General features: G+C 57.7%; 57 protein-coding genes and 1 pseudogene (1 of these 58 running past the window's edge). 20 read left to right on the top strand and 38 right to left on the bottom strand.

Annotated elements, in window-relative coordinates; genetic code table 11:
* Positions 1-246 carry the beginning of a helix-turn-helix domain-containing protein gene (locus tag ACSJLU_RS09845; protein WP_227255572.1) on the bottom strand. Its footprint begins 435 nt before the window's first position, so only the first 246 of its 681 coding nucleotides appear in the window; the start codon lies at positions 244-246; its stop codon lies off the left edge, out of view.
* Between the two features lie 375 nt (positions 247-621).
* On the opposite strand from ACSJLU_RS09845, the gene ACSJLU_RS09840 reads away from it, so the two are divergent.
* From ACSJLU_RS09840 to ACSJLU_RS09815, 6 genes are read left to right on the top strand one after another with little or no spacing between them, the layout of a single operon-like run.
* Positions 622-1155, top strand: a complete 534-nt coding sequence (locus ACSJLU_RS09840; protein ID WP_033640638.1) for a fimbrial protein — start codon at positions 622-624, stop codon at positions 1153-1155.
* A 59-nt stretch (positions 1156-1214) separates the two neighbouring features.
* Positions 1215-1967 carry a fimbrial biogenesis chaperone gene (locus ACSJLU_RS09835; RefSeq protein ID WP_439041077.1) on the top strand — a complete coding sequence of 251 codons (753 nt, stop codon included), beginning with the start codon at positions 1215-1217 and terminating at the stop codon, positions 1965-1967.
* A gap of 20 nt (positions 1968-1987) precedes the next feature.
* Positions 1988-4519, top strand: coding sequence for a fimbria/pilus outer membrane usher protein (locus ACSJLU_RS09830; protein WP_193402501.1), 2532 nt, complete (start codon positions 1988-1990; stop codon positions 4517-4519).
* A gap of 28 nt (positions 4520-4547) precedes the next feature.
* Positions 4548-5888 carry a fimbrial protein gene (locus ACSJLU_RS09825; RefSeq protein ID WP_193402502.1) on the top strand — a complete coding sequence of 447 codons (1341 nt, stop codon included), beginning with the start codon at positions 4548-4550 and terminating at the stop codon, positions 5886-5888.
* Positions 5888-6637, top strand: coding sequence for a fimbrial biogenesis chaperone (locus ACSJLU_RS09820; RefSeq protein ID WP_049204155.1), 750 nt, complete (start codon positions 5888-5890; stop codon positions 6635-6637). The genes ACSJLU_RS09825 and ACSJLU_RS09820 overlap by 1 nt, the downstream gene beginning before the upstream one ends.
* A 45-nt stretch (positions 6638-6682) precedes the next feature.
* Entirely contained in the window at positions 6683-7549 is an 867-nt protein-coding gene (locus ACSJLU_RS09815) for a hypothetical protein (RefSeq protein WP_089180793.1), read from the top strand.
* A 24-nt stretch (positions 7550-7573) separates the two neighbouring features.
* Here the strand turns inward: ACSJLU_RS09815 and ACSJLU_RS09810 are convergent, their stop codons facing one another.
* From ACSJLU_RS09810 to ACSJLU_RS09795, 4 genes are all read right to left on the bottom strand, one after another.
* On the bottom strand, positions 7574-8839 hold the full coding sequence (locus ACSJLU_RS09810) for an MFS transporter (protein WP_342096578.1): 1266 nt from the start codon (positions 8837-8839) through the stop codon (positions 7574-7576).
* 608 nt (positions 8840-9447) lie between these two features.
* Positions 9448-10041, bottom strand: coding sequence for an ATP-dependent Clp protease proteolytic subunit (locus tag ACSJLU_RS09805; RefSeq protein WP_197828342.1), 594 nt, complete (start codon positions 10039-10041; stop codon positions 9448-9450).
* A 45-nt stretch (positions 10042-10086) separates the two neighbouring features.
* On the bottom strand, positions 10087-10416 hold the full coding sequence (locus ACSJLU_RS09800) for an SRPBCC domain-containing protein (RefSeq protein WP_197828341.1): 330 nt from the start codon (positions 10414-10416) through the stop codon (positions 10087-10089).
* Positions 10413-10727 (bottom strand): metalloregulator ArsR/SmtB family transcription factor, encoded by a 315-nt coding sequence (locus tag ACSJLU_RS09795; RefSeq protein WP_197828340.1) that lies wholly within the window; start codon positions 10725-10727, stop codon positions 10413-10415. The genes ACSJLU_RS09800 and ACSJLU_RS09795 overlap by 4 nt, the downstream gene beginning before the upstream one ends.
* Before the next feature lie 527 nt (positions 10728-11254).
* Here ACSJLU_RS09795 and ACSJLU_RS09790 point away from each other — a divergent pair.
* Positions 11255-11866: a hypothetical protein gene (locus ACSJLU_RS09790; protein ID WP_273830764.1), complete on the top strand. Its 612-nt coding sequence runs from the start codon at positions 11255-11257 to the stop codon at positions 11864-11866.
* Positions 11867-11945: 79 nt separating this feature from the next.
* Positions 11946-12440, top strand: a complete 495-nt coding sequence (locus ACSJLU_RS09785; RefSeq protein WP_197828336.1) for a hypothetical protein — start codon at positions 11946-11948, stop codon at positions 12438-12440.
* A 259-nt stretch (positions 12441-12699) separates the two neighbouring features.
* Here ACSJLU_RS09785 and ACSJLU_RS09780 read toward each other — a convergent pair whose 3' ends face one another.
* From ACSJLU_RS09780 to ebgR, 4 genes are all read right to left on the bottom strand, one after another.
* Positions 12700-14202 carry an amino acid permease gene (locus ACSJLU_RS09780; RefSeq protein ID WP_049204167.1) on the bottom strand — a complete coding sequence of 501 codons (1503 nt, stop codon included), beginning with the start codon at positions 14200-14202 and terminating at the stop codon, positions 12700-12702.
* 58 nt (positions 14203-14260) lie between these two features.
* Positions 14261-14713, bottom strand: coding sequence for a beta-galactosidase subunit beta (locus ACSJLU_RS09775; protein ID WP_049204168.1), 453 nt, complete (start codon positions 14711-14713; stop codon positions 14261-14263).
* Complete coding sequence (ebgA, locus tag ACSJLU_RS09770; protein ID WP_273830765.1) at positions 14710-17799, bottom strand: beta-galactosidase subunit alpha; 3090 nt, start codon at positions 17797-17799, stop codon at positions 14710-14712. Before ebgA ends, ACSJLU_RS09775 begins: the two co-directional genes overlap by 4 nt.
* A gap of 167 nt (positions 17800-17966) precedes the next feature.
* Positions 17967-18947 (bottom strand): transcriptional regulator EbgR, encoded by a 981-nt coding sequence (ebgR, locus tag ACSJLU_RS09765; RefSeq protein WP_273830766.1) that lies wholly within the window; start codon positions 18945-18947, stop codon positions 17967-17969.
* A gap of 337 nt (positions 18948-19284) precedes the next feature.
* On the opposite strand from ebgR, the gene ygjJ reads away from it, so the two are divergent.
* Positions 19285-20355 (top strand): protein YgjJ, encoded by a 1071-nt coding sequence (ygjJ, locus tag ACSJLU_RS09760; protein ID WP_164062615.1) that lies wholly within the window; start codon positions 19285-19287, stop codon positions 20353-20355.
* A gap of 17 nt (positions 20356-20372) precedes the next feature.
* A complete protein-coding gene (gene ygjK / locus ACSJLU_RS09755) occupies positions 20373-22736 on the top strand; it encodes an alpha-glucosidase (RefSeq protein WP_273830767.1) in 2364 nt (787 codons plus the stop codon).
* Positions 22737-22779: 43 nt separating this feature from the next.
* Here the strand turns inward: ygjK and ACSJLU_RS09750 are convergent, their stop codons facing one another.
* The gene (locus ACSJLU_RS09750; protein ID WP_025302472.1) at positions 22780-23205 is read right to left on the bottom strand and encodes a universal stress protein; all 426 of its coding nucleotides are present in this window, start codon (positions 23203-23205) and stop codon (positions 22780-22782) included.
* A 146-nt stretch (positions 23206-23351) separates the two neighbouring features.
* Entirely contained in the window at positions 23352-23870 is a 519-nt protein-coding gene (locus ACSJLU_RS09745; RefSeq protein WP_025302471.1) for a hypothetical protein, read from the bottom strand.
* A gap of 236 nt (positions 23871-24106) precedes the next feature.
* Between ACSJLU_RS09745 and metQ the strand changes: the two genes are divergently transcribed.
* The gene (gene metQ, locus ACSJLU_RS09740) at positions 24107-24922 is read left to right on the top strand and encodes a methionine ABC transporter substrate-binding lipoprotein MetQ (RefSeq protein ID WP_043141591.1); all 816 of its coding nucleotides are present in this window, start codon (positions 24107-24109) and stop codon (positions 24920-24922) included.
* A 46-nt stretch (positions 24923-24968) separates the two neighbouring features.
* Here metQ and ACSJLU_RS09735 read toward each other — a convergent pair whose 3' ends face one another.
* The 5 genes from ACSJLU_RS09735 to ACSJLU_RS09715 form a co-directional block, all read right to left on the bottom strand.
* Positions 24969-25733: an SDR family oxidoreductase gene (locus tag ACSJLU_RS09735; RefSeq protein WP_342096581.1), complete on the bottom strand. Its 765-nt coding sequence runs from the start codon at positions 25731-25733 to the stop codon at positions 24969-24971.
* A 139-nt stretch (positions 25734-25872) separates the two neighbouring features.
* Positions 25873-26793 carry a sugar ABC transporter substrate-binding protein gene (locus tag ACSJLU_RS09730; RefSeq protein WP_043141597.1) on the bottom strand — a complete coding sequence of 307 codons (921 nt, stop codon included), beginning with the start codon at positions 26791-26793 and terminating at the stop codon, positions 25873-25875.
* Positions 26794-26858: 65 nt separating this feature from the next.
* Positions 26859-27899 carry an ABC transporter permease gene (locus ACSJLU_RS09725; protein WP_043141845.1) on the bottom strand — a complete coding sequence of 347 codons (1041 nt, stop codon included), beginning with the start codon at positions 27897-27899 and terminating at the stop codon, positions 26859-26861.
* A gap of 15 nt (positions 27900-27914) precedes the next feature.
* Positions 27915-29399 (bottom strand): sugar ABC transporter ATP-binding protein, encoded by a 1485-nt coding sequence (locus ACSJLU_RS09720; protein ID WP_025302466.1) that lies wholly within the window; start codon positions 29397-29399, stop codon positions 27915-27917.
* A 75-nt stretch (positions 29400-29474) separates the two neighbouring features.
* Positions 29475-30404, bottom strand: a complete 930-nt coding sequence (locus tag ACSJLU_RS09715; RefSeq protein WP_025302465.1) for a sugar ABC transporter substrate-binding protein — start codon at positions 30402-30404, stop codon at positions 29475-29477.
* 484 nt (positions 30405-30888) lie between these two features.
* Here ACSJLU_RS09715 and ACSJLU_RS09710 point away from each other — a divergent pair, with 484 nt between their 5' ends.
* The 3 genes from ACSJLU_RS09710 to dcuR all read left to right on the top strand — a co-directional run bounded on the left by ACSJLU_RS09710 (position 30889) and on the right by dcuR (position 34182).
* The gene (locus ACSJLU_RS09710; RefSeq protein WP_049209431.1) at positions 30889-31731 is read left to right on the top strand and encodes a class I fructose-bisphosphate aldolase; all 843 of its coding nucleotides are present in this window, start codon (positions 30889-30891) and stop codon (positions 31729-31731) included.
* A gap of 125 nt (positions 31732-31856) precedes the next feature.
* Positions 31857-33470, top strand: a complete 1614-nt coding sequence (locus ACSJLU_RS09705; protein WP_115115904.1) for a sensor histidine kinase — start codon at positions 31857-31859, stop codon at positions 33468-33470.
* On the top strand, positions 33463-34182 hold the full coding sequence (gene dcuR / locus ACSJLU_RS09700) for a two-component system response regulator DcuR (protein WP_004940959.1): 720 nt from the start codon (positions 33463-33465) through the stop codon (positions 34180-34182). The genes ACSJLU_RS09705 and dcuR overlap by 8 nt, the downstream gene beginning before the upstream one ends.
* Before the next feature lie 37 nt (positions 34183-34219).
* Here the strand turns inward: dcuR and ACSJLU_RS09695 are convergent, their stop codons facing one another.
* From ACSJLU_RS09695 to fabV, 7 genes are all read right to left on the bottom strand, one after another.
* Positions 34220-34555: a hypothetical protein gene (locus ACSJLU_RS09695; RefSeq protein ID WP_025302462.1), complete on the bottom strand. Its 336-nt coding sequence runs from the start codon at positions 34553-34555 to the stop codon at positions 34220-34222.
* A gap of 33 nt (positions 34556-34588) precedes the next feature.
* Entirely contained in the window at positions 34589-35014 is a 426-nt protein-coding gene (locus ACSJLU_RS09690; RefSeq protein ID WP_025302461.1) for a hypothetical protein, read from the bottom strand.
* A 61-nt stretch (positions 35015-35075) separates the two neighbouring features.
* Positions 35076-35375 (bottom strand): hypothetical protein, encoded by a 300-nt coding sequence (locus ACSJLU_RS09685; protein ID WP_025302460.1) that lies wholly within the window; start codon positions 35373-35375, stop codon positions 35076-35078.
* A gap of 170 nt (positions 35376-35545) precedes the next feature.
* Complete coding sequence (locus tag ACSJLU_RS09680; RefSeq protein ID WP_071826112.1) at positions 35546-35785, bottom strand: hypothetical protein; 240 nt, start codon at positions 35783-35785, stop codon at positions 35546-35548.
* A 227-nt stretch (positions 35786-36012) separates the two neighbouring features.
* Entirely contained in the window at positions 36013-36228 is a 216-nt protein-coding gene (locus ACSJLU_RS09675; RefSeq protein ID WP_025302459.1) for a helix-turn-helix domain-containing protein, read from the bottom strand.
* 7 nt (positions 36229-36235) lie between these two features.
* Positions 36236-36799, bottom strand: a complete 564-nt coding sequence (locus tag ACSJLU_RS09670) for a DUF2975 domain-containing protein (RefSeq protein ID WP_025302458.1) — start codon at positions 36797-36799, stop codon at positions 36236-36238.
* Positions 36800-36956: 157 nt separating this feature from the next.
* Positions 36957-38156, bottom strand: coding sequence for an enoyl-ACP reductase FabV (gene fabV / locus ACSJLU_RS09665; RefSeq protein WP_025302456.1), 1200 nt, complete (start codon positions 38154-38156; stop codon positions 36957-36959).
* Positions 38157-38356: 200 nt separating this feature from the next.
* On the opposite strand from fabV, the gene ACSJLU_RS09660 reads away from it, so the two are divergent.
* Positions 38357-39193 (top strand): aminoglycoside phosphotransferase family protein, encoded by an 837-nt coding sequence (locus tag ACSJLU_RS09660; protein WP_127146190.1) that lies wholly within the window; start codon positions 38357-38359, stop codon positions 39191-39193.
* A gap of 38 nt (positions 39194-39231) precedes the next feature.
* Here the strand turns inward: ACSJLU_RS09660 and ACSJLU_RS09655 are convergent, their stop codons facing one another.
* The 4 genes from ACSJLU_RS09655 to ACSJLU_RS09640 all read right to left on the bottom strand — a co-directional run bounded on the left by ACSJLU_RS09655 (position 39232) and on the right by ACSJLU_RS09640 (position 43459).
* Positions 39232-39582: a DUF4377 domain-containing protein gene (locus ACSJLU_RS09655; RefSeq protein WP_380825367.1), complete on the bottom strand. Its 351-nt coding sequence runs from the start codon at positions 39580-39582 to the stop codon at positions 39232-39234.
* Between the two features lie 135 nt (positions 39583-39717).
* The gene (locus tag ACSJLU_RS09650; protein ID WP_230201378.1) at positions 39718-40137 is read right to left on the bottom strand and encodes a hypothetical protein; all 420 of its coding nucleotides are present in this window, start codon (positions 40135-40137) and stop codon (positions 39718-39720) included.
* Positions 40138-40491: 354 nt separating this feature from the next.
* Complete coding sequence (locus tag ACSJLU_RS09645; protein WP_342096582.1) at positions 40492-41724, bottom strand: hypothetical protein; 1233 nt, start codon at positions 41722-41724, stop codon at positions 40492-40494.
* A gap of 676 nt (positions 41725-42400) precedes the next feature.
* Entirely contained in the window at positions 42401-43459 is a 1059-nt protein-coding gene (locus ACSJLU_RS09640; protein WP_342096583.1) for an acyltransferase family protein, read from the bottom strand.
* 77 nt (positions 43460-43536) lie between these two features.
* Here ACSJLU_RS09640 and ACSJLU_RS09635 point away from each other — a divergent pair.
* A pseudogene (locus ACSJLU_RS09635) lies at positions 43537-43728 on the top strand (tyrosine-type recombinase/integrase); the annotation flags it as partial.
* 351 nt (positions 43729-44079) lie between these two features.
* On the opposite strand, the gene ACSJLU_RS09630 reads toward ACSJLU_RS09635, so the two are convergent.
* The 4 genes from ACSJLU_RS09630 to ftnA all read right to left on the bottom strand — a co-directional run bounded on the left by ACSJLU_RS09630 (position 44080) and on the right by ftnA (position 46601).
* Positions 44080-44421, bottom strand: coding sequence for a YebY family protein (locus tag ACSJLU_RS09630; RefSeq protein WP_025302452.1), 342 nt, complete (start codon positions 44419-44421; stop codon positions 44080-44082).
* Positions 44422-44490: 69 nt separating this feature from the next.
* Positions 44491-45372 carry a copper homeostasis membrane protein CopD gene (copD, locus tag ACSJLU_RS09625; protein WP_342096584.1) on the bottom strand — a complete coding sequence of 294 codons (882 nt, stop codon included), beginning with the start codon at positions 45370-45372 and terminating at the stop codon, positions 44491-44493.
* Between the two features lie 2 nt (positions 45373-45374).
* The gene (gene yobA / locus ACSJLU_RS09620; RefSeq protein WP_025302450.1) at positions 45375-45758 is read right to left on the bottom strand and encodes a CopC domain-containing protein YobA; all 384 of its coding nucleotides are present in this window, start codon (positions 45756-45758) and stop codon (positions 45375-45377) included.
* A 324-nt stretch (positions 45759-46082) separates the two neighbouring features.
* Positions 46083-46601, bottom strand: a complete 519-nt coding sequence (gene ftnA / locus ACSJLU_RS09615; protein WP_025302449.1) for a non-heme ferritin — start codon at positions 46599-46601, stop codon at positions 46083-46085.
* A 344-nt stretch (positions 46602-46945) separates the two neighbouring features.
* Here ftnA and ACSJLU_RS09610 point away from each other — a divergent pair, with 344 nt between their 5' ends.
* Complete coding sequence (locus ACSJLU_RS09610; protein WP_043141621.1) at positions 46946-47176, top strand: DNA polymerase III subunit theta; 231 nt, start codon at positions 46946-46948, stop codon at positions 47174-47176.
* A 30-nt stretch (positions 47177-47206) separates the two neighbouring features.
* On the opposite strand, the gene pip is transcribed toward ACSJLU_RS09610, so the two are convergent.
* Together pip and ACSJLU_RS09600 are read right to left on the bottom strand one after the other, a co-directional pair.
* A complete protein-coding gene (gene pip, locus ACSJLU_RS09605; RefSeq protein ID WP_049209433.1) occupies positions 47207-48160 on the bottom strand; it encodes a prolyl aminopeptidase in 954 nt (317 codons plus the stop codon).
* 156 nt (positions 48161-48316) lie between these two features.
* Positions 48317-48712 (bottom strand): RidA family protein, encoded by a 396-nt coding sequence (locus tag ACSJLU_RS09600; RefSeq protein WP_049203470.1) that lies wholly within the window; start codon positions 48710-48712, stop codon positions 48317-48319.
* A 148-nt stretch (positions 48713-48860) separates the two neighbouring features.
* Here ACSJLU_RS09600 and ACSJLU_RS09595 point away from each other — a divergent pair, with 148 nt between their 5' ends.
* A complete protein-coding gene (locus ACSJLU_RS09595) occupies positions 48861-49757 on the top strand; it encodes a LysR family transcriptional regulator (protein ID WP_060432881.1) in 897 nt (298 codons plus the stop codon).
* 4 nt (positions 49758-49761) lie between these two features.
* Here ACSJLU_RS09595 and dksA read toward each other — a convergent pair whose 3' ends face one another.
* Complete coding sequence (gene dksA / locus ACSJLU_RS09590) at positions 49762-50187, bottom strand: RNA polymerase-binding protein DksA (protein WP_049203468.1); 426 nt, start codon at positions 50185-50187, stop codon at positions 49762-49764.
* 369 nt (positions 50188-50556) lie between these two features.
* Here dksA and ACSJLU_RS09585 point away from each other — a divergent pair, with 369 nt between their 5' ends.
* Together ACSJLU_RS09585 and exoX are read left to right on the top strand one after the other, a co-directional pair.
* Positions 50557-51303: a carbon-nitrogen hydrolase family protein gene (locus ACSJLU_RS09585; protein WP_025302443.1), complete on the top strand. Its 747-nt coding sequence runs from the start codon at positions 50557-50559 to the stop codon at positions 51301-51303.
* Positions 51304-51329: 26 nt separating this feature from the next.
* Positions 51330-51998 carry an exodeoxyribonuclease X gene (exoX, locus tag ACSJLU_RS09580; RefSeq protein WP_025302442.1) on the top strand — a complete coding sequence of 223 codons (669 nt, stop codon included), beginning with the start codon at positions 51330-51332 and terminating at the stop codon, positions 51996-51998.
* Between the two features lie 35 nt (positions 51999-52033).
* Here exoX and ACSJLU_RS09575 read toward each other — a convergent pair whose 3' ends face one another.
* From ACSJLU_RS09575 to ACSJLU_RS09560, 4 genes are all read right to left on the bottom strand, one after another.
* Positions 52034-54067, bottom strand: coding sequence for a prolyl oligopeptidase family serine peptidase (locus ACSJLU_RS09575; protein WP_197826531.1), 2034 nt, complete (start codon positions 54065-54067; stop codon positions 52034-52036).
* A gap of 68 nt (positions 54068-54135) precedes the next feature.
* Positions 54136-54789: a tellurite resistance TerB family protein gene (locus ACSJLU_RS09570; RefSeq protein ID WP_033642711.1), complete on the bottom strand. Its 654-nt coding sequence runs from the start codon at positions 54787-54789 to the stop codon at positions 54136-54138.
* 158 nt (positions 54790-54947) lie between these two features.
* The gene (locus tag ACSJLU_RS09565; RefSeq protein WP_015377474.1) at positions 54948-55526 is read right to left on the bottom strand and encodes a TorD/DmsD family molecular chaperone; all 579 of its coding nucleotides are present in this window, start codon (positions 55524-55526) and stop codon (positions 54948-54950) included.
* Positions 55527-55568: 42 nt separating this feature from the next.
* A complete protein-coding gene (locus tag ACSJLU_RS09560) occupies positions 55569-56306 on the bottom strand; it encodes a phosphatase (RefSeq protein ID WP_025302439.1) in 738 nt (245 codons plus the stop codon).
* Positions 56307-56327: the final 21 nt, after the last annotated feature.

Raw genomic sequence — 56327 nt, 5'->3', positions numbered from 1 at the left:
CATGATAATTAAATCAGGCGCCGGGCTTATATTTTTAATAATATTAATATTGGGAGAGGATAAGGTTATCACCCCACCGCCCAATAATGTTTTCATACCTAACCGGCACAACGACGAACCGTCGATATAAATCACTCTCACTTTAATTCTCCTTATCAGCATGAAAACATGCTTCCACACCTCAGGCGGCTTGTCGCTGCTCTTTTTTGGGGTAATTCGCCTGCAAAGCACACCGATATAGAACATCTTGATAACATGTTTTTCAAATAATCACGCAACAGCCAGTGCATTGATTAATACGCAAAAAAGGCATGAATGTTTCAAATTATTTCATTCACAAAAACTGACAACTCAATAAAAACGCAACGTAATGATATAGATCTATTTTCTATTTCTCATGACATAAGCATAAATGAAAGAAAATGTAACAATCAACACCCTCGCCTTATTGTCTTATTCAAAACATCTATAGGGAAAATTCTTAGTTTGCTAGGATGAAAATCCATGTTTGCCGACGCGTTTAAAAAACAATTGCGCAACATGATTAACCAACAACCGTACGACAGTAATTTATTACTGCCAGGAAAGCTTTTCTCCAAAGTAAATTAAAGGGCATTTCACATGAATGTTAAATTAGTCGCATTATCCATGCTGGCTCTCTCCGGCGCCTGTGCGGCCGCTTCGTCCAATACGGTGCAATTTAAAGGCGAAGTCAGCACGCAAACCTGTTCGGTGAATATTAACGGCAACCAATCCAACCCGGTCGTTCTGCTGCCGACCGTCGCCGCCAGCAAGCTCGCCGCCAAAGGCGCCACCGCCGGCGACACCACCTTCACCGTCAACGTGACCGGCTGTGCGGCGGCAACCAGCGATACGGCGATCAAAACCGTGCTGGCGGGCAACAACCCAACCACCAACGGCAACCTGGGCAACGCGGGCGATGCGGCCAAAGTGTCCATCCAACTGCTGGACAGCGACGCCACCACGCCGCTGTCGTTCGCCAGCGGTTCGACCGTCACTACCTCTGCGATGACGCTGGCGAAAGACGCCACCTCCACCTCGCAGAACCTGGTGGCCCGCTACTACGCGGAAGACACCGGTGTGGCGGCCGGTTCGGTGATCGCCACCGCACAGTTCGCCATTAGCTATAAATAAGCCGGCGTCAGGCGCCATACCTGTTGATGCCAGCGCCGCCCTTAGCCGGGCGGCGCTGAATGACTCGCTCCCTTTATCGGTTCACGTTTATGCCGCAGATAACCCGCTCCGCCCGCCGATGGGCCGCCCTGTCGCTTTGCCTGATAAGTTTTGCCGCTACCCACGCGTCGGCCAGCGTGACGCTGCTCGGCAACCGCGTGATCTACCCCGCCGAGGCACGGGAAAAAACGCTGCAGTTCACCAACGACGACGGCACCCCGGCGCTGATGCAAATCTGGCTCGACATCAATAACCCCAAATCCACGCCGGATAACGCCGATGCGCCCTTTGTCGCCTCGCCGCAAATCTTCCGCATGAATCCGCACAGCGGGCAGATGGTGCGGCTGTCGTTCGTCGGCCAGCCGCTGCCGCGCGATCGCGAATCGCTGTTCTACCTCAACTTCCTGCAGGTGCCCGCGGTGCGCCAGACGGACAGCGACAAGAACAAACTGCTGCTGGTGGTCACCAATCGGCTGAAGGTGTTCTATCGCCCCGCCGGGCTGGCCGGTGACGCCAACCACGTTATCGATCGGCTCAGCCTGCGCCAGGCCGGCAACGCGCTGCACGTCGACAACCCGACCGGCTACTACGCCAACGTCAGCCAGGCCGCGATCCTCAGCGGCGCGAAACGCACCGTGATCCCGCAGGCGGATCTGATCCCGCCGTTTTCGCAGGCCAGCTGGCCGGTGAACGGGGAGGTGCGGCAGGTCGCACTGCGCGTCATCAATGACTATGGGGTGGAAATCACACGCACCCTGAGCGTCGCGCACTGACACCAGACAGGGAGGTTTTCATGTTCGATGCTCGCAAGGCGACGCCGCTGCCCGCACGCTGGTATTGCGCGCTGCTGGCGCTGCCGCTGGGCTGCGCCGCCGCCGATGGCTACACCTTCGATCCCGCGCTGCTACGCGGCAGCGTGCTAAGCAACAGCGCCCTGAGCCAGTTCAACCAACAGGACGCCGTCGCCCCCGGCAGCTATCAGATCGATCTGTACCTCAACGGCCAGTTTCTCGAGCGCGATCAAATTCGCTTCGTGCGTGAAGGCAAGCAGGTACTGCCCTGTTTCGATCGGCCGCAGCTGACGCGCTTCGGGCTGAAAAATCCGCCGATGCCCCAAACAGCATGCCTGCTACCCGGCCGGGATTTGAAGGACATTACGGTGAACGCCGATATCTCGCGGCTGCGGCTGGATCTGAGCATTCCGCAGGCGCTGTTGAACGGCCAGCCGCGCGGCAGCGTCAATCCCGCCAGCCTGGACAGCGGCGAATCGATGGCCTTCGTCAATTACAACCTCAACCAGTACCACGTCAGCTACCGACAGGGGCAAACCCGCGATCTCGACTCGACCTACGCCAACCTGAACGGCGGGTTCAACCTCGGGCTATGGCGCTACCGCCAGCAGTCCAGCTACCGCTACGATCGGGAGTTCGGCGGCCACCTGGACACCAGCCGCCGCTACGTGCAGCGCGCAATTTTGCCCTGGCGCAGCGAAATGCTGCTGGGCGAAGGGTTTACCGACGGGCACTTCTTCTCCGGCCTGGGCTTTCGCGGCATTCAGCTCAGCTCGGACGATCGCATGCTGCCGGATTCACAGCGTGGCTATGCGCCGGTGGTGCGCGGCGTGGCAAAAAGTAATGCGCGCGTGACGGTGCTGCAGGGCAAAAGCACGCTGTATGAAACCACCGTCGCGCCGGGGCCGTTCGCCATCAACGATCTGTACGCCACCAACTACGCCGGCGATCTCACCGTGGTGGTGACCGAAGCCGACGGCAGCGTCAGCACCTTCACCGTGCCGTTCGCCGCGGTGCCGGAATCCATCCGCCCCGGCCAGTCGCGCTACTCCGCGATCGTCGGCCGTTCCCGCTACGTCGGCGACAACGATCTGTTCAGCGAAGTGACCTGGCAGCACGGCCTGACCAACGCCCTGACCTTCAACCTCGGCAACCAGCTGGCGGACGGCTACCAGGCGATGATGCTGGGCGGCGTGTACAGCAGCTGGCTGGGCGCCTTCGGCATGGATACCACCTATTCCCACGCCAGCCTGCCGGACGGCGGCGCCTCCGGCTGGATGCTGCACCTCTCTTACAGCCGAACCTTCAGCCCGACGGACACCACCTTATCCATCGCCGGCTACCGCTACTCTACTGAAGGCTTTCGCGATCTCAGCGACGTGCTCGGCGTGCGGCGCGCCGCCACTACTGGCCAAAACTGGCAGTCCGACTCCTACCGCCAACGTTCGCGTTTCGAGGTCGCCGTCAATCAGGGGATGGGGGCATTCGGCAGCCTGACGATGTCCGGCTCGACCCAGGACTACCGCGATCAGCGCGGCCGCGACAATCAGCTCCAACTGGGCTGGGGAAAAACCTTCGGCAACGGCGTGGCGCTTAACCTCTCCGTCACGCGCACCCGCAGCCTGGGCGACAGCAACGGCGACTACCGCGGCTACAGGCCGCTGGACAACGTCTACAGTGCGCCGCTGGCGCAGAACACGCAAACCGTCACCGCCCTGTCGCTGAGCTTCCCGCTCGGACGTTCATCATCCGCCCCCAGCGTCTCGCTGTTGGCCAACCACAGCCAGGGTCAGGGCGGCAACTATCAGGCTGCGCTGTCGGGCAGCGTCGGCGACGAGCAGCCGGTCAGCTACGGCCTGAACTTCACCACCGATGACGATCGCCAACAAAGCATCTGGGGCGGCAACCTGCAAACCCGCCTGCCTTACGCCAACGTCACCGGCTCGTTCTCCACCGCGCGCCAGTACCGACAAGGCTCACTGTCGCTGCAGGGCGCCGTGGTAGCGCACCGCGGCGGCGTGACATTAGGGCCGTATGTCGGCGATACCTTCGCCCTGATCGAGGCGCCCGGCGCCAGCGGCGCACGGGTGATGGACGGCCAAGGGGCGCGTGTCGATCGCTTCGGCTACGCCCTGGCGCCGTCGCTAGTGCCCTATCACTACAACACCGTCGCGCTGAACCCCGAGGGCATGAACGACAAAGCGGAACTGGAAGACGGCCAGCGCCGCGTGGCCCCGTACGCCGGCGCCACGGTGCGCCTGCGCTTCAACACCGTGCGCGGCCAGGCGCTGCTGATCACCGCGCAGCGGCCCGATAACGCACCGATCCCGATGGGCGCCAACGTCCTTGACGCGGCAGGCAACAGCGTGGGCATGGTCGGCCAGGCCAATCAGGTGTATCTGCGCAGCGACCGGAATGCCGGTGTGCTGACGCTGAACTGGGGCGACGCGCCCAGCCAACAGTGCATGCTGCATTACCGCTTGCCCGCCGGGGAAGACGGACCGATTCAGCGGCTCAGCGCCCCATGTCGCTAGCCCATTAAACTTATTCTCAGGAGAGACGATGAAACGTATTGCTTACCCGATCGCCGCCCTGGCGCTGCTTGCTCTGTCGCTGTTCGGCGCGCCCGCCGCGCTGGCCCAATGCACCCGAGTCGCCCCCTGGATCGATTCCGGTTGCGATCCCTGCGGGGTGGGCACGGCGCTGGGCCGGGTCAATCTGACCAGCACTTACCTGCAGCCCGTCGGTACGCCGCTCGGCACCAGCGTGTTCGATCTTACGTCCGGCACGCGCTATCCCGATCCCAACAAGGTGTTGTATGAATGCGACGCTAGCGATGCGGGGCAGATCTATGAAGTCTTCGCTACCAACGGTGACGATCGCGTCGGCGGCTATTACGATCTGGGGGCCCAGGACGGCAACCCCAACTACTACGCCACCTATTTCCCCTATGTCGGCATCCGTCTGACCCACCTGGATTCCGGCAAGGTTTTTACCCGCTACTGGCAGTCGGCGCCGATTACCCGCTACGCCACCGTCGGCAGCAAAATTCAGATCCGGGTGAAAGACTTCAGCGCCATCCGTGCCGACCTGATCCGCATCAGTTCGCTGCCGGGTGCGGGCGCCAGCAACTACTGTGGCTACAGCGCCGGCAACCCGCTAGTGGGCATGGCATCGACCACCGGCAATTCGAACTATACCTGCACGCAGCCGAACGGCTATGTCACCTTTCAGGGGCCCGGCATCGCCTCGGATCCTATCGGCAGCGACTCCGCCACCAACTACGCCACCTGGGGCACCGGGCGCTGGAACGCGATGGGCATGGGCACCGCACCGATCTCCTCATTGACCTATACCGCCACCTGCGTGGCGCGCAACGTCACGCCGCTGGTGATCCTGCCGACCCTCTCCGTCAGCCAGCTGACCGCCGGGCAAACCTCACAGGCGCAGTTCACCCTCAATATCGAATGTGACAACGCCGCCGTGTCCGGCGTCAGCAGCAACAATACCGCCCTCGGCCTGCAGGTGCCGTATGAAAGCTATGTCGCGGCGCAGCAACTCGGGCTGGTCAGTGCCAACGGCGGCGTGAGCTACCTGCTCTCCAGCGGCTACGGCACCGACAGCAGCGTCGCCACCGGCGTGGGTATCGCGCTCGCCAACGCCGGCAACGGCGCGCCGATGAACTTCGTCGGCTGGGCGCGCTGCAGCGCCGGGCAATGCCCGCAGGGCAACGACGCCGGCTGGTACCCAGTGCTTAACGGCGCCAGCGGCGGGGGCAGCACCGCGGCGGGGTTTACCCACTACACCACCCAACTCACTGCCACGCTCGCCCGGCTGCCCGGGCAGACCGTCACCGCGGGCAAAGTGGACGCCAGGGCCTACGTCTGGGTTAAGGTGCAATGATGAGAAAGAAATATCTGACGATGGGATGCGCCCTGTTGCTGACGCTGGCGACCATGGGCGCGCAGGCGGGCATCATCGCCTCCGCCACGCGGGTGATCTTTCACGAGGGCGAGACGGAAAAAACCCTGATGCTGCTCAACACCAACGGCTATCCGATCGTAGCGCAAACCTGGGTCGATAACGGCGACGTCAACGCCGCCCCCGAACTGTCCCGTGCGCCGTTTGTCACCCTGCCCAGCGTATTCGCCCTGCCGCCTTCCGCGCTGAAAGGGCTGCGGATCCTGTTTGCCGGCGCGAGCCTGCCCACCGACAGGGAGTCGGTGTTCTGGCTTAACCTGTATGAGATCCCGCCCAGCCGGCCGATCACGCCGCCGCAGGCGTCGCGCGTGACGATGGCGATGAACACGCAGATGAAAATCTTCTACCGCCCCAGAGCGCTGAAGGGAAACGCCGACAACGCGGCCGAGGCCGTTTCGTTCACGCTGCAAAAATCACCGCGTGGCTATCTGCTGCGCTGTCACAACCGGTCGGCGTTTTATCTCTCCTTCGCTCGCATCGCCGTGCAAACCGACAGGCGCGATGCCCCGGTGCGGCAAGAAAGCGACATGATGACCGCGCCATTCAGCACGCGGGATTATCACCTCGACGGCGTTGCGGCGTCGGGGCTCCCCTCTCAGATCACCGTTCAGGCCACCCTCATCAACGACCAAGGCCAACAGATCGTCAAGTCATACACAGCAAATCCATAACGATAAAAAGCAGCACATTTTTTTTAAGTACAGGAAATAGGGAAAATGAGTCTAAGCAGATTCCAGCTACAGTTTCACCTGGAGAAACAGGCCAACATCATCAGGCAAACACCGGCGTTTCACGCCGCCATCGTCAAACACGGGGAGTTATTAAAAGAGACCTACAAGAAACATCCGCTGTTTTATAAAATCATCTTCAGGAACAGCCGGTTCATCATTTGCTCCACTATCCTGTCCATTTATTACCACCAGCCCGCCGCCGGGCTGAAAGACATCAAAGCCTTTTTTAAAGGGAAAAATTTGATCAGCGAGAACTCCCTGGACTCCTTTCTGTTTTTTTTGCGGGTCGGCCGTAGACTGGAGGTCAAACCCTGCGAACATGACAAACGCCAGCTGCGCTATAAACCTACGCCGCACGCGCTGGCGGAAACCCAGGCGCTGATCGCCTCAATGGCGTTGCCCTATCAGGCGCTGGCGCCACAGATGCCCATCGCGACGCTGCTGGCGGCGCCCGACTTTCTGCCCACCTTTTTCGCCGCCTACGGGCAGCTGATGCTCAAGGAGATCTACCTGATCGATCTGGTGCCGCAATCCGGACTGTTTATCAGCAAGGACGCCGGCCACATGGTGCTGCTGATGCTGCATATCGAAAGCATCCGGCAGGACTCCCCCTTTCTGCTGCTCTCCTCGGCGAAAATCGCCAAGTCGTGCTCCGTCTCACGCGCGCACGTGAATCGCATTCTGCAGGCGGCGGAAAAATCCGGCCTGCTGACCACCACCAATAACGTGGTGATCGAACTCAACAGCTCGTTCTTTATCATGGCGGAGCGCTACTTCAGCCTCTATTTCGCGATGGTCGAATGCGGGCTTGAATGGGTTTGGCAAACGCAACGAGCGACCGAGCATAGTTGAGCCGTTCACCGCGCTCGTGGCACCTTATCGATCAAGCCCCAGGCCGCCGCTTCGTCGGCGGTCATGAAGCGTCCCGTAGGTGGCGGCCAAGGCGACACTCCCGGCGGATAACACTGCCGCAATGCCGGCCAACGCAATAGACAACGTGTAACTCTGATACAGGTCATACAGCCAACCGGCGGCGCTGCCCCCGCCAACGGCGGCGATCCCCACGGCGAGATACAACGCCCCCAGAATGGCGCCCAGATTAGCAGTGCCGAACCATGTACTGGCCACTGCCGGATACAGCGCAATACAGCCGCCGTTGGCCGCGCCGAATAACAGCGCGAAAATCGCCAGCGCGGTAAAGCTGTGCGCCACACTCCAAAAGCCGCATAACAGGGCCAAACTCAACGTAACGATAACCAAAAAACGCCGCGCGCCCATACGGTCGCCTATCCGCCCCAAAACTAGGCGGCCGCCGATATTGCCCATGCCGATCAAACCGATGAGCAGATTGGCCTGCGTTGCATTTAGCCCCTGTTGTTGTGCATAAGGATTAATATGAACCAACGCCAGGAACAGTCCGATAGAGCCGAAAAATATCGCGATAAAAAACCACCAAAACTGGGCTTGTCTCGCCGCTTCTCGCAACGTAACGCCCCCGTTAAACGCGAAACCCGGTATTAATGTCACCTCAACGGGACCAAGCCCATCGGGATATTCTCCCACGTCCTCTGGCCTGCCTCGCAAGACGAAGGCGGCAGATAACCCCAGCACAGCGATAGCGGCGGCGTAAACTTGTAGGGTACTTTGCCAGGACAAATGCTGCATCAACCCACCAGCCACCATCGGCCCCACCAGCGTTCCCAAACCGGTGCCGGCCAGCGCTAAGCCGGAAGCCGAACTTCGATGAACGACGAACCAGCGTTGAATGGTTGAAACAGCCGGCACGTAAACCAACCCGACGCCGCCCCCAACCAACAGGCAAAACGTGAACAAAAACGCCGTCAGTGTCGACGCCAGCAGGCTACTGCCCAAAAAGCCCAGAGAAAGCAGTAAAATACCGATGCCGGTTACCGTCCTTACCGAAGTACGATCGCTCCAGGCACCGGAAAATACGCCTACGATGTAGTAAATTAACGCCGTCAACGAGAATATTGAGGCGGTAGAAAAACTCCCCGCGTCAAAATTCGCCTGTAATGCAGTAAAAAATGCCCCGAATGAGTAAGCAGCGCCAAAAATAACCGCCAGCAAAAGATGAACGGCACCGACCATGTACCAACCGCGAAACTGCCTTATCTTTTTCATTATGAATTCCCATCACAATTAACACATTGTTCGCCAAGGCTCGAGCTTAGAAAATCGGGCTCCGCACAGCCTTCTTTAAAATGTGTGTCATAACATGCCGCACCCAGACTAGTTTCAAGCCATTTCCAATTACATTATTCCGAAAAACGACACCGTATGAGAATGACCTGAAAATGTCTGAACGGCTGGTAACCGCCGCCAGACGTTACTGATATCAGAACGATGACATAATGGCGGAAAGTCTAGCTTTGTCATTTCTCAGCCATAGATATAGTTGTATAGACAAGCCAATGGCAAGATTATTTTCCAAAACTTGTGGTCGGAACTGATGCTGAAAAATAAAAATACATACACCGACGTTATAAATACAAAGAAAAACATAGGTAAAAATATACAAAGAAGAAACCTGCCACGCTGTTCATCAGTCACGATAAAGATGAATAGCGTGGCTTGGCAGAGGGGTAACTAATCAAATAGATAGTTAGCAAGCAAGTTAAATATTAAATAACGCCAAATAAGATATGCTCATTTTTATTATTTATTTCATTAACACGACTGCGGATATCCTGAGGAAAGGCCGACAGGAATCAATAATCGGCCACCAATGTTTACCTTTCCCGCAATACCCGATCGATCAATCCCCAGGCCGCCGCTTCGTCGGCGGTCATGAAGCGATCGCGATCCAACACCCGCTCCACTTCCTCTTCGTTCAGGCCGCAATGTTGGGCATACAGCCGGATCACCCGCACTTTGGTGCGCTTCATTTCTTCGGCGTGGATCAAGATGTCGGACGCCTGCCCCTGAAAGCCGCCCAGCGGCTGGTGCACGTGCAGGCTGGCGTTGGGCAGCGCCATGCGGTGCCCCGGTTCGCCGGCCATCAGCAGGAATGAGCCCATCGAACGCGCGGTGCCCATGCACAGCGTATGCACCGGCGCGCGGATATACTGCATGGTGTCGTAAATCGCCAGCCCGCTGGTGATCGCCCCACCCGGCGAGTTGATGTACAGATGGATCGGTTTTTCCGGGTTTTCCGCCTCCAGAAACAGCAACTGGGCACACAGCATTTCGGCCACGTCGTCATTGACCTCACCGTTAAGGAACACGATCCGGTCGCGCAGCAGGCGCGAATAAATATCAAAGGAACGTTCTCCCCGGCTGGTCTGCTCCACCACCATCGGGACGAGCATCATCTTCTCACGCATCGGTGAACTCCTGGGTTGGCAACAAAGAGAAATGTGTTTAACGCGTCAGGCGGCGCGCATCATCATCGTCGGGCCGTCGTTGACGGCGTCGAGCCGGTGGATCACCCGCAACAGGCTGCCGCCGCCGGCATCCGGCACGATCTGCAGGGTGACGACGCTTTCGAGAAACGGCGGCTGGTCGTCGCGCAGGCGATAGCTCACTGCTTCGCCCGGCGTGGTGGCCAACGGCTCGGCCTGCGCCAGATCCCCCGGCGGCAGCCACTGCTCGCGCAGTTCGGGAATACTGAGCGCCCGCCACACTTTTTCCGGCGGCGCCTCGAGCGCATACTCCAATACCAGCCGATCGCGCGGCGGCGGCTCAACCCGTTCATTCATTGATCCATATCCTTCAGCAAGATTTGCAGCGCGTCGATGCGCGCCGGCCAATAGGCGCGGTACTTCGCCAGCCACTGGGCGATCTGCGTCAGCCCGTCCGGGTCGACCTGATAATTGACGCAGCGCCCCTGCTTCGCCTCACGCACCAGCCCGGCATTGCGCAGCACCGCCAGGTGTTGCGACATCGCCGACTGGCTAATGGGCAGCCCTTCGCGCAGCGCGCTGGCATTCATGCTGCCGGTGGCGAGTTTGTCGAAGATAGTGCGGCGGGTCGGATCGGCCAACGCCTTGAAGATGTCATTTTCGTTCATATAAATACATTAGTATTCACTTATGTATTATGCAAACGCAGACGTGGATTTTTTACGCGAAACGAGACTCCGCGCCGGAGCGCGGAGCCGATAGAGGAGAGATTACAGCGGCTTATTGCAAGCGGGCGTGGTCAACGTGGGTTGCCCGGCCGACGCCCCTTCCTGCGCTTCCAGCGCGAGGCGCGCCAGCGGCATGTCTTCGTGGTAGCGCGCCACGCTGTGAGAGGGGAGAACGACCGGATACTTCAGTTTAGACTGGTACTGTTTTCAGGGAGGAAATCAACTCAAAAATTTATTCATAAGTACTTAATAAAGATCTACTTGTATGGTTAAATCGAATCTACTTATATATTCATTATATTTATTTAAACCAAAATAAAATCAATTGAAATTATGTGACATTAAATTATTTTTAAATAAACAAATGAAATGCAGTAATAATTGATGACAACAACAAACAAAGAGATTATATTCCCCTCAATATATCATTCAAATTTCCAACAAACATTGACAGAGTGAGGTTCGCAATGATAAACGGAATAACATTGATACATTCTGCAAGCTATAAAGATGAAGCTCTTGATAACATGGCCATTGAACTAAGAATGAGTGGAGTAAATGTCGTTATTAAGGAAAAACCCGACCTTGGAGCATATGCAGCTATAGAATGGTTGCTACCAACAACTATAGTTGCATATGTAACATCTGGCTTCTTTAATGAAGTTGGCAAAGATTTATATCAGTTAGTGAAAAATAAAATTTCAGACCTAACGGCTAACACAATGAAGAAACCCAGAATAGAACCTGTCATTTATGTTGCTGGCAAAAAGAAAATTACAGACAACCCTTTTTCCCGAGCATTATCCATTAGTGCAGAAGCTACCCATGGACGTCAGTTTAAACTTTTAATCCCTAAATATTCCGCTGATATCGATTATGATAGAATAATACGCAGTTTCTTTGATTTTCTGAATGACTTCCATTTAGGTGTAATCACCGAAAATGATATTGGCTATAAAACATTGGGAGCATTCGACACCAAAATAATTTTGGTGCATTATAACAAAAAAACAAATCATATTGAGTGGATTGACCATCTCCCACCACATGTTAGAAAAAATTTAGAAGATGATGATTAACAAAATTCACAATATACTCCCCTAACATTTCATTGATAGATGAACTTAAAAATCATAGAGTTAAGAAATGTATTGTTTTATGAAAAAAAGACGCATTAAAATTCAGTCATTATCTATAATCGGTGCCATGTTATTATTCTCAGCCAATATTATTTATGATTTCTATAAAGAGCACTCACGAAAAAGAGAAATAAAGTCAGCAATAGAAAACGAAATAAAGATTAATATGATATCATTTTCTGCGATAGAAGAGCATATCGAAAGCGTGACTATTAACAAAAAAAGTCTAGCCAATTTCAAAGTCAATAGTATTATTATTGATAGCTATGATTCTTTAAGTGATGATATATTCAAGGCATCCATTCAAAATATAGATATATTGAAAAAAAATGAATCAGAGGCCATTATTATTATGTACTCGGCACAGAAAAGATTTCAAAAAGATGCCAAGAAAGCCAAATACTTATATGAAGTTGAGAAAGAAGATATATCGAATTATAACAAATCATTGATCTCAAGCTATAATATGTACATAAAGGTTTCCAACGATGCACTAGAAGAAATAAGAGATTAATTGATGTGCAGTCAATAAAATGCCACCTTGTAAATTCACCGAGGAGTAATATCTCAGCCGCTAAATTTTAAATTATTTCGCACAGCCTAATATTGAGAATATCCGCAAAAAAAACATCATCAACCCCGTCCTTTGAAGATGTCATTTTCGTTCATACAAACACATTAGTATTCACTTATGTATTATGCAAGCGCCGGGGCAGGAATTTTTTCCGTGAAACGAGACTCCGCGCCGGAACGCGGAGCCGATAGAGGAGAGATTACAGCGGCTTATTGCAAGCGGGCGTGGTCAACGTGGGTTGCCCGGCCGGCGCCCCTTCCTGCGCTTCCAGCGCGAGGCGCGCCAGCGGCATGTCTTCGTGGTAGCGCGCCTCGGCGTTCAGGGTCTTCGAGTAGCGATTGTACTTCCACCAGGCGTAGCCCAGAAACACCACCAACCCGCCGACGTTATAGAACACGATGGTCATGATGCTGGCGCCGGTCGGGAACGTCGAGGCGAAGAAACCGACGGTGAAGATGGCGATCAGCACGCTGACGATGGCGATGCCCTGCAGGCGCGAGCCCATTTTGAAATCGCGCGCTACCCGGTCGTACTTCAGCCGCAGATTCAGGTAGGCCAGCATGATGAACAGCGGCGGCAACATCGAGGCGGCGGCGGTCATGTTGATCAGCGTGTTCATCAAATCCTGCACGCTGCTGGAACCCAACGTCGGGATCAGCATCAGCGGGATAACGATGAAGAACTGGATCCAGGCCGCGCGCGTCGGCACGCCGTGCCGGTTCAGGCGAATGGTTTTTTCGCCGAAAATGCCCTTCGGGATTTCGGTGAAGAAAATCTTCACCGGCGCCGCCGTCCACATCAACAGCGAACCGAACATGGCGGTGAAGGAAACAATGCCGACAAAGCGGTTCATCAGCACCGTCGGCAGGCCGAAGTGCGCCGACAGGCCTTCGAACACCTGTACCGTACCGCCGGTAAAGTGCAGGTCGGTGCGATGGACGAATACGTTGATCAGCAGCGAAGACACCGAATACAGCACGCCGATGAACAGCCCGGAAACGATGATCACCTTCACGAAGGCGCGGCTGCCGCCTTTCACATCGTTCACGTACACCGCCACGGACTCCGCCCCACCCGCCGCCTGGAAGATCCAGGCGGTAATGCCGAGGAACGCCCAGTTGAAGTTCGGGGTCATCGCCTGCACGTTGATCGGATCGGCCGGCTCAATGCCGCCCAGCACCGCCGCGCCCGCCAAGATGATGTAGGAAAACGTCAGCAGCAGCATCAGCGACGAGGTCACCGAGGTCATCGGCCCCAGCAGTTTTGCGCCGCTGTTAGAGATGTAGGTCGAGAAGGCGAACAGGAAGATGCTGATGATCGCCGTGGTCAGCGGCGTAAATACGTAGTCATAGCCTAAAAACGCGTAAGAGGCGTAAGCGATGACGCGCGGCAGCAGCGCGGTGAAAAAGAACAGGTTCACGAACCAATAGGTGTAGGCGGTGATAAACGCCCAGCGCCCGCCGAGCGCGCTTTTCACCCAGGCATAGACGCCGGCCTCGGAATTGCGGTTGAGCGAGACGAATTCGGCGATGATCAGGCAAAAGGGAATGAAGTAAATGATCGTCGCCACCAGGAACACCGGCGACGAGGCGACCCCGAGCTGAATATTGTTGTTAATCACGTTGTTGAAACTGAACACTGCCGCAAACGTCATCGACAGCAGGCCAAACTTGCCGATGGTGTTTCTGTTCGACGCAGCCATAGAGATTCTCCGAATGGTGTAGGGGACTTCGGTTTGTTGTTATTGTTCGGCGGGCGCGCTATTTATTGACGAAATAGCTGTCTTCCACCGTCACTTTTAAAATGACTTTTTTTATCTTGCCGCTTTCTGTGAAGCGGTGAGCCTGGTGGTTTTCGAAAATCACCACGTTGCCTTTACCGACCCGGCGCCGCTCGCCTTCGCCGCTGAAAAACTCGCGGTCGGTTTCGTCCTGATAGGGCGCCACCGTCGTCAGCTCCCGCTTGTCGGCGACCTCGACGGTCTCTTCCCCGTCGAGGTAATAGTGCACGTCGAAGTAACGGCGGTTGCCCTCCAGCCAGCCGTGCTGCCGGCCGGCGCCGACGCTCAGCCGATACGTCAGCGAGTCGCCGATCGAATGGCATATGTTCGGACTGATGCGATCGACATTGGCGATCGCCTCCATGCAGCGCAGCCACTTCTTGCCGCTGTGATAAATGCGCTGAAATTCCACCAGGGATTCGAGAATGATCATGCGTTTTCCTCCGCAGACTGCGGGTGGTGATGAGCGGGCGTGAAGTCATAACCGGCGAGCATGGCGCCCTGCGTTTGCCGACCGTCGAACGGCACCAGCGTGAAGCCGTAGCTGAACGGCGCCAGATAAACCCGGTGGGTATCCAGCACTTCGGAGCCCCAGGAGTTGGAGCCAAGGCCGAGGATCTGGTCGTCCAGGTTCAGCGTCAGGCAGTCGCTCGGTTCCAGCTCGTTGATGTGTTGGGCCTGGTGCAGCCTCTCGGCGCTGTAAGGCCACAGGCTGAAATTGATCGGCCGCCGCGGCTGGATGAAGATCCCCTTACCCGCCGCGTCCTGCAGGCTCAGCCAGCGCACGTCCTGCCGATTGCCGTTGTCCTGCGGGAACGGATAGTGTTCGAACAGCGCGTCGGCGCGCTGCCGGTAGTGACCGATAAGGTTGGTCCGGCAGCTGTCGCGGTAGTTCTCGCCCGGTCCACGGCCGTAGTATTCCACCTGCTCGAAGCGGCGGCTGATGCCGAAATCGAGACCGATTTTCGGGATAATCTGCCGGAAATCGCCGTAAGGCTCACCGGCCAGATCCAGGCTGACGTAGCCCTGCGGGGAGATGCGCCAACGGTAGGTGCAGCGCATGCCGAAGTCGAATACCGGCGGCGCAATCAGGCTGTGCACCTCGAGCAGCAGATCTTCGCCCTGCCATTGCCGGCTAAGGCGGCGGAAGTGCTGCTGCATGATGGGGAAATGATGCGGTAGCCAAATTCCCTCATATTCCTGTTTATGGTTATCGATCACCGGTTTGAAGAAGGTGATGCGCGGCGCGCGCCCCACCACCTCTTCACCGTCTACCCGCCACGAAAGCAGTTCGCCGCTCAGCAGCGAGAACGCCAGCTGGAACCGGCTGCCGCTGACGATCAGCTGATGATTCTCCTCGCGGCATTGCAGCGTCGGCGCATCGGCCAACGGTGGAGCCGGCAGCCGCGTCGCCGTCTGGCGCAGATGCTGATAATGCCCCAGCCGCTGGCCGCTCTCGCTGTAACGGGTGGCGCTGTCCTTATACACCGCCACGTCGACCAGCGTTTCCCCTTGCCCCAGCGCCAACACCGGCAGGTGCATGTCTTCGCTCTCGCCCGGCTGCAGATGCGGCAGCTTGAATTCGTAACTTGCCACCTGGCGGCCGTCGGTCTTGACGCTGACCTTCAGCGTGATGTCCGCCAGCGAGCTGAACCAATAGCGGTTTCTCACCCGCAGCACGTCACCTGCCCCCTCTTCCGCCGTCACCTCCACCGGGCACAGCACCTGCTGGTATTCACGCAGGCCGGGGCCGGGGCGCTGATCCGGGTAGATCAAGCCGTCCATGCAGAAGTTGTAGTTGTTCGGGTAGTCGCCGTAATCGCCGCCGTACTGGTAGCGCTCGCGTCCCTGCTCGTCGTGGCTCAGCAGGCCATGATCGCACCACTCCCAGATGTAGTGCCCCTGCAAACTGGCGTGGCGGTTGAACACCGACTGGTATTCGAACAACCCGCCGGGGCCATTGCCCATGGCATGGGCGTATTCGCACAGGATGCGTGGTTTGGGGTGCGGGTATTCGCCGAAGGCGTTCATCATCGCCACGCGGGAATACATGGTGCTGATCACATCGGTCACTTCGGCGTCGCGATCTTCTTCATAGTGGACCAGACGGGTCGGATCGAGCGCCTTGCAGCGCCGGGCCATGGCGCGAATGTTGCAGCCGTAGCCGGACTCGTTGCCCAATGACCAGATGATGATCGACGGGTGGTTTTTCTGCGCCGCCACGTGGCGCTCGATGCGCTCGACGTAGGCATGTTCCCAACGCGGATCGTCGGTGATGCGGCTGAGATCGCCGACGTTGGCGAAGCCATGGCTCTCCAGATCGGTCTCCGCCATCACGAACAGGCCATAGAGATCGCACAGCTCGTAAAAGCGCGGATCGTTGGGGTAATGGGCGGTGCGCACCGAGTTGATGTTGTGCTGCTTCATCAGCACGATATCGCGCTCCACTCGCGCCATATCGACGGCGCGCCCTTTAAGGTGATCGTGATCGTGGCGGTTTACGCCGTGCAGTTTGAAGTAGCGGCCGTTGACGTACATCAGCCCGTCGCGCACCGCGATCTCGCGGAAGCCCACCCGCTGCGGCACCACGCCCAGCAGGTTGCCGACGCCGTCATACAGGCTGAGCAGCAGTTGATACAGATAGGGATTCTCCGCATTCCACTGCTGCGGGCGGCTGACCGGCAGCTCGAAACGGCAGTTCAACGCCTGCTCGATGCGCAGATCGTCGCGCCACTGCTCCGCCACGCAGCGATCGCCGTCGAACAGCTGCGCCTGCAGGCGGCAGCCCTCGGCGACCTGCGATCCGAGATGATGCAGTTCGGCGTCGATCGCCAACAGCGCATCGCAGTAGCGTTCATCGAAGGTGGTGACCAGCGTCAGGTCGTGAATGTGGGTGGCGCTCTGGCCAATCAGATAGACGTCGCGGAAGATGCCGGCCATCCACCACATGTCCTGATCTTCGATATAGGTGGAGTCGGCCCATTGCATCACCCGCACCGACAGCAGGTTCTCGCCCTGCCGCACATAGGGGCTGATATCGAACTCGGCGCACAGCCGGCTGCCCTTGCTGAAGCCGACATAGTTGCCGTTGACGTACACCTCGAAGTAGGTTTCCACGCCGTCGAATTTGATCAGCACTTGCTGATCTTGCCAGCCGGCGTCGAGCGTAAAGTGGCGCTGATAGGCACCGGTGGGGTTATTGGTCGGCACGTAAGGCACGTCGATCGGGAACGGGAAACCCTCGTCGGTGTACTGCAGGTGGCCATGCCCTTCCAACTGCCACATGCCCGGCACCGCCATATCGCCCCAGTCGCTCATCGGCTCACGGTAAAACGCCGCCGGCACCTGCGCCGGGTGCTCGAAGAAGCGAAAGCGCCAGCGGCCGCTCAGCAGCTGGAAGCGTCGGCTGGCGTTGCGATCGAAGCTCAGCGCCTGCCCGGCGTCCGCATAGCTGAAGAAGCTCGCGCGCGGCGGCAACCGGTGCTCAGACTGTTTTTCAATGTTTTCCCAATTATTCACGTCACGTCTCCCGACACCTGTGCAATGCGGAAACGATAGTAAATATTTAGTAAAAACTACAGTTGATATTTACCAAATGACGACAGGATCACAATAAATCTCAAATATCTTTTTTTATCATGACGTTAATTTTGGGCGCCAACGCCCCCCGCCGAGGCGGGGACCGGTCAGGCGAGGGTGGTGTCGCGCAGCTGCAACGAGCTGGGAACGAAGATCGACAGCGGGACGGCGCGCTCATCGCGCAGCCGCTCCGCCAGCAGGTTGACGGCCTGTGCGCCCATGGTTTCCGAAGGGATGCGCACCGTGGACAAGGCGGGGAAAATAAAGCGGGCAGTGGGAATGTCGTTGACGCTGATGAGCGCGATCTGCCCCGGCACCTGAATGCCGTGTTCGTGCAACGCGCGCAGCACGCCGATCGCGATCGAATCGGTCGCCACCAGCAGCGCCGGCGGATAGCCATTCTTGCTCTGCAACATCGCTTTCGCGCACTGATAGCCCGACTGGCTGCTGAAATCGCCGTAGTAGATATCCTGCGCCCGTACCACATTTTGCTGCCGGCCATACTCGACGAACGCCTGCTCGCGCTGGTCGATGCCGGCCGGATCGTCGCGCCCGCCGATAAAGCCGATGCGCTGATAGCCGCGGCCGATGAAGTAGTCGATCACCTTGCGGCTGATCTTGTACAGGTCGACATTGACGCAGTCGAAACGCTCGTCGTCCACCACGCCGTCGATGAACACCACCGGCGTTTCCTGCTGCCTGAGCTGCTCATACAGCGCGGGCTGCGGCCGGCCGATCACCAGCAGGCCGTCGGCCGCCGGCAGCGCCTTGTCGCCGTTGAAGTCGTAACCGGCGCTCAGCGCCACGCCCAGCTTTTCGCACTGCGTTTCGATGCCGTAACGCATCGCCAGGTAATAGGGATCGTTGATCTCCACGCCCTGCGTATAGGTGAACAGCGCGGCGAATTGCAGGCGTTGCCCGCTCTGCCGTTTGGAAGGCGCAATCTTGTATTCGAGGCGCTCCGCCGCTTCCAGGATCTTCTGGCGGGTTTGCGCCTTCACGCTCAGGGTGGGGTCGTCATTCAACACGCGCGAGACGGTGGCGACGGACACATTAGCGGCTTCAGCAATTTCCTTCAGTGTGGCCATAGAGTCCCAATGCACAGACGAAAAACGGTAGCTTAATCGGATAGCGCCGCGGCGTACAGCACCGCCCGCGCCCTTTCCTTCCCAAATCGGGCCAGGGCACGCTCATGCCAGCCGTTGCCGGGCGCCTGCAGCGAAAGATACCCATTTCGCCCGCTGTGATCAAGTTAACAATTTACTGATTAAAGCGTATTTTTTACTAAATATTTTACTAATATATCTGCCGTTTACCGCCCCATGAGGGCGGAATTTTTCTCTTCTCCCAGGGATCCGGGAGCGACCTAGCGTGAGCCGCCGCTCGGCTGACGATCCGATCCATTCAACACCAGGCCTATGCCCCATGAAATCACTAAGCCATCACGCCCTGTTGCCCTGGTTGCTGCTCGTTAGCGCGCCGGTCTGGGCGCAGCAGGAACCGGTCACCCCGGCGGAGCGCAATCAGCTGCCGCCGCCGCCGTTGCCCGAAACTGCCGCGACCGCCCTGCGCTTTTACGGCGAGCTCGGCATCGGCGGCAGCGTCTATTTGAACGGCGAACATCAGCATAAATACAGCGACGGCACCTATATCGAAGGGGGGCTGGAGATCAAACAGGGCCACTGGTTCGGCCTGATTTACGGCGAAGGCTGGACCGTACAGGCGGACAGCCAGGGCCATGCCTGGACGCCGGGCCACGGCTGGGGCGGCTTCGAGGGTGGGTTAAACCGCTTTTACGGCGGTTACCGCACCGACGACGGCACCGAGATGATGCTTAGCGTGCGCAACGACTCGTCGCTCGACGATCTGCAATGGTGGGGGGACTTCACGCCGGAGTACGGCTACGTGATCCCCAACACCCGCGATCTCAGCTACGCCGCCAAGCTGCAAAATCTGACCGGACGCTTCCGCTACAGTGTGACGGCGGCGCCGGAAAGTCGTATCGACGAGAGCAAGGCGCTGTTGCACTTCGGCAAATACGATCGCTATTCCGACAAGTACACCTACCGGGCGATGATCAACGGCTACACCCAATACGATCTGCAGGACAGTCTGACGTTGCTGAACGGCCTGGAAGTGACGGACGGCCTGGGGCAGCTGTTTTTGCTGGGGCTGCGCGGCAAACACCTGGCCGGCCGCGTCTGGCACCACACCGGCAAAGGCGACAGCGGCGGCCACCCCGGCAGCGAGTCGGGTCTGATGCTCAGCGCGATGACGGAAACCGCCAAAGGGCTGTATCTCTCCACCGCCTACAGCTACGCCCGCCACCGGTTTGATAACGCGGCGGATACCGCCACCTCATACGCCCAGTTCGGCGTCTGGTACGAATACGCCGGCGGCAAACTGGCCACCGCGCTGGACAGCAAGTTCTTTATGCGCAATGACAGTACCGGCGCCAGCAACTCGGTGTTTCTGATGCAATATTTTTATTGGTAACCGTTGAGGCTCCTACGATGAACATGACTTCCCTGACCCCGCTGGCCACTGCCCTCTTGCTGATGCTGGCGGGCTGCGCGCCGAAAACGCCCGACGCCCCGCTCGCCGAGCGCTACCCAAACGTGATCGACCGCCGCGGCGCGCCGCACTTTATGCTCGACTACGACTTCGACGATCACCAGCGCTTCAATCCGTTCTTCGATCTCGGCGCCTGGCACGGCCACCTGTTGCCGAGCGGGCCGGAAGGCATGGGCGGCTTCCCCGGCCCGGCGCTGCTGACCGAAGAGTACATCAACTTTATGGCCAACAATTTCGATCGGCTCACCGTCTATCGAAACGGTAAACCGGTGCATTTCACCATGACGGCCTACAGCCTGCCCGGCGCCCTGGTGCAGCGGCTCAGCGCGCCGGGCGTGACCGTCAACCTGACGCTGCGCTTCGCCGCCGCGCGCACCTCGTTGCTGGAAACCCAGATCCTGACCGACGCGCCGCTGGAGCTGGTGTGGGACGGCGAATTGCTGGAGCGCTACGCCGCCAAAGAGCAAAAACCGCAGCCACCAGCAACCCTCGAACAGGCATTCCCGAACTACACGCGCCGCATTGTGCCGACGGCTGACGGCCTGCGCGTCACCTTCGGCAAGGTGCGCGCGCCGTCGCAGCTGATGACCTCGGGCCAGTCCGAGTATCAGATCCACAAATCGCTGCCGCAACGCACCACGGTCGACGGCCACCGCTTCCGCGCCACGGCGCGCATCACCGGCTCCACCACGCTGTATACCACCTACTCGCACCTGCTCACCGCCGAAGAGGCGCAGCGCGAACAGCGCACTATCGCCGACATCCTCGCTCACCCGCAGCGCTATATGGCCGCGTCGGCGCAGCGCTGGGAACGCTATCTTACCGATGGGCTGAGCAACCCGCACGCCACGGCGGAACAAACGCGCGTGGCGGTCAAAGCGATAGAAACGCTGAACGGTAACTGGCGCGGCGCAGCCGGGGCGATGAAGTTCGACTCGGTCACCCCGTCGGTCACCGGGCGCTGGTTCTCCGGCAACCAAACCTGGCCGTGGGACACCTGGAAGCAGGCCTACGCCATGGCGCACTTCAACCCGGACGTGGCCAAGGACAACATTCGCGCGGTGTTCGCCTACCAGATCCGGCCGGGCGACGCCCTGCGCCCGTGGGATACCGGTTTTCTGCCCGACCTTATCGCCTACAACCCCAGCCCGGAGCGCGGCGGCGACGGCGGCAACTGGAACGAACGCAACACCAAACCGAGCCTGGCGGCCTGGGCGGTGATGGAGGTCTATCGCGTCACCGGCGATAAGGGCTGGCTGGCGGAGATGTACCCGAAGCTGGTGGCCTACCATGACTGGTGGCTGCGCAACCGTGACCACAACGGCAACGGCGTGCCGGAGTACGGCGCCACTCGCGACAAAGCGCACAATACCCCCGACGGGCGCATGTTGTTCACCGTCAAGCGTGGGCAGCGCGAGCAAACGTTGGCCGGCCTCGACAATTACGATCGCATCGTGCGCGAGGGGCGGTACGACAGCATCGAGATCCCGGCTCAGACCGCCGCCTCCTGGGAATCGGGCCGCGACGACGCGGCGGTATTCGGCTTTATCGATCCGGATCAATTGGCGCGCTACGTAGCGCAGGGCGGCAAACGCGAAGACTGGCAGGTGAAATTCGCCGAAAACCGCGCGCCGGACGGCACGCTGCTTGGTTACTCACTGCTGCAGGAATCGGTGGATCAGGCCAGCTACATGTACAGCGACAACCGCTACCTGGCGGAGATGGCCGATATTCTGGGCCGCGGCGCCGAAGCCGCCGCCTTCCGCGCCAAAGCCGACCGGCTGGCGGCCTACATCAACACCTGCATGTTCGACAAGCAAAGCGGTTTCTTCTATGACATCCGCATCGAAGGCCGGGCGTTGGCCAATGGCTGCGCCGGCAAACCGATCGTCGAGCGCGGCAAAGGGCCGGAGGGCTGGTCGCCGCTGTTCAACGGCGCCGCCAGCCAGACGCACGCCGATGCGGTGGTCAGGGTGATGAAGGATCCGCGCGAGTTCAATACCTACGTGCCGCTCGGCACCGCGGCGCTGACCAACCCGGCGTTCGGCGCGGATATCTACTGGCGCGGCCGCGTGTGGGTCGATCAGCTGTATTTCGGTCTCAAGGGCATGGAGCGCTACGGCTATCGCGATGACGCGGTGGCGATGGCGCAGGCTTTCTTCCGCCACGCCGACGGCCTGGTCGCCGACGGGCCGATCCGCGAGAACTACAACCCGCTCACCGGCACGCAGCAAGGCGCACCGAACTTCTCCTGGAGCGCGGCGCACCTGTACATGCTGTATAACGACTTCTTCACGCAATAAGCCACAGCGGCCACCGCCATCGTTGCCCGGCGGTGGCCCGCGTTTATGAGCGGATCGGGATCACCAGCACGTCGATATTCAGCTGGTTGATGGCATTGCGGGTGGAAGAAAACAGGTTGCTCCACAGATCGTGGTGATGGCCGAACACCAGCAGATCGATGTTCTTGTCCACGACTGCCGTGCGCAGTTCGTCAACGAAGCCGCCGCGCCCAATAATCACTTCCGCGATCGGGTAATTGACGTTTTGCGTGGTGGGCTCCAGCTCTTTGCGGATCTTCTCTTCGAACGGCACGCCGTTATCGCTGCGCTCCGAAAAACCGATCGCCGCGTGGTAGGTGTCGTAGTGAACGTCGACATAGATCAGCGAGAGTTTGGCCTGCAGCGCCTCCGCCAGCCGCGCCCCCTTTTCGACCAACCGTTTGCCGTCATCGCTCAGATCGGTGGCGATGACAATATGGTGATAACACATAGCGCCTCCTGTCATGGACTCGGTAGAGCCGAGGCTCCGATATCACGTCAGGGCATATCGTTATGGTTAATTTTAGTTCAGAAATGGCGCGTACGACGGGTGGCGATGCGGTGGGAAAGCCCCGTTGCCGGGGCTGAAGGTAAAAATTACTTCTCGCGCTGCGCCTCAAACCAGACGTTGCACAACGACAGGATCAGCGTGTTGGCGTCTTTCACCAGCACGTTATCGCCGGGCACCCCATCGGTGCCCTGATCGGTGATGCCTTTGATGGTAGTATCCGCATGCTGAATGACCACGCGTTCGACCGACGGCGTGCTGATGCCCAGCATCGGGAAATCGATGTAGGAGCTGCTGCCGGAATTGTCCTCGACAAACTCCTGCGCTTCTACGGTGCTGACGGTGGCCCCTTCGCTTTTCAGCGCCGTGCCGTTCCAGCTGAATGCATCCGCCTTATAGCTGATTTTACCGCCGATCAGGCTCTGCGCCTGCTGTTGATCCCAACAGCCGGTGGTCTGGGTCGGCACAATTTTACTGACGCGCCAGTTGCCCAGCAGCTGTTTAGGGATCGGTCCGGTATCGCTCTCCGCCGCCCGAACCTGAGTCGCCGAGACGCAGGCCAACACCACCAGCGGCAACAGCGCCTTGCTCCAAGTGTTCAATCGCATTGTCTTTTCCTTCGTTTCAGTACCCAGTCTGCCCTTGCGGGCCAACGGCTATCATAATAAGCCCGTCGATTCGCCGTCAAAGCAATCCGCACCGCGCCGGGCAGCGGCCGCTCATAGCTAATCGCTATGAGTCATAGTGAATCAGTATTTTGTTTTAGCCCAGCGATTACCTACAGTCACTGCCACTATTCTGCCCGCCAAAATTAGCAGGCAATGTTGACAAGGACCCTGGGAAAATGACATTTACGCTGAAAAACCTCACCCTGGCGCTGGCCGCCGCCGGCACGCTGCTGCTAACCGCCTGCGGCCCGACCGCACAGGACGATCACCACATCAAGGTCGGCATCAGCGCCGGCATCGATCAGTCGCTGTGGGCGGTGGTGCAGAAAGTGGCCAAGCAGAAATACGATCTGGACGTGGAGGTGGTGACCTTCAACGATTACGTGCTGCCGAACGAAGCGCTGAACAACGGCGATCTGGACGTCAACGCCTTTCAACACAAACCGTATCTGGACAAACAGATGCAGGAGCGCGGCTACAAGCTGGCGGCGGTAGGCAACACCTTCGTCTACCCGATCGCCGGCTATTCGAAGAAGATAACCGCACTCAGCCAACTGCCGGACGGCGCGCAGGTGGCGGTGCCGAACGATCCGACCAACCTGGGCCGCTCGCTGCTGCTGTTGCAAAAACAGGGGCTGATTACTCTGAAAGACGGCGTCGGCCTGCTGCCGACCGCGCTGGACATCGTCAGCAACCCGAAAAAGCTGAAGATCGTCGAGATTGAAGCGCCGCAGCTGCCGCGCGCGCTGGACGACCAACAGGTGACGCTGGCGATCATCAACACCAACTATTCCAGCCAGATTGGCCTGTCGCCGGCCAAGGACGGGCTGTTTGTCGAAGACAAAAACTCGCCGTACGTCAACATCTTCGCCAGCCGCATCGACAATAAAGACAGCGAGAAAGTGAAGGATCTGGTCAAGGCCTATCAGACCGACGAAGTGGCGGCCAGCGCCACCGAAATCTACAAGGGCGACGCCGTCAAAGGCTGGTAACGCCTCGCGTAGAGCCCGTGGCGCCCGGCCACGGGCCATGCCAACCTCAGCCGCGCTGGATGGATACGCCGCCGTCCACCAGCATCGCGGTGCCGGTGACGAATGAGGACGCGTCAGACGCCAGATACAGCGCCGCCTGCGCGATCTCCTCCGGCATCGCCAGCCGCTTCAGCGCGTGCAGTTCGGCCACCTGTGCCAGCGCCTCCGGGGTATTGCTCATCTGCCGCCCCATCGCCGTATCGGTGCCGCCCGGCAGCAGCGCGTTCACCCGAATGCCGCGCCCGCCGAACTCCACCGCCAGCGCCTGCGTCAGGCCGATCAGCCCCGATTTGCCGGCCGCATAGGCCGCCGTGCCGGGAAACGCCGCGGTGTGGCCAACGAAGGTGGAGGTGAAGATCACCGAGCCTGCGCCGCGCGCCAACATGGCGGGGATTTGATATTTGACGCTGTAGTAAGCGCTGGACAGGTTGGTTTCCAACACCTCGCGCCACGCTGAGGCGGTGAGCGCCAGCGATGGCCCCAGCGGCCCCAAGGTGCCGGCGTTGTTGAAAGCGATATCCAGCCCGCCGAACTCATCGACCGCCGCCGCCGTCAGCCGTTCGGCGAAGGCTTCGTCGCGCACGTCACCGGCTACCGCCAACGCCCGGCCGCCCTCGCGTCGAATGTCCTCTACCAGCTCGGCCAACAGCGGCTCGCGCCGCGCGCCCAACACCAGCGCTGCGCCCTGCCGGGCAAACAGCAGCGCCGCCGCTTTGCCGATCCCCGAACTGGCGCCGCCGATCACCGCCACCTTGCCGTTTAATGCGTTCATCGCTCATCCTCACGCGGTTTAAAGATCCTCAGTGTGAGGCAAGATTCGGCGCCGCGCTGGCCGCAAGCGGACATGTAACTGGCGCCAATAAGAAAGGCGCTGCAAGCAGCGCCCCGGCAACGCGAACCTGGCGGTTAACTCACGGCCTGGCCGCATATTTCCCCTGATTGGCCGGCGTCACCAGCTCGAACGGGATCCAGTAATACGGCTCGAGTTTTTCACCGTTGATCATGCGCTGCGCCACATCGACCGAGGCCTTGCCCTGGCCGACCGCGTCCTGGAACACCGTGACCTGCATCTTGCCGGAGGCCAGCGCCTTGAGGCCGTCCGGCGTGGCGTCGATGCCGCCGATCAGCACTTTCTTATCCGCCTTGCCCGCCTGCTGCAGCGCCATGATCGCACCAATCGCCATCTCGTCGTTGTTAGCGGCGACGATGTCGATCGCTTCGCCGTTGGTCAGCCAGTTCATCATCAGATCCATGCCTTCACTGCGTGAATAGTTGGCGCTTTGCTTCTGCACCACCTTCATTTTCGGGTACTTGGCCACCACCTGCTCCACGTCTTTGGTGCGCTGCAGCGCGCCGGCGTCGGTCAGGTTGCCGATCATTACCGCCACGTTGCCCTGATAGTTGGCCAGCCGCGCCAGCTCTTCCATCTGCAGCGTGCCGGACTCCCGCTCGTCGGAGCCGACGAACACCACGCCCTGCGGCAGTTTGGCGTCGCCCGGCGTGCGGTTCACGTACACCAGCGGCACGCCGGCGGCCTGGACCATTTTGGTCATCACCGGGGTGCTGGCCGAGTTGACCGGATCGACGATAATCGCGTCCACCCCGGCGCTGATAAAGCTCTGCACCTGATCGGTCTGGCGGCCGACGTCGCCGCGCGCGTCTTCGAACTGTACGGTAATGCCGCGCGCCTTAGCCTCCTTGTCGATCGCCTGGCGGATAATGGTGAGGAAGTTCTGGTCAAAATAGGCCATCGATACGCCGATGGTTTGCGCCCATGCCGAAGTGGACGCACACAGCGCCACCGCCAGCCACAGCCCTTTCAGGTAATTCATCATGTGTTCCCCCGGGTAAAAAAACGCCGCCGGCCCACCTTGGCGCCGGCGGCAATTCACGGCAATCAGTGTTTTTTGCGGTTGCGCCGCATGTCGATCGACACGGCGGCGACGATAATCACGCCTTTGATGATGTCCTGAATGTAAGAATCGACGCCGATAAAGGTGAAGCCGCTTTTGATAAGACCGAGGATCACCGCGCCGATCAACGTGCCGGTAATGCGCCCGACGCCGCCCATCAGGCTGCTGCCGCCGATCACCGCCGCGGCGATGGCGTCCAGCTCATACGACATCCCCATGCTCGACTGGCCGCTGCTGACGCGCGCCGCCAGCACCACGCCCGCCAACCCCGCCAGGCCGCCGGCGATGGTGTAAACCGTCACCAGGTACTTATTGACGTTGATGCCGGAGACCCGCGCCGAGGTCATGTTGCCGCCGATGGCGTAGATGTATTTGCCGTAGCGGGTGTGTTTGAGCGCGATATGGAAGATCACCGCAATCACCAGGAAGATGATCACCGGCATCGCGCCCTGGCCGATTGACGTGAAGCCGTCCGACAGGAAGCTGACCGGGTTCCCCTTGGTGTAGTACTGCGCCAGGCCGCGCGCCGATACCATCATCCCCAGCGTGGCGATGAACGGCGGAATGCCGGTGCGGGTGATCAGGAAGCCGTTGATAAAGCCGCAGACGATGCCCACCCCAATCCCGGCGCCGATCGGGATCGCCGCCGGCAGATCGAGCAGCCCCGGATACATCGGCGAGATGCTGTCCGAGGTCTGCGCCAGGCTGGCCGCCACCACCGCGGTCAGCGCAATCAGCGAGCCGGAGGAGAGATCGATGCCGGTGGTGATGATCACCTGGGTGACGCCCACCGCGATGATGCCGATGATCGCCACCTGCAGCACGATCAGCAGCAGGCGGTTCGGGTTCAGCAGGAACGACTGATCGCGCATGTACCAGCCGAGGATTTCGAAGATCAGCGCGATGCCGATCATCACGATGAAGATACCGGTGTCCTTCGGCATTTTGCCGCTCAGCCCGGAGAACAGCGATCCCTTGCCCGTTGAATCGGCGGAGAGCGGCTTCTCAATCTTTACGTTACTCATGATGTTCACCCTTCGTTATTCTGAGGCCAGCGCCAGGATCTTCTCCTGGTCCGCGTCGTCTTTGTCCAAAATGCCGGTAATGCGGCCGCCGTGCATCACCATCACCCGGTCGCTCATGCCGAGGATCTCCGGCAGCTCGGAGGAGACCAGAATGATGGCGACGCCGCGGTTGGCCAGTTCGCTGATCAGGCGGTAGATTTCCGCTTTCGCCCCCACGTCGATGCCGCGCGTTGGTTCGTCGAGGATCAGGATTTTCGGCTGCGCCAGCAGCCAACGCGCGATCAGCACCTTCTGCTGGTTGCCGCCGCTGAGGTTATTGATGATCTGATCCATGGTCGGCGTTTTGATGTTGAGCTTTTTGATCTGATCCATGCAGTCTTTGGCCATCTGCACATGGCTGACGAAACCGTTCTTGCCGATGTATTCCGACAGGTTGACGATGCTCATGTTCTCGACCACCGACAACACCAGAAACAGGCCGGATTTCTTGCGGTCTTCGGTGAGAAACGCCAGCCCGCTCTCGATCGCCTTCGCCGGAGAATCCACCTTCACCGCCTGGCCTTCGATAAAGATCTCGCCGCCGTCCGCCGGGTGCATGCCGAACAGGCTTTCCATCACTTCGCTGCGCCCGGCGCCCACCAGCCCGGCGACGCCGAGGATCTCGCCGCGTTTGACGCTGAACGACACGTCATGAAACCAGCCGCTGCGGCGCAGCCCCGCCACCCGCAGCACTTCCTCGCCGATATTGTTGTTGAATTTGGGGAACATCTGCGTCAGTTCGCGCCCCACCATCATGGTGATCAGCGACTGTTTGGTCAGGTTTTCGGTTTTGTCGCAGGCGATGAAGGTGCCGTCACGGAAAATGCTCACTTCGTCGGTGATTGCGAAGATCTCGTCCATCTTGTGGCTGATATAGATGATGCCTTTGCCCTGCTCGCGCAGTTCACGGATGATGGCGAACAGGTGCACCACTTCGCCTTCGGTCAGCGCCGAGGTCGGTTCATCCATGATCAAGACGTCGGCGTTGTAGGACACCGCCTTGGCGATCTCCACCATCTGCTGATTGGCGATGCTCAACTCGCCCACCAGCGTATCCGGCTGCAGTTTGATGTTCAGCCGCGCCAGCAGCTCGCGGGTCTGTTCGTTCAGCTGCTCGTGGTTGACGAACCCCAGCCGCGCCGGCTCGCGCCCCAACCAGATGTTTTCCGCCACCGTCATGTCAGGCACCAGGTTCAGCTCCTGATGGATCATGGAAATGCCCGAATGCAGCGCCTGCAGCGTATCGCTGAAGGTGACCGGCCGGCCTTTGATTTTGATCGAGCCTTCGTCCGGGTGGTAGATGCCGATCAGGCATTTCATCAGCGTCGATTTGCCCGCGCCGTTTTCCCCCATCAGCGCGTGCACGCTGCCGGGTTTGATTTTAATCGAGACCTTATCCAGCGCTTTGACGCCGGGGAACTGCTTGCTGATGCCTTCGGCCTCAAGAACATAAGGGTACATACCGCTTACCTCCGCACTGACCCACGTTTTCCGCCGCGATCGCCCCACACCGGCGCCCGCGGCGGGCTTCAAGGCTTATTTCTTGTTTTTATCGGCGAATTGCTGGTAATTGGCCTGGGTGATCAGCTGGTAAGGGATCAGCACGTTGCTCTCCACTTTCTCGCCTTTCACCAGTTGAACGGCGGTTTGCACCGCGCCCTCGCCCTGGCCTTTGGCGTCCTGGAACACGCTCAACGCCAGATCGCCCTTCTTGATGAACTCCAGCGCGTCCGGCGTGCCGTCAACGCCGGCCACCAACACGCCGGATTTCTTGGCTTGCTTCAGCGCCAAAATAGCGCCGATGGCCATTTCGTCGTTGTTGGAGGCGATGGCGTCAATCTGCTGGCCGGACAAAATCCAGTCGGTGGTGACGTCCACGGCCTCTTTACGGAAGAACTTGGCGGTTTGTTTGTCGACTATTTTGATGCCGGGGTAGTTGGCCGCCACCTCTTCCACGCCGCGAGTGCGGTCGCGCGTGGCTTCGCTCGACAGCTCGCCCATCAGGATCATCACGTTGCCCTTGCCGTTCATCAGCTTGGCCAGCTCTTCCATCTGGAGCTTGCCGGCCAGCTTGGAATCGGAGCCGACGTAGGCCATGCCGGCCGGCAGCGCCACTTCCGGCTTGCGGTTGACGAACACCAGCGGGATCTTGGCCTTCTCGGCCAGCTTGATCATCGGCTTGACGCCCTGGGTATCCACTGGGTTGAGGATGATGGCGTCGACGCCCTGGCTGACGAAGTTTTCGATTTGTTGAATTTGCTGCGCAATGTCGCCCTTGGCGTCTTCGAACTGGCCGCTGACGTTGCCGTCGGCCTTCATTTTGCTTTGCATCGACTGGCGCAGAATGGTGAGGAAGTTGTCATCGAAGTAAGCCATGGAAACGCCGATCTTGATGTCTTTCGCCAACACGCTGGCCGGCAGCATACACATCAGTACCGAGGCGGCGATCAGTTTCTTCAGCTTCATGTTCGTTACCCTTTAATCGTTAGAATGAAGAGGTCTGTTGGTTGACAGCTAATGAAAAATATTTTTTACATTCAAACAACAATACGGTCGGTGTTATCCCTTTGATACGGCGAAATTACCGCGTTATCGCCGTATTAAGGCCGTGAAAAAAATGGTGATCGATATCTCAAAACAGATTAAAAACAATCAATTGAAATAAACCCCTGGCACAGCAAACGGCGTCTTTATCGCGTTTTTAAATGTTTATTTCATAATTTAGATTATTGAAACTTTTTAACCCAAACAAGCGAAACATGCATTTTGGAATGGCTTATTAACAAAAACATGACACGGATCTAACAAATGAAATGAAAGCCACCGGCGAGCGTTCACCTTTCGTGCGCCGGCAAAAACTGCGAGCGGCTACGCAGTTTGCGGTTTCCGCGTTTCCCGACCATTCTTACTCGGCAATAATGGACATATCCCTATCTCAGGAGGACCTGACATGCAGCTCAGCAGTAAGGTGCGGATGAACCGCCTGTTCAACAACGGCAAGTGCCTGGATGTGGCGATCGATCACGGCATCGCCAACGAACCGGATTTTTTAATCGGCCTGGAAGATATCGAACGGGTGATGGGCAACCTGATCGCCGCGCGCCCCGACGCCATTCAGGTCAACTACGGCCAGGCGGAGCTGCTGCAGCGCGCGCCGCAGCGCGAAAAGCCGGCGCTGGTGATGCGCACCGACGTCGGCAACGCCTATAACGCCGCGCGCCACCGTGAGATGTGGGCGGTGTTGCACAACCCAGAAGCGCCGATCCTCGCCGCGCTGCAAATGGACGCCGCCGCGGTGGTGGTCAATCTGTATATGATCCCGGATGAACCCGGCATTTTCCGCCAATGCGTGGAGAACATCGGCCGCCTGCGCCACGCCTGCGATCGCTACGCCATGCCGCTGATGATCGAACCGCTGGTAATGGCGCCAGCCGGCCAGGGCGCCGCCTACGGATCGCTGGGTGACGTGGAGAAGATCGTGCCGCTGGTGCGGCTGGCGCGCGAGCTGGGTGCCGACATCATCAAGGCCGATCCGACCGATCGGGTGGAGGATTTTCACCGCGTGGTGGAAGCGGCGCGCTGCCCGACGCTGGTGCGTGGCGGCGGCAAGGGGGAGCTGGGGCCGGTGCTGGAAAAATCCGCCGCGCTGATGGCCCAGGGCGCTTCCGGCATGGTCTATGGCCGCAACGTTTACCAACACAGCAATCCGTCGCAGGTGGTGCGCGCCCTGATGGCGATCATCCATCAAGGTGCCAGCGGCCAACAGGCGCTGGAGCTCTACCACCAGCAATGACCCGCTTTTGTAACTAAAATAACCCCTCCGCACCCCGGCAGCATGCTATAACCTGCTGCCGGTAACTGCAGCTTGCCTCATTCCTCGCTAGAATACGCCGTGATATCGCCATTCGGAGAACCGCCATGCCAAAACAACGGGTGCCGCTCAAGCTGAGCACCTCCATCACGCTGATGGTGTCCGCCATCATCGCTTCGGTGCTGCTGGTGGTGTTCGCGCTGTTTTTCGTGCAGATGAGCCGCGAGGGGCAAGATCAGCTGCAGCAAAAAGCCATCGCCGTCGCCAACACGCTGGCGCTCTCCAACACCGTGATCGACGGCCTGCAGCGGCGCGATCAAAGCGGCGCCATTCAGCGCTTCGCCGAGCAGGTGCGCCATCAAAACGAGCTACTGTTCGTGGTGGTGGTGGATATGCAGGGCATCCGCTATTCGCACCCCAAACCCTGGCTGATCGGCAAACATTTTATCGGCGACGATCTGGCGCCGGCGCTGCAAGGCAACGTCAACAGCGCCATCAACCGCGGCACGCTGGCTCCGGCCCTGCGGGTGTTCGTGCCGGTGTATGACGATCAGAAAAAACAAATCGGCGTAGTGGCACTCGGCATCGCGCTGGACACCGTGCAGCGGGTGGTGGCGGAGAGCCGCTGGATCATCTATTGGACCATCGCCTTCGCCGCGCTGGTCGGCAGCCTGGGCACCTTTTTCCTGGTCTCTGCGCTCAAGCGCATCATGCTGGGTTTTGAGCCTTACGAAATCTCCAACCTGTTCGAACAGCGCAACGCCATGCTGCAGTCGATTAAAGAAGGCGTGATCGCGGTCGATAATGAATCCCGCATCACCATCGTCAATGACGAAGCCAAGCGCCTGCTGCGCCAGAGCGGGCCGGTGGAAAACCTGCTGCTGGAAGCCGCCAGCAAGCATTGGCCGGCGCAGCTGCATCTGGCGGAGGTGCTGGCCAGCGGCGAACCGCTGCGCGATCGGCAGATCAGCTTCAACGGCAGCGAACTGCTGACCAATACCGTGCCGGTGATCGTCAACGGCCAGGTGACCGGCGCCATCGCCACCTTCCGCGACAAAACCGAGGTCAGCCGCTTGCTGCAGCGCCTGAGCGGCATGGCACACTACGCCGACGCCCTGCGGGTGCAGTCGCACGAATTTATGAACAAGCTGCATGTGATACTCGGCATGCTGCACATGAAGGCCTATCAGCAGTTGGAAAACTACATCATCAACACCGCCAGCAACTACCAGGAAGAGATCGGCGCGTTGCTGCGCAAGATCCATTCGCCGGAAGTGGCGGGCTTCTTCATCGGCAAGATCAGCCGCGCCCATGAGGCCGGCATCGAACTGACCATCGAGGAAACCAGCCTGCTGCCAGAAACCGACGATGCGGAGACCACCCATGTGCTGATCAGCGTGCTCGGCAATCTGATCGAAAACGCCATCGACGCCATCGACGGCGTTGAGGGCCACGAGATCGGCCTGAGCTTCCATCACCACGACGATCAATTACACTGTATCGTCAGCGACGACGGCCCCGGCATCGATCCGGCGATCGGCGCGCGCATCTTCGAACACGGATTTTCCACCAAGGGAACGGGACGCGGCATCGGCCTGGCGCTGATCCGCAGCCATCTGGAGAAACTGGGCGGCAGCATCGATTTCGAATCAGAACCGGGCGAGCTGACCCAATTTTTCGTGCACCTTCCCTATCAGGCCAAGAGCAGAGCCCATGATTAACGTACTGATTGTCGACGACGACCCGATGGTGGCAGAGCTAAACAAATACTACCTGAGCCAGGTCGGCGGTTTTCACTGCCAGGCGACGGTCGCCACTCTGAGCCAGGCGCGCGCCCTGCTGGCCGATGCCAGCGTCAGCATCGATCTGGTGTTGCTGGATATCTACATGCAGCAGGAGAACGGGCTGGATCTGCTGCCCGGCCTGCGCGAGCTCGGCGAGAAGACCGATGTGATCATCATCTCCTCCGCCAGCGACGTGAACACAGTGCAAAAAGCGCTGCACTACGGCGTGGTGGATTACCTGATCAAGCCGTTCCAGTTCAGCCGCTTCAAGGAGGCGCTGAGCCACTACCGGCAACAGTCGCAGCTCTTGGCGCAGCGCGAGTTTTCGCAGGCCGACGTCGACAGCCTGCTGCGCCGCCAGCCCGGCGGCCAGGAGAGCAAGAAACTGCCGAAGGGGCTGACCAGCATCACCCTGAGCACGGTGTGCGAGTGGATCGAACAGCAGCACGACAGCGAATTCTCCACCGACAACCTGGCCAACGCCATCGGCATTTCGCGGGTGTCCTGCCGCAAGTACCTCATCTATCTGGCGGAGAGCGGTATTCTCGGCACCCGTATTCTGTACGGCGCCACTGGCCGACCGGTCTATCTGTATCAGTTGAAACCGGATGCGATCGCCATGCTGAAAGAGCATTGCCGCCCGGCCTAAACGACGCCGGGCGCTGCAAGCGCCCGGACGTTGAAGGCTAGAAGTTGTGCATGTAACACTTCGCCTCGGGGTGAGGATCTTTCGAGTGTCTGCGCAGGCAACGCTGCTTTTTCTCCTGCTGTTCCAGGTTCCGCTGCTGCCGCTCGGCGGCCTCTGCTGCCTCGCGCTGCTGTTCCCGTGCAATCGCCTGCTCGTTGACCAGCGTCAGGTTATCGACATTCCACACCTTGTGACGCAATGCATCACGCTTTTTCTGGTATTCCTCGGTGATCTTACTGTCCTTCGGCGCCGCCGCATGGTATTCCAGATCCACCCGCGCCTGCGCGAAGCTGGCGCAACACAAGGCCACGCCGGTCAACACTATCATTTTCATCGATAAACTCCTGACAAGTCCCTGTTCTCATCTTTAGCAATTCAGCGGCCGACCATTCAGCCAGGCCCGGCAATATGCGCCGACAAACGGCCGATGCGGCCCCATCAGGGACGTCCGGCGCAGACGCAGCGACAGGCAGCGAACAATATCGGCTCCCTGTTCGCAGGCCGATCGGGCGCTCTGGTGCCCCTGCGCAGAACGTCTCGCCGTTTTCTGTGTTTGCAACCACATTTCCAACGCTTCCCGCTCTGCACGCAGCCGCGCCAGCTGCATGCGCTCCGCCTGAATCTGTTCAACCAACCAAATATGCTGCAACAAGCCATCCAGCCGCGCCGGGCATCCCGCCGCAGAGGGACTTTCCGTCGAGGCGCCGGGCGAGGAATGGCGATCGATGAACGCCTGACTGCAAAATGAGGCCAGCAGCGCCAGCGCCGCAGCGATTAACGAGGGTATTTTCAATACACAAGCTCCATGAATAAGCCGACTGGGGCGCGCCACGAAAAATGACGCAGAGAACCGTTCAACAGCCATTGAGTGAAGACATATGAGGCTCTGCGGGATCGGGCGCATGTTGCCCTCCCGTCGCCGGCGTTTTCGCGTTTTCGGCATCGCATTCCGCCAGACGCGCCAAGGTTTCAGCCTCGTTCTCCGTGGGTGGTGTCGGCACCGCCATCTCTTGTCGCAGGCCATGCGCCAGCTCTTTCAATTTCTTCTGAAACAGCACGGGAGAAACTCCCTCGCATTGCCGATCGTAACGGGCCGCATTTGCTTGCAGACTCAACAACGACATTATCAACATGGCGACAATACGCTTTGCCATTGAAAACTCCTGTAATGATGTCTAGGTATGTCGATATAAATTCAACAAGCAGAGATTCATCGTTTAAAGATAAATAACGCATCGGAAAAACAGAGTAGCGAATTAATAATAAACCGCTCCATAATATCTCTGAGATAACGTCTGGCGCCACGCCGAATAAAGAGTGGCGATTAGCGCCCCCCTATTTTCGACCAGTCCAGCGTACCGCCGATACCGACCCGGCCTTCATTCAGCACGGAAGCGGCGGATTCGCCGGCGATAATACGCTGTTTTTGTTCTCGCGTTGCGGGCTGCGGTGCTCCCCAATTCCCCCGATGAGCGGAGGAGGATGAGGATGAAACAGTGGGGTAAATGGCACTGCATCCGTTTAATACCAGACACAATGCCAGAAGATAATTACGCCATGTCATACTATTCCCCTTAAAATAACGCCATTGGTAGTGACGGTAAATGAAAAATGAGTTTATTTAGTTTAATAACGTTCGCCGCATGCCATCGCCAGCGACAAAAAGAATACGCAAGTGTTAATCACCCGTTATTTTAATTAACCTGAATAAAACAAATATCGCTCAATAAGATAACGCTAATCGCAGAAATGGGCCAGCAGGTTCAGCGCACTTCCGAGTGCGCTGGGATCTTACTCTTCGCCGTCCGGCTGCCAGGCCAACAGATCGCCAGGCTGGCAGTCGAGAATGCGGCAGATCTTGTCCAGCGTTTCCAGCCTGACTCCCTTGACCTTGCCGTTTTTCAACAGAGACAGGTTTTGCTCAGTGATCCCCACCTGCTCCGCCAGCTCCTTTGAACGCATCTTCCTTTTGGCCAACATGACATCAAGACTTACGATTATTGCCACTCTATTCTCACACGAAAGAAAGCTGTTCTTCATTCAGCCGCAACGCTTCCAGAAATACCCGGCTAAATACCAGGATTGCGCAGCCTACGATCAGCGAGCGCACCGACTCGCTATTGACGCCATAATAAAGGATAAACAGCATTTTTTCATCGGCGGTCAATACCATCACCTGCAACAGACCAGCTAACGACGGGAACAACACATCGACGATCAGCAAGATGCCGATGATCTGCAACAGCACCATATTGTTGCGATGCCACACGTTGCCGCGGAAAAATTGATAAAACAGCCCAGCGCCGCACAGCAGCGCGCTGTAATAGGGCAAATAACCGAGCATGTCGATAAGCAGCGTGGCGAACAGCGCCCAGCGTTGCTGCGGGATCGCGTAGGCAAGCAGCTCCGGGTAATATTCCCGGTAAGAGGCGACGATATCGCGATAGGCTACGCCCTGCAGCCAATCCCGCACAATGATGAACATCTCAACGCCGGTGCTGACGATCAGCATCGCCATAATGAGCAAACACAGACAACGCACGTACAGCGGCAGATGGATCCTTGGCGCAGCGCCCATAATTTTCTATCCCTTAATCAACAGCAATAAATTATCGTAAAACGATAATTTATTGCTGTCAATGATCAAGTGGACTGATGAGTCAGACGGTGGGCGCCAATGCGCGGGCAATAAAAAAGGCCGGGCTAACCCGACCTTGTTTGACTGCTCGACGCGCTTAGACCAGTTCGATCACGTCGAAGTTGGCTTCGCCGCTCAGATCGGCATCGTAATCAACGCCCTGCAGACCGAAGCCGAACAGGCGCAGGAATTCCGCCTTGTAGCCCTGGTAATCGGTCAGTTCGTTGATGTTATTGTCGTTCAGCTGCTGCCAGATTTCACGGCAGGTTTCCTGCACGGCATCGCGCAGTTCCCAGTCATCCAGGCGCAGACGGTGTTTCTCGTCGGTGTCCGGCGCCGCACCGCTGTACAGCTTGGTCGCGAACAGACGCTGGATCTGCTCGATGCAGCCTTCGTGAATGCCCTGCTCCTTCATGATTTTGAACACGATGGAGATATACAGCGGCATCACCGGAATGGCGGAGGAGGCCTGAGTTACCACCGACTTGAGCACCGCAACGTAAGCCGCGCCGCCTTTGGCCTGCAGCTTCTGGTTGATGGCCTGCGCCGCGCGATCCAGATCTTCTTTCGCCTTGCCCAGCGTACCGTGCCAGTAGATTGGCCAGGTCAGATCGGTACCAATGTAGGAGTAAGCGACAGACTGCGCGTTATCCGCCAGCACGCCCGCTTCGTCCAGCGCGTCCATCCACAGCTGCCAGTCCTGGCCGCCCATCACCTTCACGGTGTCGGCGATTTCTTGCTCGTTGGCCGGCTCGACCACGGCTTCAACCAGCACGTCTTTGTTGGTGTCCAGCGCAACGGATTTGTACGGCTCGCCGATCGGCTTCAGTGCGGAACGCACCACTTCGCCGGTTTCCGGCATTTTACGCACCGGCGAAGCCAGCGAGTAAACCACCAGGTCAACCTGACCCAGGTCTTTTTTGATCAGATCGATAACGGTCTGACGGCACTCGTTGGAGAATGCGTCGCCGTTGATGCTTTTCGCGTACAGGCCTTCTTCTTTAGCTGCCTTGTCGAAACCGGCGGAGTTGTACCAACCGGCGGAACCGGTTTTGCCTTCGCTGCCAGGCTTCTCGAAAAATACGCCGATGGTGGCCGCACCGCTGCCGAAAGCGGCATTGATGCGCGAGGCCAGACCGTAACCGGTGGATGCACCAATGACCAGCACCTTTTTAGGCCCGTTTTTCAGTTCGCCGCGCGACTTAACGTAGGCGATTTGCTCACGGACGTTGGCTTCACAGCCTGCCGGGTGAGCGGTGGTGCAGATAAAACCACGAATTTTAGGTTTGATAATCATAGTAATTTTTTCTTGGTAGCTAAAAACCGAAGGACAATATACCTGATTTTCTCGATATACTTAAGAAAGTGCGAAAACAAGCGCAGTGAACAGACCAGTCGGGGCCGCCCCCTGCGCCAGTGAAGGAGTCGTACCGGGTGAATGCCATTCCCAAAATACATGCCGATGAGGCCGAAATCTCTCTCCCCCATGTCCGAGCTATGCTCGCCGAACAGTTCCCGGCCTGGGCGGCGTTACCCATCGAACTCGTCACCACCGGCGGTACCGACAACGTGATGCTGCGGCTCGGCGACGCGCTGTTCATTCGCCTGCCGCGTACCGCCTCGGCGGCCGAAGCGCTGGCGCGCGAGAACCGCTACCCCGCGTTGCTGGCCCCTCATCTGCCGGCACCGATTTCAGCGCCGTTAGCCCGGGGCAAGCCGGATGACGCCTATCCTTTCGCCTGGAGCATCGGCCGTTGGATCAGCGGTCGCACGCCCGCCTGCGGCGAATGCAGCCCGGCGCTGGCGACGCAGTTGGGCGAATTCGTACGCACGCTCCATACCATCCCGACCGCAGACTATGAGATCACCGCCTATCGCGGCGGCCCGATCAGCGCCAGAGATGCCCTCACGCGCGAGTCTATCGCCCAGTGCGCCCCTCACCTCGATGCCGCCGTCCTGCTGCGGACGTGGGACAATGTGAGCCAGGTGCGTGAAAACACCGCCGGCGCATGCTGGCTACATACGGACATTCAACCCGGCAATTTGCTGGTCGACAACGGTGAACTGGCGGCGGTGATCGACTGGGGCGGCATCGCCATCGGCGATCCGGCGGTCGATCTGATCGTCGCCTGGAACCTGATGGGGCCGGAAGCCCGCGAACATTTCCGCCGAGCGGTGAAGGTGGACGATGAGACCTGGCGTCGCGGTCGCGCCTGGGCGCTGTCGATTGGCGTTATCGCTTACGCCTACTATGTCGATAAGGAACCTTTGCTGACGCGCACGTCACGCTACCAGCTGAAGCAGGTCGCGGCGGAGATGGGATTGACGCTATAAAACAGCAGACCGGACGCACTTCGCCCGGTCTGCAATCATTACGCCTTGTTCTTTTCCAACTGCTCAATCAGCGTATAACGCAGCGACGAGGCATCGGCCGGCACGTTCTCCACCGGGGTAACAAGCACTTTCAGCCGATACTGATAACCCGGTTCGAAGGTGAAACCCTCGATGCCGGTATAGAACAACTCCCACGGCTGCTGCGCGGAGCGACGCACCTGCATGCACTTCATCGGGCCGACGCCCACGCAGTCCACCAGCGCGCTGTTCACCAGCAACACTTCCGTTTGGCCGCCTTTCTCATTTGCGGGCTGATTCATCGAGGCTCCCTCCTGGCTGCAGCCGGCCAATGCGGCCAACGCAACAAATAACAACGCTTTGATTTTCAATGTACTGCACCAATAGTCATGTAGGTCAGACGATCCTAACAAATTGACTGGATGAATTGAACCTTGCTCCGTATCACAGAGGCGACATTATTCGCTCGCGCTTATTCTCCAAACTCATGCGTTACAGGACAGAGGTCATGACGGTACGCTGTCGTTTTTATCATCGGTATCAATGAGAAAACCGGCATCACGAATCGCCGCCCTCACCTGCCTGGCGTCCATCACCGCCGTTTTCACATAGCCAAAGAATGCCACCCGCGCGCCGGGCAAACGGACTGGCGTCGCCAGTTGGGCACTGAGTTCGCGATTGCGCTGCGCCATCTGCTCGGCACGCGCCTGCCAAAATGCAGCCGGTTCGGAGGGAGTTTCAGTGGCGGTTTCGAACCGAGACGCCAATTCGCTTAGCGCCTCCCACTCCGCCAACAGGGCGGCAACCACTTCAGGATTAGCCACCTGCCCCCAGTCAGAGGGTAAAATCCCCTCACGCCACGCCTCAAGGTAGCCGGGCAACGCCCTCTTCAACCGACTCAGCCGATCGTTCAACGCAGGTTTCATTTTACAACGCCTAATGTCTTGATATTCCCCATAATGTCACTCTCGCTTAACCGGTGATGGGAGCAATGACCGGAGCTTATCAGCGCCATAGATGACATAATGACTTTTAGTGCGGCTAAATTAGCGATATGTGCGGGTGGGGATGGAGATCGGGTTGGTGGCTGTGATTCGAAAGAGGAGCGGGGATTGTTGCTGGCGGATTAAGAGGAATTTACTTATAAATCAATCACAAACAAAAACTGAATACGATACCTATATGTACAAAAGAATGAACACATCTCTATAAAAATACAAAAAACCCCGGATTCTCCGGGGTGAATGATTAAATCAATAGAAAATTAATAGGAGGGAAGGTTATTTTATGGATTCTTTTATCCCATACATGTTCCGATCGCTATCCATCGAAATCCCACCGGGGAACTGCTGAACAGCGTTGGGCCCAGACGTTGCCACATAGTCAGTATTTGAGGGTCTCCCCTCGAAGTACCTCTGGCTAGAGTCATTAGGAAATACAACAGCATTAATCATATTATGGCCTGCGTTATTCCCCCATTTGAGTTGTGCTATTTTATTGTTATGGAGTTGAAGATTCAGGTTATTAACACCAGAATAAGACTCATCATCACCTATTTGAACACCATAAGTTCTGTTGGCATAAAATGTTCCTTGTACGATAGAATCATTAGAACGCAGCAGCAAACCTACACCTTTATTTGCCTCACTTTCAATCCCATAAGCAAGAATATTTGCCCCTGACTCAGTCCTCATGCCATTACCGTTAGCATATAGATGGGTATTAGTAAGCATTAGACCTCCGCCGCTATAAAAGCCCTCCTTATGCAGAACATCAATCCCCCACCCTCCATTGTTAGCAGCAATCATCCCAGAAACGATCGAATCATGCGGTCCTCGCATCGTCCATCCATTACCTTTATTGCTAATTAATTTTACTCGAGTAAAGTAAGACTCCATTGCATCATTTTCATCTGGATGAACAGAACCGCTTGGAATAAATTGAGTAACTAATGCATCTCCAGAGAACCGCTCGATTGATACATCTTCAAGCCAGAACCATAAACCATATATTTCAACACCATTAACGCTGGCTTTTTTTCCATCACCACCATCAATAGTAATGTCTTTTATTTTTATGTATTTAACACCAGGGAGGCTTTTTCTATCACCATCTAATGGCGATGCAATTTTCAATGCATTTTTTTCGCTCAGGCTTGATAGTTTTTCATAGTCAGCACTTTGAATAATAGGCCCAGAAGAAGCCGAGGATAATTTCAACTGAGTGCGATAGATTCCAGAACCGATAACTTGGGATGCATTATCAATTACAATGCAAGGTGACGCACTGCAAGTCCACACGCCTGGCGAAAACTCAATTACTTGCCCAACACCAAGCTTTATTGTAGATTTAATCTCACCCGGTTCATTGGCTTTGATAGTAATTTGCTTGCCATTGGCGGCAATTATCTCTTTATTAATAATGTCGCCAACATCTGCCGTAGAAAATGCATATGCATAATTAGCCACCATAAACGGAATAATTGATAAAAAAGACACATACCCCTTTGTCATTGTTAGACATCCTTTTAACTTAAATTTGAGAGCCAATAATTTAATGATAGATAACAAAATGTCAACTTCAAAATACTTCAAGCGTCACATTTATCGAGGTGTTAGCAACACATCACCATTACTAGCATGGCCTGTCTATCCGAAGTTCGCTCGTCCCCAAATACACCATTACGAGAATTATTTCCTGGTGATGTGATGCTAAGGTTCCTGTGCATCCGTGGTTACAGTTGACCGTCCCCATTGCTGTACTAGTTCTAATGCGGGTTCCTGATAACCATTGACCCTATCCCAAAATCAGTGCAGTGCTAAATCAGAGAGGAGCTCAAAAGTAGGTATTGGCGTCCGCGATGTTCTTAGCATTTCTGCGGCCCCCTCAGCACGATCTGCATCGTCAGATACTCCACTGCTGCTACTTTCGCCTCACGACTAAACTTAAACGCGGCATCAGTCGACTGAGCTGCGCTATCTGCAGACTAGCTACTCTTTGCTTCGTCTGTTGCTTGTTGCGTACTGCAGGCTCCCAGCATAATTTTTTTGCCAACGACGCCATCAACGGGCAATCCTTCAGATGACATAGATGATTCCCCGAGATAATTCAGATTATGAAATGGTTGTTTTAATTGGGACGCGGATAAAAAAGCCCCGAATTACCCAGGGCTTACATTGATTTTTTTATTTATTGCACTGCAAGTTTAACCTCTGCTTTTCTTATGGCTTTTTTCCTTAATTTCTCTGATTGCCTTTCAACGGCTAGATACATTAAAATGCCAAACCCTATCACGAAAGCAAAAGCCATAAATAACTTAACCGGGGTTAAGTCAGTTCTGTCTAGCGCCCAGAAAATATAGTTATACAAATAAATAGAAAACGAGCACTTCCCTACAAATGCTACACTGCGCACAACGTGCGGCACACGCTTTCCTGAGAACCGATTAATAAGTGATACCATTAACAATGCAAAAACCGATGAAATCAACACTTCATATAGTTTAATCTTGTTATTAAAGCCATGCCCTTTGTAGAAAAGAAGCAATACAAATAACGCGATCAATATCCATTGAGCTTTCAATTTTCTTATAAATGAACCTATTCTGTTTTGATATATGGCGCAAAGCCACCCCAAAACGAAAAGTGAAAGGTAAGATGGAATGCCCCATGTTAACAATTGATTCTCACTGTAAACATTAATCAAAATACTAACAGCAAACACACTGACCAACAAAACAACTCTTCCCAAAACAGTGGTAAATAAAACAACCAGAGCAGGGAGAATTAAATAAAACTGCATCTCAACAGCGAGCGACCAATAAACCCCACTAATTGAGAAAAATGTCTTTTCTGAAAAATTGTGAATAAATAAAGCATGGGATATTACATCAAAGACCCCTGTAGGTTTTGTTGCAATGCCAAAACCTCGAATTAGAACAAACCAAACCGCGATTGATATGTAAAATGGAATAGCTATCCGCAAGTATCTTTTTAAAAAATAGATGCCATACTTCTTTGCTGAAAAGCCACTTGAAAATGCTTTTCCACTTGACCCAGCCATACAATAGCCTGAAATTACAAAAAACATTCCAACGCCGATCCACCCGTTACCAAAAAGCCCCATCACATCGAAGCCGAATGGTAGCGGTCGGCCTAAAGAACCGGACCATAGGAAAAGGTGAAAGGCGGTAACGAGCATAACCGCTACACCTCTAAAAAAGTCAATAATATCATTGCGCTGAGACATGTCATTTCCTTTAGTTATTGACGCAATGATAAGCCACCTACCAGCAGATTACCAACCTATCGGAACATAGGAGTAACTCAATCCATCCCAACGGGCTAACGAAAAAGTTTATCGCCGCGCGGAAAGCATCAGGTTTGGAATTTCAGGCAAGCCCGCCGACGTTCCACGAGATCCGAAACCTGTCCGGCCGCCTGTACGAAAAGCAGAACGACAAGGCATTTGCCCAAAAGCTGCTGGGGCATACAACGGAAATGAAGACGCTGAAATAGCTTAAAACGAGGGGGAAGGAGTACGTGATGCTGTAAAAAACCGAATATCAAAATTCGAGTAAATTTCGACTAATTCCGATTTTTTCAAAAAAAGACTTATAAATCAATCACACAAAAAAAGACCGAATACGATTCCTATATTCGGTCTAGGGAAATGGCTCTTGGGAGAGAGCCGTGCGCTAAAAGTTGGCATTTAATGCAGGGCTTGTTCAGCCGTGCACTTTAAGAGTAGCCTACCGCGCCAGTTTTGCCAGCCGCCCGGCGGCCGCGTGATAGTTTCGTGACGAAATAACTATGCGGCAAATGCGCATCAATCCGCGCACGTTGGGCAAGGCGTTGGCAAACAAGCGGTTAGTCAGCGCACAGCTTCTCGGCGCGTTCAATGAACGGCGCCAGACTCATTTTTTTCCCTGGTTCGGCAGGGTCGTCCAGCAGGAGCACCTCCAGCGGCTGCGCACGCTGATGGCCCTTCTTCACCTGCTGCTCCGCTGCATCGTTGAGCGGGTATTGCATCAAGGTGCTGTTGTTGAGCACGAACAGCGCGCCGCCGCTGCGGCATTGCAGCGTCACTTCTTCCTTGGTGAACGCCCACTGTTTGCCGTACTCCAGTTTAGTGATGTTCACCAGTTTGTCTGCCGCCAGCGCGCCGGTCGCGGTTGCCAGCAGCGTAATGCCGAGTAATACCGATTTCATGTGTTGGCCTTAAGGTTGCTATTCGCGTCGATTTTCCCGCAGCTTGCCGGCCTGCGGCAAGCTGAAATGTCATACCGGCGCATAGGTTGCAAATAAACTGACCAGCAGCAGCACCGCCATCCCCAGCCCGACTTCGAGCCAGCAGGCCAGCACCACGCCGCGCTGCGCCAGCGCCGGCACGCGGCTCATTGCCGGCACGATAGCGTAGCGATTGGCCAGCGCCACCATCACCATCAGCGCCACCAGCGCGGTTTTAATCAGCAGCAGGCGCTGATAAGGCGAGCTGAGGTTAAGCGGCCAACCACCGAGAATGATCAGGCTGTTGACGATGCCGGTGACGATCACCGCCGCCACCGCCAGGTGCCCCCAGCGCGAGAAACGGATCAGCGTGGTGATGGCGTCGCTGCGCCACTGCGGCGGCTGCAGGTAACGCAGGCAAACCAGCAGCGGCGCCAGGCTGCCGAACCAGTAACCGGCGGCCAGCAGGTGTATCGCATGGTTGGCGCGGTGCAGCGCGCCCAACGTGCCTTCGTGCATCGCCGCGTGGCCGATAAACGCCAGGCTCACCAGCAGCAGCGCCGAACACAGCGCCAACGCCTGCGCGCGCGGCCGCTCCGGCAGCAGCAGGCTCAGGATCGCCAGCAGCGACAGGCCCAGATGCCAGCGCCACACTTCGCCGAAGGTGGTGCCGAGCACCGCCCACCAAACCTCCAGCCGCCAGGCGTCTTGCCAACCGTCGCCCATCTGCCCGGCCTGAATAGCCAGCAGCGCCACGGCGGAAAGCCCAGCAGTCCAGGTGCCGGCAAGCAGCAGCGGGCGCACATCGCGGGAGAGGATCGGGGAGAGGCGCTGCGGTGACAATAAGGCGGTGAACAGACTGATGCCGAACATCAGCATCACCGCCGCAAAGTGCACCAAGCGACACAGAACGAACAGGGTCGCCAGACTCACGATCAGTTTACGGTGAAGCTGTACTGGCCTTTGGTTTTATGCCCGTCGACCGACACCACATGCCAGCTGACGTTGTATTTGCCCGCGCTCAGTTCGCCGTCGATCGGCACGTTGACCTGGGTGTTATTGTTCGGATCGAGCTGCAGCTTGCCGGTTTTCACCACGGCGTTATCCGGGCCGGTGATTTTCACGCCGCTGAAGTTCGGCTCGATGCCTTCGGAGAAGCTGAGGGTCAGCGCCTTCGGCGCCGGGCTGACGCTGGCGTCGGCCTTCGGCGTTTCCACTTTCAAGTGGGCGTGCGCCAGCGCTTGCTGTGAAGATAGGCCAACGAACAGGACGAAAACGGTGGAAAGCAGGCGACAGGAGGAACGAATTTTACCGATCACAGTGGTATCCCTTAACAGTAAAAGAGGGTCATAAGGGTTAAGGCCACAGCCAAGGCGATGTATCAGCGGCCCCAACCCACCGCAAGTGATTGCGCCACGGGTAAACAGAAAAACGGGTTATATCGGCTAACCCGCTGTTTTGACTCTACCATCCCTGTAGCGTATCGCGGTAAATCATAACGACCACGCTGCGGCAAGTCGAGCGCATCACTGGCATTTTGCGATCCGGCAGCACGTATCGCCGCATAACCGCGATAAACGCAGGGTAAAAAAAACCGCGCGTCAGGCTCACCTGCGCGCGGTTTTTCGATGTTCTGGTGCAGATTAAGCCTGGCCGTTGCCGCCCTGGCCCATCGCGCCCATTTTCTTCAGATCTTTGTCGATGAAGAACAAGCCTTTGCCGCTGGTGCCCACCAGCGCCAGCTTATCCAGCACGGATTTGAACAGTTTCTCTTCTTCATGCTGCTCCGCCACGTACCACTGCAGGAAGTTGAAGGTGGAGTAATCGTGCGCGGTCATGGCGGCGTGCGCCAGTTCGTTGATCTGACGGGTGATCAGCTGTTCGTGTTCGTAGGTCTGCTGGAACACGTCCGCCAGCGATTCGAACGCCACCGGCGGCGCGGCGATGCTGCCCAGCAGCGGTAGAGAACCGGTGTCGCTCAGGTAGTCGAACAGGCGTTGCATATGCTGCATCTCTTCCTGAGAGTGCTCTTTAAGAAATGCGGCGGCGCCTTCAAAGCCTTTATCGCTGCACCATGCGCTCATCTGCAGGTACAGGTTGGCGGAGTAGAACTCCAGATTCAGTTGCTCATTCAGCTTTTGAGTCATTTCTTGCGTCAGCATAATGATTCCTTTTATTTTGCAGGTCATGAATTTAATTTCCGCGCATTATGCCCTGCTGCCGTAAAAATAAAAACACCTTATTTACACTCAAATCACATTAATTATAAAAACCATAAATATCAATAAATTAAAATATCACCAATATATTGAGAATTAACATGATAATTATTTTCATCTTTTATTTTAATCATAAAGCGAATCATTCTTATTTAAAAGAATAAATAGATTGCATTACTGCTGGATAAATATCGCCCGCGACGGCGGCGCAACGGGCTTGCCAAGCGCCGCCGGGTGGATTACCTTCTGCGCAGATTCAATGCGGCAAAGTAAGTAAGGAGCATAGCGTGGGTTACAATCTGGCCGAGTTGTCCAAAGAAGAGATGGACAGGGTGAACGTGGATCTCGCCGCCTCAGGCGTGGCGTACAAAGAGCGCTACAACATGCCGGTGATCCCGGAAGTGGTAGAGCGCGAGCAGCCGGAGCCGCTGCGCGACTATTTTCGCGAGCGCGTGGCGCACTACCGCGCGGAATCCCACCGATTTTCGCGCCTGCCGTACGAGCCGAAGGTCAAATAACAAAACCCGCCATTACGGCGGGTTTTTGCGTCACTTGCCGGCGAACCGGTCGGTGGCGATCATCAGCTGGTGCAAAATACCCGGCTCATCATACGAATGCCCCGCCCCTTCCACGATATGCAGCTCCGCCTCCGGCCAGGCCTTGGCCAGATCCCAGGCGTTCTGCACCTGGCAGGCCATGTCATAGCGGCCGTGGACAATCACCGCCGGAATATGGCGGATCAGCGGCACGTTACGCAGCAGCTGGTCATCGCTCTCCAGGAAGCCCAGATGCGTGAAGTAGTGGTTTTCAATACGGGCGAACGCCAGCGCGAAATCATCCTCGCCAAACGAAGCAGATTCACGGCTCGGCAACAGCGTGACCGTCTCCCCTTCCCACACGCTCCACAGCTTGGCCGCTTCAAGCTGCACCTGCGGATCGGCCGAGGTCAGCCGCTGCCGGTAGGCGGCGATCACGTCTTGACGTTCTTCATCTGACAGAATGGACAGCACGCGCTCCCATTTGTCCGGGAAGAAGCGCGAAGCGCCGTCCTGGTAATACCAATGCAGCTCCTGCTTGCGCAGGGTGAAGATGCCGCGCAGCACCATTTCACTGACGTGCTCCGGGTGGGTTTGCGCATAGGCGAGCGCCAGCGTAGACCCCCAGGAGCCGCCGAACACCAGCCACTGCTCGACGCCGGCCATTTCGCGCAACCGCTCGATATCGGCCACCAAGTGCCAGGTAGTATTGTTGTCCAGGCTGGCGTGCGGGCGGGAACGGCCGCAACCGCGCTGATCGAACAGCAGCACCTTGTAGCGTTCGGGATCGAACAGTTGACGATGATGCGGGGAGATACCGCCACCCGGTCCACCGTGAATGAAGACCGCCGGTTTACCGTTCGGGTTACCGCTCAGCTCCCAGTAGATCCGGTGGCCATCCCCAGTGTCCAGCCAACCGCTGTCGTATGCCGCTAACGGCGGGTACAAACCTCGTAATTGTTCCATGGCGCTTTCCGTCTCTCTGTGAGTCATGCTTTCATCAAAGCGGAAGCCGCCCGGCAGGTCAACGGTAAAACCCGAAAACTCGAACGCGCGCCGAGAACTCGGCGCGCGTTTGCTCAAAATCACATCGACCTGCCTGCAAAACGCCCACAGGCCCGATCAGTTAAGGTGCGCGATCGCACTGATCTCCACCAATTGCTCGGGCGAAGCCAACCCGGTGACCCCGATCAGCGAACCGGCGGGCCGGTGATCGCCGACATAGCGCTTGAACAACGCAACGCACGGTTCAAAGTGCGCCAGTACATCGGTCAGGTAGATCTCCACATACGCCAGGTTCGAACGTTCGGCACCGAATCCCGCCAATACCCGATCCAGATTGTCCAACGTCTGTTGGGTTTGCCGTTCGATATCGCCCGCGCCGACAAACTCCCCCTGCATATCATGGGAAAACTGCCCAGAGATGTAGAGGGTATCCTTGACGCGATAGCCTTGGGACACGCCATTCTCCTCTTCCCAAATGACCCCGTGGTGGTAGTGCGTGATGCCATTTTTCATGCTGTTTCTCCAACCGTTTATCGTTTCCATGACGACTATAATCGTTTGATTGGCGAATGGATGTCGTCACTGAAACGACGTTGACGACGCATTTAATATATTGAATATATTGAATTTATTGTCTTTTCACCGGTTCTCAGAGGGCAGCATGCTACGGGCGAATCTCAATGACATTCAGGTTTTCATGGCCGTCGTCGACGCCGGCAGTTTTGTCGCCGGCGGACAGACGATGGGGCTATCGCGTTCGGCGGCGGGCAAGGCCATCGCGCGTCTGGAGCAGCGGCTGAGCGTGCGGCTGTTGCATCGCACCACGCGTTCGCTTGGCCTGACCGACGAGGGACGAGAGTTTTATCGACGTGGCCTGCAGATCCTCGCTTCGGTCGACGATGCCGAGGCCAGCGTGGCCGGCGACAAGGGCACCGCACGCGGAGTGCTGCGGTTGACCGCCCCTTCCGCCTTCGGCAGACGGATCCTGTTGCCGCTGGTGCCGAAATTTCTCGTCGCCTGGCCTGAGGTGCAGGTGGAGATCAGTTTTTCCGATCGCCTGGCGGATGTCGTGGAAGAAGGATTTGATTTGGCAGTACGGATCGGCGTCACGGCGCCGGATACCCGGCTGGTGTCCAGAACCCTCGCCAGGTATCGCGCCCTGCTGTGCGCCTCCCCCGCCTACCTCGCCGCCCGTGGCGAACCGCATACCGTCGAGTCGCTCGCCGGGCACGAGGCTCTGCTGTTCAGCAGCCGCAACCAAAAACAGCCCTGGCGGCTGCGTGACGAGCGCGGCGAATGGGTCAAGGCCCCAGTTCGCGGCCGCCTGCGGCTGGACAGCGGAGAAGCGCTGCACGATGCGGCCTTGGCCGGGTTGGGCATCGCGTATCTGCCGGACTTTATGATTGCGGAGGATTTGGCCGCCGGTCGTCTGCAGCAGGTGCTGCGCGCCGTGGAGGGTGAAGAAGTCAGGATTGTGGCGCTCTATCCGAATAAGCGCCTGCTGGAACCCCGCGTCAGGCGCTTTCTCGATCTCTTGGTGGATACGCTCGGCGGCTGAAACCTTACCCGCCTTTGCGCATATGCGGCTCGCGCATCTCCTGTGCGGTTTTCGCCTCGATGCTCAGTTCCGCCGTCGGGCGCAACATCAGGCGTGCCAAGCCGATAGGTTCGCCGGTTTCCCGGCAGTAGCCGTACTCGCCGTTCTGCAACCGCGCCAGCGCCGCATCGATTTTCGGCAGCAGGCGGCTTTCGCGATCCAACTGGCGGAACAACAGGCGCAGCTCTTCTTCGCGCGCCGCCTTGTCGGCTTCATCGCCCGTCGCTTCGCCGCTGTCGATCGCCTTCTTCAGCTCATCGATGTGCAGCAGCAGTTTTTGCCGCTCATCCTGCAGCAGCTGGCGGAAAAAAGCCCGTTGAACCGAGTTCATGTAATCAGAATCCGGCATGGCCAGCAGTTGCTGCGCATCCGGTAATGTCATCACTGTCATTGCGTTCTCCGAACCCTAAAAGTGTAATATTATAACATAATAATTATTTTAAGCACCCGGTCATCCAAAAACAAAATTTCACGTGCAAACAGCCAGTTACACACTACTGGCACTTTGTCGCTTGCATCCTGTCGGCTTTAGGCGGTTAATGGCTGAGCAAGCCACCCAATCATAGGTAACGAGAGGCCATCATGAGTAAGGGAATGGATAGCAAAAAAAATGCGAAGAAGAAGCCGTTGAAAACCCCAGCAGAGAAACGTGCGGAGAAACGCGCCAAAAAAGCGCATCCGTCTGGTGAGTAAGCGTCCTTCCATCCGTCATTAAACCCGCCAAGGCGGGTTTTTTATTGCCTCACTGGAGAGATGGCCAATGCCCTGCTTTACCCTCGCCGCAGCCCAATACCCCGCCGCTGCGGCCAATATCGCCTGCAACCTTGAACGTCACCTTGAATTTGTCGCGCAGGCAGCCGAACAGCAGGTGCAACTGCTGGTTTTTCCCGAACTGTCGCTAAGCGGCTATGAGCTGGCCGATGCTGCCGAACTGGCGCTGACGCTGGGCGATCCGCGTCTGCAACCGCTCGCTGCGGCGGCGCAATCGCATCAGATGACGATCATCGTCGGCGCGCCCTTGCGCAGCGGCCAGGCGCTGCATATCGCCGCCTTGATCTTTCACCCCAACGGCGCGGTGGCCGCCTATACCAAGCAACATCTGCACGGCGCGGAACAACAACGGTTCTTGCCCGGTAATGGCGGCACGCTGCTGGAAATACATCGGCAACGCATCGCACTGGCTATCTGCGCCGACACCTCGCAACCCGGCCACGCAAGTGCCGCCGCGCTGGCGGGTGCGCAGATTTATGCCGCCGGCGTGCTGGTATCTGAAGCCGGTTACGCGAAAGACAGCGCCACACTGGCAGGCTATGCCCGGCGTTATGGCATGGTCACGCTGATGGCCAACCATGCAGCGCCAACCGGTGGCTGGATCCCGGCAGGCCGCAGCGCCATCTGGGATGAAACGGGAGCGCTTTTGGTTGCCGCACCGGATGACGCCCCTGGTCTTGTCATCGCCGACAAGACCCGCGACGGTTGGCACGGCCGCCTGTGCCGGTTAAGCTGAAGCCTGACGGCAACGCGGAGGAAAGCATGACGTTACGCGTAATAGATACCGAGACCTGCGGGCTGGACGGCGGCGTGGTGGAAGTGGCCTCCCTCGATCTGCTCGACGGCCAATTGACCAACCCGATGAGCGATCTGGTCAGCCCGGACCGCCCCATCAGCCTCGACGCGATGGCGATTCATCACATCACCGAACAGATGGTGGAAGACAAACCGCGCATTGCGGTGGCGATCGGCCGCTATCAGGGCAGCCCCTACTATGTGGCGCACAACGCCGCCTTCGATCGCGGGGTGTTGCCGGAGATGAACGGCGCCTGGATCTGCACCCTCAAGCTGGCGCGCACGCTGTATCCGGACATCAAGTACGGCAACCAGTATCTGCGCTACGCGCTGAATCTGGACGTGCAGCTGCCGGCAGACGCCACGCTGTACCCGCACCGCGCGCTATATGACTGCTACGTCACCGCCGCGCTGCTGCAACGCATCATCAAGGATTCGGGCTGGACGCCGGAGCAAATGGTGCAGATCACCGAACAGCCGGTGCTGCTGAAGAAGTTCAAGTTCGGCAAGTATCGCGGGCAGGAGATTGATCGCATCGCCCAGGAAGATCCTGGCTATCTGCGCTGGATGCTGAAATCCATCGACGATCTGAGCCCGGACATGAAGCACACGCTGAAATACTATCTGATCGGCTAACACGGCGGGCGGCGCAGGCCGCCCGCCGAATGCCGTTACTCCGCCAGCGCCAGAATGAAGGCGTACTCCAGTGCAATATCCTCATAGGCCTTGAAACGGCCGGATTTTCCGCCGTGGCCGGCATCCATGTCGGTATACAGCAGTAGCTGCCGATCGTCGGTTTTCAGCTCGCGCAGCTTGGCCACCCACTTGGCCGGCTCCCAATACTGCACCTGCGAATCGTGCAGACCGGTGGTCACCAGCAGATGCGGGTATGCCTGCGCTTTCACCTGATCGTACGGGCTGTACTGTTTGATGTAGTCGTAATAGGCCTGCTCGTTCGGATTGCCCCACTCGTCGTATTCGCCGGTGGTCAGCGGGATGGACTCATCCAGCATGGTGGTCACCACGTCGACGAACGGCACCTGCGCCACCACGCCGTGGAACAACTGCGGCGCCTGGTTGATCACCGCGCCCATCAGCAGACCGCCGGCGCTGCCGCCCATCGCGAACACCCGCTTACCGTCGCCGTACCCCTGGGCGATCAGCGTTTCGGTCACGTCGATAAAATCGTTGAAGGTGTTCTGCTTGTTGAACAGTTTACCGTCTTCATACCACAGCTGCCCCAGCTCACCGCCGCCGCGAATGTGCGCCAGCGCGAACACGACACCGCGATCCAGCAGGCTCAGGCGGCTGGCGCTGAACGCCGGATCCATACTGCTGCCGTAAGATCCGTAGCCATACACCATCAGCGGGTTGGTGCCGCGCTGGAAGCTGTCCTGGCGATACACCAGCGAAACCGGCACCTCGACGCCGTCGCGCGCCTTCACCCACACCCGCTCGCTGCGGTAGTTTTCTGGCGTGAAGTTCTTCACTTCCTGCTGTTTGAGCATCGTCCGCTCGCCGCTGTCCATGTTCAGCTCGTACAGCGTGGTCGGGGTGGTCATCGACGAATAGCCGTAGCGCAGCAGCGCGGTCTCCGGATCCGGGTTATACGCCAGCCAGGTGGTGTAGGTCGGATCGTCGAAGGCGATGCGCTTCTCTTCGCCGCTTTGCCAGTGGATCTGGCGCAGCAGCGTCAGGCCGGCATTGCGCTCTTCGACCACCAACCAATCACGGAACAGGCTGAAGCCCTCCAGCATCACGTCAGCGCGCGGGGCGATCAGCGTCTGCCACTGCGCTTCGTCCGCCTGTTCGCTCTGGTACAGGCCGAAGTTCTTACCGTCCTTATTAGAGCGAATATAGAAATGCTGGTGATAGTGATCGATGGCGTACTCGTGATCCTTGCGGCGCGGCACGAACAGCTGCGGCTTGGCGTCCGCGCGATCGGCATCCAGCAACAGGATCTCCGAGGTGGTGGTGCTGCTCAGGTGGATCAGAATAAAGCGCTCGGAGGTGGTCTTCTCCAGCCCGACGTAGAAGGTATCGTCCTGCTCTTCGTAAATCAGCTCGTCCTGCTGCGGATCGCTGCCGACTACGTGGCGATAAACCTGATACGGCAACAGCGTCTTGGCGTGCTTGCGCACGTAGTACACCGTCGAGGAATCGTTGGCCCACTCGAAGCTGCCGGAGGTGTTTTCCAGCACTTCGTCCGCCCAGCTGCCGTCGGCCAGGCTCTTGAAGCGAATGTCATACTGGCGGCGCGACAGGAAATCCTCCGCCACCCCCAGCCGCTGGTTGTCGGGGCTGACGTCCAGCCCGCCCAGGGTATAAAACTCGTGATTCTCGGCGCGCTGGTTGCCGTCAATAAGCACCTCCCAGTGCTCACTCTCGGCCTGCGGCTGGCGCACGGAAATCGCGTATTCGTTGCCCGGCTCGTAGCGCGTCTGATAGCGATAGCCATGGCGCACGTAAGGCACCGAATGTTCCTGCTGCGGAATACGCGCCACCATCTCTTCGTACAGGGTTTCACGCAGCGCCTGCTGTGGCTTCAGCATCGCATCGGTATAGGCGTTCTCCGCCTGCAGGTAGTCCAGCACCTGGCGGTCTGCGCGCTCGTCGTCGCGCAGCCAGTAGTAGTCATCCACGCGCGTGTCGCCGTGGATAGTGATGGGATAAGGACGTTTTTCCGCTTTCGGTGGGGTCATCATTGCTAAATCATCCGCTTACATAGATTGCGGCAAGAGTGACACGATTCCCCCCGGCTTGCCAAGCGGCGCTACGCCAGCTCGCGCTTTTTCTCGTTGACGTCGCTCTCGATGCCCTGCTTGACGTCCGCCGGGATCTTCAGCGCCTGTGCCAACGCATCGAGATAGCCGCGCTCCATAAAATGATCGACGTCGATCACCAGACAGCTCAGGTAATAAACCTCCAGCGCCTCGTCTTCGTTTTGCACGCTGCGGGCGATCAATGCCGGGTTGAGCGGCTGATCGAGCGCTTCCTGTACCCAGCCCTGCGCCTCTTCCCCCACCTGCAACTGCGCCAGGCTGTGATCGATGGCACGCTGCTCGTCGGCATCGATATGGCCGTCGCTCTTGGCGGCAAACACCAGCGCCTGCACCAGGCGTTTGGCGCGCAGATCCACCGGCGTGGTTTGCAAACCGAACTGCGGTTCGTCCTGATGGGTCTCTTTCACCCGCTGTTTGTACTTGTTCCACAGCACTGCGCCCACCGCCGCGCTGCCACCGATAATCAGCGCATTCTTGCCGAACTTGCCCACCAGCTTGCGCGAGGACTTGTTGGCCAACAGCACGCCGACCAGGCCGCCCAGCGCCGTGGGCGCCAGCAGCTTGCCGATGCCTTCCGCCCCGCCCATCGCGCCGGCCTTCTGCCCGATCAACGTTTGAATCTGCTGCATCCAGTTACTTTTCATCATCTACCCCTTGCGTGAAAAAACGCGGCGCGCAGGCGCGGCCGAACCGACGGTAAACCGCCAGATTAGGGGATCTTTTGTCAATTTACGTCTGGGGGATGCAAACCTGTGTTTAGCGGATCGGCGGGCCGGACGGCCCGCCGGGATAAGCTGCGGCGTTACGCGTCTTCGTCGCCCGCTTCATCGTCCTGCTCGTACTCCGCCAGCTCGTCGCGCATCGCCTGGATGGCGTCACGAGTCATCAGCGCCAGCGTGCGGTAGAAACCGGTGGTGGCATGCGCTTCCACTTTACCGAGGAAACGGCCGCACCACGGCAACAGGAACTCGTCGAACAGCGCGATCTGCGCCTGTGCTTCATCTTCCTGCGACTGATCTTCCAGCCAGGACGCCGCCAGCAACAGCTGGCCGAAATGGTCGGCCGGTGCCTCCGCCAGCGGCATGCCGCGCTGCTGCAAGAAGGTGCGCACTTCCGCTTCGCTGGCGCCTTCGACGTAGTCGGAGCGGAACGGCGACACGCTGCACTCGCTGCCGACGAACATCGCGTTGAAGTCGGTCGCCAGTTGGTTGACATCGCAGCCCTGCTGCAGGCGCTTCAGCAGGTCATCCTGCTCCAGCGGCCAGTGCTGCTGCAGCTTGCCCTCTTTGATCAGCGCAAACAGCGGCACCAGCAGCGGATCCTGCGGCTGGCGGTAGAACAGCGTACCCAGCACGCGGCAGACAATCGAAAACTCATTCATGATAAAGCCTTATTCAATACGGAAAATTTTGCCGGGACGATGTCACAAATCGGCCAATTCCGCAATCGCCGGCTTGCCGCGCCGTTCGAGAAAATCCAGCAGCCGGCGCGGGCTGACGTTGAGAATGCGCTCCTGCGGGAAGCCCACCTCGTCGATGATGCGCTCGCAGTGCTCAAAGTTGCCCAGCGAAAAGGCAACGTGCGAATCCGAACCCAGCGCCAACCAACCGCCGGCATCGCGCACGGCGGCGGCGATCGCCCGGCAGTTGGCCTCGCTGCCCTTGCGGGAGTGGGTGAACGACGAGTTATTCAGCTCCAGCGCCACCTCGTATTTGGCCGCCGCCGCCGCGACGGCGGGAATGTCGATCGGATAACGTGGGTTGCCGGGGTGGCTGATGATATGCACGTCCCCCTGCGCCATCGCGGCGATCATCGCTTCAGTATTGGACGCTTTATCCTGCGGCGCAAACACCGGCTCGTGGAAACCGGCGATGATCACGTCGGTGGCGGTCAACATCGGGCCGGTGCAGTCGATGTCGCCCTGTAGGTTTTTGATGTTGGCTTCGATACCGCGCAAGATGCCCACGCCGTTCACCCGGCGCGGCCAGACGTGCATGTTCATAAAGTGCCAGTAGTGCGGCGCATCGGCCATGTCCGGGCCGTGATCGGTGATGGCGAACAGCTTGATGCCCTTCTGCTGGGCTTCGGCGATGTAATCGTGCAGCGTGCTGTAAGCGTGGGTGCTGGCGACGGTGTGCATGTGCAAATCAACGGGGTACATTGTTTCTCCTTCCAGAGGGCC

Source organism: Serratia bockelmannii (assembly GCF_051803255.1).
GTDB classification, from domain to species: Bacteria; Pseudomonadota; Gammaproteobacteria; order Enterobacterales; family Enterobacteriaceae; genus Serratia; species Serratia bockelmannii.
The sequence above is the reverse complement of the archived record's forward strand: the minus strand, read 5'-3'. Positions and strand labels throughout refer to the sequence as shown.

Bases quoted from the DNA above. Each gene is read 5' to 3' on its own strand.
- ACSJLU_RS09575 (WP_197826531.1), bottom strand. From the start codon at position 54,067: ATGATGACCCCACCGAAAGCGGAAAAACGTCCTTATCCCATCACTATC.
- ACSJLU_RS09565 (WP_015377474.1), bottom strand. From the start codon at position 55,526: ATGAATGAGTTTTCGATTGTCTGCCGCGTGCTGGGTACGCTGTTCTAC.
- exoX (WP_025302442.1), top strand. From the start codon at position 51,330: ATGACGTTACGCGTAATAGATACCGAGACCTGCGGGCTGGACGGCGGC.
- ftnA (WP_025302449.1), bottom strand. From the start codon at position 46,601: ATGCTGACGCAAGAAATGACTCAAAAGCTGAATGAGCAACTGAATCTG.
- ygjJ (WP_164062615.1), top strand. From the start codon at position 19,285: ATGAAATCACTAAGCCATCACGCCCTGTTGCCCTGGTTGCTGCTCGTT.
- ACSJLU_RS09645 (WP_342096582.1), bottom strand. From the start codon at position 41,724: ATGACAAAGGGGTATGTGTCTTTTTTATCAATTATTCCGTTTATGGTG.
- ACSJLU_RS09595 (WP_060432881.1), top strand. From the start codon at position 48,861: ATGCTACGGGCGAATCTCAATGACATTCAGGTTTTCATGGCCGTCGTC.
- ACSJLU_RS09720 (WP_025302466.1), bottom strand. From the start codon at position 29,399: ATGTACCCTTATGTTCTTGAGGCCGAAGGCATCAGCAAGCAGTTCCCC.
- ebgR (WP_273830766.1), bottom strand. From the start codon at position 18,947: ATGGCCACACTGAAGGAAATTGCTGAAGCCGCTAATGTGTCCGTCGCC.
- ACSJLU_RS09815 (WP_089180793.1), top strand. From the start codon at position 6,683: ATGAGTCTAAGCAGATTCCAGCTACAGTTTCACCTGGAGAAACAGGCC.
- ACSJLU_RS09750 (WP_025302472.1), bottom strand. From the start codon at position 23,205: ATGTGTTATCACCATATTGTCATCGCCACCGATCTGAGCGATGACGGC.
- ACSJLU_RS09825 (WP_193402502.1), top strand. From the start codon at position 4,548: ATGAAACGTATTGCTTACCCGATCGCCGCCCTGGCGCTGCTTGCTCTG.
- ACSJLU_RS09680 (WP_071826112.1), bottom strand. From the start codon at position 35,785: ATGACATGGCGTAATTATCTTCTGGCATTGTGTCTGGTATTAAACGGA.
- ACSJLU_RS09805 (WP_197828342.1), bottom strand. From the start codon at position 10,041: ATGCGTGAGAAGATGATGCTCGTCCCGATGGTGGTGGAGCAGACCAGC.
- ACSJLU_RS09725 (WP_043141845.1), bottom strand. From the start codon at position 27,899: ATGAGTAACGTAAAGATTGAGAAGCCGCTCTCCGCCGATTCAACGGGC.
- ACSJLU_RS09835 (WP_439041077.1), top strand. From the start codon at position 1,215: ATGACTCGCTCCCTTTATCGGTTCACGTTTATGCCGCAGATAACCCGC.
- ACSJLU_RS09730 (WP_043141597.1), bottom strand. From the start codon at position 26,793: ATGAATTACCTGAAAGGGCTGTGGCTGGCGGTGGCGCTGTGTGCGTCC.
- ACSJLU_RS09775 (WP_049204168.1), bottom strand. From the start codon at position 14,713: ATGATCATTCTCGAATCCCTGGTGGAATTTCAGCGCATTTATCACAGC.
- fabV (WP_025302456.1), bottom strand. From the start codon at position 38,156: ATGATTATCAAACCTAAAATTCGTGGTTTTATCTGCACCACCGCTCAC.
- ACSJLU_RS09710 (WP_049209431.1), top strand. From the start codon at position 30,889: ATGCAGCTCAGCAGTAAGGTGCGGATGAACCGCCTGTTCAACAACGGC.
- ACSJLU_RS09695 (WP_025302462.1), bottom strand. From the start codon at position 34,555: ATGAAAATGATAGTGTTGACCGGCGTGGCCTTGTGTTGCGCCAGCTTC.
- ACSJLU_RS09585 (WP_025302443.1), top strand. From the start codon at position 50,557: ATGCCCTGCTTTACCCTCGCCGCAGCCCAATACCCCGCCGCTGCGGCC.
- ACSJLU_RS09780 (WP_049204167.1), bottom strand. From the start codon at position 14,202: ATGGCTGCGTCGAACAGAAACACCATCGGCAAGTTTGGCCTGCTGTCG.
- pip (WP_049209433.1), bottom strand. From the start codon at position 48,160: ATGGAACAATTACGAGGTTTGTACCCGCCGTTAGCGGCATACGACAGC.
- dcuR (WP_004940959.1), top strand. From the start codon at position 33,463: ATGATTAACGTACTGATTGTCGACGACGACCCGATGGTGGCAGAGCTA.
- ACSJLU_RS09745 (WP_025302471.1), bottom strand. From the start codon at position 23,870: ATGCGATTGAACACTTGGAGCAAGGCGCTGTTGCCGCTGGTGGTGTTG.
- ACSJLU_RS09820 (WP_049204155.1), top strand. From the start codon at position 5,888: ATGAGAAAGAAATATCTGACGATGGGATGCGCCCTGTTGCTGACGCTG.
- ACSJLU_RS09685 (WP_025302460.1), bottom strand. From the start codon at position 35,375: ATGGCAAAGCGTATTGTCGCCATGTTGATAATGTCGTTGTTGAGTCTG.
- metQ (WP_043141591.1), top strand. From the start codon at position 24,107: ATGACATTTACGCTGAAAAACCTCACCCTGGCGCTGGCCGCCGCCGGC.
- ACSJLU_RS09650 (WP_230201378.1), bottom strand. From the start codon at position 40,137: ATGAAACCTGCGTTGAACGATCGGCTGAGTCGGTTGAAGAGGGCGTTG.
- ACSJLU_RS09560 (WP_025302439.1), bottom strand. From the start codon at position 56,306: ATGTACCCCGTTGATTTGCACATGCACACCGTCGCCAGCACCCACGCT.
- ACSJLU_RS09795 (WP_197828340.1), bottom strand. From the start codon at position 10,727: ATGAACGAAAATGACATCTTCAAGGCGTTGGCCGATCCGACCCGCCGC.
- ygjK (WP_273830767.1), top strand. From the start codon at position 20,373: ATGAACATGACTTCCCTGACCCCGCTGGCCACTGCCCTCTTGCTGATG.
- ACSJLU_RS09800 (WP_197828341.1), bottom strand. From the start codon at position 10,416: ATGAATGAACGGGTTGAGCCGCCGCCGCGCGATCGGCTGGTATTGGAG.
- ACSJLU_RS09810 (WP_342096578.1), bottom strand. From the start codon at position 8,839: ATGAAAAAGATAAGGCAGTTTCGCGGTTGGTACATGGTCGGTGCCGTT.
- ACSJLU_RS09785 (WP_197828336.1), top strand. From the start codon at position 11,946: ATGAAAAAAAGACGCATTAAAATTCAGTCATTATCTATAATCGGTGCC.
- dksA (WP_049203468.1), bottom strand. From the start codon at position 50,187: ATGACAGTGATGACATTACCGGATGCGCAGCAACTGCTGGCCATGCCG.
- ACSJLU_RS09790 (WP_273830764.1), top strand. From the start codon at position 11,255: ATGATAAACGGAATAACATTGATACATTCTGCAAGCTATAAAGATGAA.
- ACSJLU_RS09660 (WP_127146190.1), top strand. From the start codon at position 38,357: ATGCTCGCCGAACAGTTCCCGGCCTGGGCGGCGTTACCCATCGAACTC.
- ACSJLU_RS09640 (WP_342096583.1), bottom strand. From the start codon at position 43,459: ATGTCTCAGCGCAATGATATTATTGACTTTTTTAGAGGTGTAGCGGTT.
- ACSJLU_RS09830 (WP_193402501.1), top strand. From the start codon at position 1,988: ATGTTCGATGCTCGCAAGGCGACGCCGCTGCCCGCACGCTGGTATTGC.
- ACSJLU_RS09600 (WP_049203470.1), bottom strand. From the start codon at position 48,712: ATGAAAAATGGCATCACGCACTACCACCACGGGGTCATTTGGGAAGAG.
- ACSJLU_RS09630 (WP_025302452.1), bottom strand. From the start codon at position 44,421: ATGAAATCGGTATTACTCGGCATTACGCTGCTGGCAACCGCGACCGGC.
- ACSJLU_RS09840 (WP_033640638.1), top strand. From the start codon at position 622: ATGAATGTTAAATTAGTCGCATTATCCATGCTGGCTCTCTCCGGCGCC.
- ACSJLU_RS09705 (WP_115115904.1), top strand. From the start codon at position 31,857: ATGCCAAAACAACGGGTGCCGCTCAAGCTGAGCACCTCCATCACGCTG.
- ACSJLU_RS09670 (WP_025302458.1), bottom strand. From the start codon at position 36,799: ATGGGCGCTGCGCCAAGGATCCATCTGCCGCTGTACGTGCGTTGTCTG.
- ACSJLU_RS09735 (WP_342096581.1), bottom strand. From the start codon at position 25,733: ATGAACGCATTAAACGGCAAGGTGGCGGTGATCGGCGGCGCCAGTTCG.
- ACSJLU_RS09715 (WP_025302465.1), bottom strand. From the start codon at position 30,404: ATGAAGCTGAAGAAACTGATCGCCGCCTCGGTACTGATGTGTATGCTG.
- ACSJLU_RS09570 (WP_033642711.1), bottom strand. From the start codon at position 54,789: ATGAAAAGTAACTGGATGCAGCAGATTCAAACGTTGATCGGGCAGAAG.